Here is a 56,934-nt window from a genome sequence, read left to right as displayed (position 1 = left end):
GTTTTGAGTTAGATCTCGCGCCGGGCATCAAAGTTGCTAAGATCACCGGTTTAGCAAAAGACTTAGCGCGTTCATTATCTGCAGTCAGTGTGCGTGTAGTTGAGGTTATCCCAGGCAAGACGTATGTGGGTTTAGAGCTACCTAACAAACACCGTGAAATCGTACGTTTGTCTGAAGTGATAGGCGCCCCTAAGTTTGAACAAAATCCATCTCCTTTGACTATGGTGCTTGGTAAAGATATCGCAGGCCAACCGGTCGTTGCTGATTTAGGCAAAATGCCGCATCTGCTGGTGGCCGGTACCACTGGTTCTGGTAAGTCAGTGGGCGTTAATGTCATGATCTTAAGCTTGTTATATAAGTCGCCGCCAGAAGATGTGCGAATGATCATGATAGATCCGAAAATGCTTGAGCTCTCAGTTTACGAAGGTATCCCACATTTATTATGCGAAGTGGTTACCGATATGAAAGAGGCAGCAAACGCGCTACGCTGGTGTGTGGGGGAAATGGAACGCCGTTATAAGCTGATGTCGGCGCTCGGTGTTCGTAACCTCAAAGGTTACAATCAAAAGATTAAAGACGCTAAAGAAGCGGGTCATCCTATTTTAGATCCACTCTTTAAAGATACAGACGGTATGGTGGATGAACCACAAGAGCTAGATAAATTACCGAGTATCGTGGTTGTTATAGACGAATTTGCCGACATGATGATGATTGTTGGTAAAAAAGTAGAAGAGTTAATTGCACGTATCGCACAAAAGGCGCGTGCGGCAGGCATACATTTAGTGCTGGCAACACAGCGTCCATCAGTAGATGTTATTACCGGTTTGATCAAAGCGAATATACCAACGCGAATGGCGTTCCAAGTATCAAGTAAGATTGATTCACGTACAATCTTAGACCAGCAAGGTGCAGAGAATCTATTGGGTATGGGGGACATGCTCTATTTGCCGCCAGGAACGAGTGTTCCGGTTCGTGTACATGGCGCATTTGTTGACGATCATGAAGTACATGCGGTAGTGAGTGACTGGAAGGCAAGAGGCAAACCAAACTACGTAGAAGAAATTCTATGCGGTGAAGCAACTGAAGATATTTTACTACCAGGCGAAGCACCGGAAGGGGGGGATGAAGAGTCTGATCCACTTTACGATGAAGCGGTTGGGTTTGTTATTGAAACAGGTAAAGTGTCTGTTTCGAGTGTACAACGTAAGTTGAGGGTTGGTTATAACCGTGCCGCTCGATTAGTTGAGCAAATGGAAATGTCTGGAGTGGTAAGTGCTCCTGGTCATAATGGTGCACGAGATGTATTGGTAAAAGGTGGAGCCAATTAATGAAAAAATTTAAGCAAATTGCGTTGCTAACGGTATTATCAAACCTCTTTATTCAGCCTGTGTGGGCTGATGAGGCAGCGATGCAAAGTCTAAAAGGAAGACTGGCTGAATTAACCAGTTTTCAAGGTAAGTTTGAGCAAATCGTTAAAGATCAAGAAGGCAATGAGTTGCAAACCGGCGAAGGGGCGATAACCTTAGCGCAGCCACTAAAAATCCGCTGGCAACAAGAGATGCCGGATGACACTTTATTTGTATCAAGCGGAGCAACAACCTATTACTACGATACGTTTGCTGAGCAAGTGACCATCCTAGATACGACTAAACTTATTGATACTACGCCATTTGTGCTACTTACGACCCAAGAGGACAGTCAATGGTTGAAGTACAACGTAGCTCTTAACGGTCAAGAATATCTGATCACGCCAAAAAACAAAGTAGACTCGCAGGTAGAGCAATTAACACTGCGTTTTGATGATAAAAACGACGGCTTAGCATTATTGAAAGTGAACGATATTTCAGGTCAAGTCTCTACGTTTAGCTTTAAGGAAAGCAAAGTCAATGTACCAGTAAAAGAGAGTTTGTTTGAGTTTACAATTCCACAAGGAGTGGTCGTAGACGACCAAAGAGGCAGTGACTAGTTTAGGGTTTGATTTTACACCAGATGTACGACCGTTGGCCGCAAGAATGCGGCCAACCTCGTTAGAGCATTATGTCGGGCAGAGTCATATTTTGTCCAAAGGCTCTGTACTTTATCGTGCGATTGAATCTGGACGCTGTCATAGCCTGATCCTTTGGGGGCCACCCGGAGTGGGTAAAACCACCCTTGCTGAGATCATTGCCAACTATGCGGATGCAGAGCTTATCAAACTTTCTGCCGTTAGCGCGGGAATTAAAGAGGTTCGTGAAGCGGTCGTCGATGCTAAAAACCGATTAGCTCAATTTGGTAGACGTACGCTGTTATTTGTTGATGAAGTACATCGCTTTAACAAATCCCAGCAAGACGGATTTTTACCTCACATTGAAGATGGCACCTTTATTTTTATTGGCGCGACCACTGAAAACCCTTCTTTTGCACTGAATAACGCGATCTTGTCTCGCGCGCGTGTCTATACCTTACAATCGCTTGTAGAGGATGAATTAGGTCAAGTACTCAAAGATGCGTTGTCCCGCGATGAACAGCTGTCGAAATTAGCTATCACCATTGATGACAGCGCGCTTGAACTCATCGCCAAAGCAGCTTCGGGAGATGCAAGAAAGGCGCTTAATCTACTAGAGCAGGCGGTTGACTTAAGTTTTGAGCCAAACTCAAACACTCATTTGGTGAATGAACTTGTACTAAAACAAGTGTTGCCCAGCCAATTATCAAGTTATGACAATAAGGGCGACCTATATTATGACCTAATCTCAGCGTTTCATAAGTCAGTTCGTGGCAGCGCACCAGATGCGGCACTTTATTGGTATTGCAAAATATTAGCAGGCGGAGGCGATCCGCTCTATGTTGCAAGGCGATTGCTGGCGATCGCCACTGAAGATATCGGCAACGCAGACCCAAGAGCGATGCAAGTTGCGTTAAATGCTTGGGATATATTTCATAGGGTAGGGCCAAGCGAAGGAGAGCGTGCGATAGCACAGGCAACGCTTTATCTCGCGAGTGCGCCAAAAAGTAATGCGGTCTACATGGCGTTCAATCAAGCTAAACGTGATGCTGCAAGTGATCCGAATTACCCCGTACCTGAACATCTCAGAAATGCACCGACAAAACTAATGAAAGAGCTGGGTTTTGGCGAAGAATACCGTTATGCGCATAATGAACCAGGCGCCTTTGCTGCTGGAGAAAATTACTTCCCAGAAGCCATTCAAGAGCGACAATATTATCAACCCACAGACAGGGGACTTGAGAAACAAATCGCTGACAAGCTCAACTATCTACGGACGCAAAATGCACAAAGTAGCACCAAGAGGTACAAGTAGCGATGCTAATAAATTATCTTACAATTGCGCTAGGTGGAGCGTTTGGTGCAATGTTACGCTTTTTTATCAGCGATATGTCGATAAAACTCTTAGGTAAGGGATTCCCTTTTGGGACGTTGATCGTTAATATTCTTGGTTCATTATTGATGGGTGTGCTTTACGGTTTAATTGAAAAAGAAGTTATTTCGGTTTCACCATCTAAAACGTTGATAGGTATTGGCTTTTTAGGTGCGCTGACTACTTTTTCTACATTCTCAATGGATTCCTTGTTGTTACTTCAACAAGGGCAATATGTGAAAATGGCGTTTAACGTCACATTAAACGTGGTGGCGTGTATCTTTATGGCCTGGGTTGGTCTCTGCCTCATCATGCAAAAAGGTTAAAAAAACAATGTTAGATTCTAAATACTTTCGTCAAGACATCGAGGAAGCTGCTGCGCGTCTGAAAAAGCGTGGTTTTGAACTCGATGTTGCTAAGATCACCGAATTAGAAGAAAAGCGCAAAGCGCTACAAACCAAAACTCAGGAATTACAGAGTGAGCGTAACAGTTCCTCCAAAGCGATTGGTCAAGCTAAAGCGAAAGGGGAAGACGTTCAACCTTTACTAGATGCTGTTGCAAACTTGGGCGACCAATTAAGTGCAGCGAAAGAAGAGCAGGATAAAATTCTTGCTGAACTTAATGACTACGCAATGTCGTTGCCAAACCTCCCTGCTGAAGAGGTACCTGCAGGTGCCGATGAGTCAGAGAATGTTGAAGTAAGCACTTGGGGTGAGCCAAAGCAGTTTGATTTTGAAGTTAAAGATCATGTTGACCTTGGTGAAGCGCTTGATAAGGGTCTCGATTTCGAAACTGGTGTTAAGCTAAGTGGTTCTCGCTTTACAGTGATGCGCGGTGGCGTAGCACGTATGCATAGAGCACTTGTACAACTGATGCTGAATACGCACACTGAGCAAAATGGTTATACCGAAATGTATGTACCATATCTTGTGAATAAAGCGAGCTTGTTTGGCACGGGTCAGCTTCCTAAGTTTGCAGAAGATTTGTTCCATACAGAAGCGTTATCTGAAGACCAAGATGGCTTTAGCCTAATTCCGACGGCAGAAGTACCGTTAACTAACTGCGCTCGTGATGTTATTTACGACGAAAAAGAGCTGCCGATTAAGATGACGGCGCACACGCCTTGTTTTAGAAGCGAAGCAGGTAGTTATGGGCGTGATACGCGCGGACTTATTCGTCAACACCAGTTTGATAAGGTTGAACTTGTCCAGCTTGTAAAACCTGAAGATTCTATGGCAGCGCTTGAAGAGTTAACAGGCCATGCTGAGCAAATTTTACAAGCACTTGGCTTACCTTACAGAAAAGTGGTGCTTTGTACAGGAGACATGGGTTTCGGTGCGACGAAAACGTACGATTTGGAAGTTTGGTTACCAGCGCAAAATACCTACAGAGAAATCTCTTCTTGTTCAAACATGTGGGATTTCCAAGCGCGCCGTATGCAAGCGCGTTTCCGCCGTAGTGGTGAGAAGAAGCCAGAACTACTTCATACTCTTAATGGTTCGGGTTTAGCGGTGGGTCGTACTCTAGTTGCGATTTTAGAAAACTACCAGCAGGCAGATGGATCAATTATTGTGCCTGATGCACTAAAACCATATATGGGTGGTGTAGAGGTTATTAAAGCAAGCTAAGACAGTACTGCTTAATTGAGCTTTGCTCGATTTAAAAACTCAAGTTATTGAAAAGAGGTTGGATTCGTCCAGCCTCTTTTTATTACTATATTATGAATGTTTTTTTACAGAGAAATATAGAAAAACAAGATCATCAACCAATAATTTACGTCTTGAATATCTAGGTATCTATATAAAATTAAAATAATTATGCTTTTTGTGCTCAGCTGTACAAGAATTACATTTCTGATCATTGCATGACTCGCTGAGATGTGATTTATTGAAGGTATGGGTTTGGCCAAATCTCATCGGTAAGTAGCACATCTGTATGAAATACGATGTCGCTCGTGTTTAACTTTTCTCAATAAAATCTTTAATTTAAATTGTTAGTACGAATTGTCATTATATCGCAAGTCACTATCTTCGTTTTGAATGACGTTCGCTTAAGTTTGAACTACACAGTATTAGAAACGCTAATGCTGATCGAGAAAAAGGTGAGGATATTACCTATGAAGAGACAGAAAAGAGACCGTTTAGAAAGAGCACATTCACAAGGATTTAAGGCAGGATTAGCCGGTCGGTCGAAAGAAAATTGTCCCTATCAACAAGTAGAACACAGATCAGAATGGTTAGGCGGATGGCGAGAAGCGATGGATAATCGCAACATCTTTAAAACCTGATACCGAATTTTAGGAGAGCAAAGCCCCAGATGGGGCTTTGTGTGTTTTTAAAGCTATAAAACGATAACAGCGAAAAAGTTAAAATGCGCTGGTATCTTGGAAAAGACCTACTTTCAAATCTTTTGCTTCATAGATCACGCGACCATCAACTTCGACGATGCCATCTGCTAGACCCATAAATAGCTTACGTTTGATAACGCGCTTCATTTCAATGCGATAAGTCACTTTTTTAGCAGTCGGTAAGATTTGACCCGTAAACTTCACTTCGCCCACACCGAGTGCACGACCAAGACCAGGGCCACCAGACCAACCAAGGAAGAAGCCTACCAATTGCCACATCGCATCCAAACCTAAACAACCAGGCATTACTGGATCACCTTTAAAGTGGCAGTCGAAGAACCACAGATCAGGGTTGATGTCGAGTTCAGCAATAATTTGACCTTTACCATGCTCACCACCGTCATCATTAATTTGAACGATGCGATCCATCATTAGCATGTTGTCGCTAGGTAGGCGGCAGTTGCCTTCACCAAACATTTCTCCGCGACCACATAAAATAAGTTCTTCTTTTGTATAGCTGTTCTTCGGTTCCATAAATCTTCTTCTTAACTTGCAAATTGACGCTACTTTAGCGTACAGATGTACGCTAAACAACTCCGAACAGTTAAAAAGCGTACGGAGACTTGTAAATTTTGCGCTAAAGATATGTCTATTTGATTAAATTTCAAAAAATTGAAGAGATTAAATGCAAATCAGTTCTAATTAGGGGCGATTTATAATGTGAAAATCATTATAATCGGGGATGATTTTTTAGCAGGCTATTTTGGGTGATCTATGATCCTTTTTGTTGACTCTTTGACCGTAATTGATTTTTCGTACCTTTGCCCACGTCGTGGTGCGGTAGGTGAAAGTTGGATCACCGATATTGTGTTGCATGGTGAGCTAAACGAAGAGTCTATGGTGTTAGACTTTGCAAAAGTTAAAAAGCAAATCAAACGTATTATCGACGAAAAGCTCGACCACAAATTAGCGGTACCCAGCGCGCTTGCGTGTAATGCAAAACACAGTGAAGGCCGATTTGAATTTGATATGCAATTTGATGGAAATCACTTAGCCATGAATGCACCGGAAGAGGCGGTGTGTGTAGTGGAAGGGGATGAAATCAATGAAGTCAATGCCATTGCTTACCTTAAGTCTGTTATTATGCCGCATATGCCTGAAAACGTGAAAGATTTAGATATAACACTGCGTCCAGAGGCCGCAACAGGCTTCTATTATCACTACAGCCATGGCTTAAAGAAACACGATGGCAACTGTCAGCGTATTATTCATGGTCACCGTTCATTGATTGGTGTGAAGCTAAATGATATCAGCATGCCTAGATTACAAAAACAATGGGCGGATAAATGGCAAGATATTTATCTTGGCAGCGAAGAAGACTTGATTGATCCTAGTTTGCTTCAGTATGTAACCGCTCAAGATAAAGATTATGCGTTCGCGTATACTTCGTCGCAGGGATATTTTGAGTTGGCGATCAGCAAATCACGTTGCGATATATTACCTTGCGATACAACTGTTGAATGTATTGCGGACTATCTTGCAGGCCAAATAAAGCTAGAAAATCCACATGATAAGGTTGAAGTAAGAGCATACGAAGGGGTTGGAAAAGGAGCGATTGCGTATGCTTAAACGTGCAATTGTCATATTGCTTGCGAGCACCACATTATTTGCTGAGGCGCTTGAATTAAAAGGTAACCTGACACAAGGTGGCTTGGTCGTCGGTAAGCTTGAAAATGCAACTGAGATAAAGCTAAACGAAATAGAATTAAAGCGCTCTAAAGATGGCTATTTCGTGTTTGGTTTTGGCCGTGATGCTGAACTTAACCACATCTTGAGTTGGCAGTCTGATGATGGTCAAAAGCATCGCCAAGCGATAGTGATCACGAAAAGAGATTATGATATAGACAAGATCACGGGGGTGGCGAAAAAGTATGTTTCGCCACCAGAGTCGGTGCTAAAGCGCATACGTGAAGAAGCACAAGCCGTGTCAAAAGCAAGACAAGGCAATTCGGATTTATTATTCTTTAAAGACCCCGTTTTCAGACCTGCGAAGGGCCGTATTTCAGGTGTTTATGGTAGCCAAAGATATTTTAATGGTGAGCCAAAACGACCACATTTTGGATTAGATATCGCAAACAAAACGGGTGAACCGGTCTTAGCGCCGGTATCGGGTAAAGTGGTGTTTGCAAATCCAGATCTTTATTACAGTGGCGGCACTTTGATTATCGATCACGGTCACGGTATTACCTCTACGTATATCCACCTTAGTAAACTGGATGTTAAGGTTGGCGATACGGTAAAAACAGGCGATAAAATCGCTGAAATTGGCGCGACGGGCAGGGTAACTGGCCCGCATTTAGATTGGCGCTTTAATTGGTTCGGGGAACGACTCGATCCAGCTCTACTTATGAAAGATACACTAGCGGATAAAGCAGTACAAAAATGACAGACGAACAAAGACAAGCCATTGTTGAGCAACGTATTAAAAGCTCAATCACACACGTAACAAAAACCGTATTCCCGGGCCGTACAAACCACCATAACACTTTATTTGGTGGTGACGCACTGGCTTGGATGGACGAAGTTGCCTTTATTGCTGCAACGCGTTTTTGTCGCAAACCTTTGGTAACGATTTCGTCAGACCGAGTCGATTTCAAAGAAGCAATTCCTGCTGGTACTTTTGCTGAATTGGTATCGAAAGTAGTGCATGTTGGTAATACCAGCTTAAAGGTTGATGTTGAAATCTATCTTGAAAGAATGCACAAAGATGATAAACACTTAGCAATTACAGGTAGTTTTACCTTTGTTGCCGTCGATGACAATCATAGGCCAACTCCTGTGGTTTGTGACAAAATGCTAAACGGCTTTGATAGCTAGTTTGTCGCTAAGATTTTATTTTTAAAATCTCTAAGGCAAATATAGGGCTTAGCCCTATATTTAATAGATAAAAAAGAACACATCATACAGATATTTTAAAATTGCTACTCGTCAAGAACCGTTAAAACTCATTTACGATAATTAATCGAGCCATTATTTGTTATTTCTAAGTTGAATCTCTTTCGTTCAGAGGACAAATGAGTCATTTTTTACTCATAATTTTTTGACAGTCAAAAAGCCAAAGACCATACTTTTTACCAATATAGTGAAATAGGAGTGGTGCTCATGGCAATTCCAGTAACCGTTGCAGACGATTCTATGATGTCGAGAAAGGCTGTGCTTAGGGCAATACCTGAAGACTGGGATGTCGAGGTCAGTGAGGCAAAAAATGGCAAAGAAGCATTGGTGATGGTTGAGCAGGGCAAAGCTGAGGTGTTATTTTTGGATCTAACTATGCCAGAAATGGATGGTTTTGAAGTTCTTACGCATCTACACGAACACCACGCAAAAACCGTGGTAATCGTTATTTCCGCCGATATTCAGCCCGAGGCGAAGAAGTTGGTGGATAAACTCGGCGCATTTCGCTTTTTGCAAAAGCCACTACAAAAAGAAGAGTTACATAACACGCTACAAGAGCTAGGTTTATTATGAACATGCCACTCAGTGAAGAGCAAAGGGATGGCTTGCAAGAGCTAATGAATATATCCATGGGCCAGGCAGCGAACTCTTTAGCTCGATTAATTGAAACGAAAATTAGCTTATCTATCCCTGAAATTACTTCGGTAAGCCCAAATCAACTCAATGAGATCTGTAATACCGCACATGTTTACAGAACGAGGCAGTCATTTTTAGGGGAAATTAAAGGTGAAGTCATTAATCTATTGTCACCGCAAGGCTTACAAGAAATAGCCGAGCTTATGGACTACGATAGTCCACTCGATGACTCTGATCTCAATGAAGTCTTATTAGATTTGTCTAACATTTTGGCTGGTGCATGTTTAAACGGCTTCTCTAGTCAGCTAGAGCTTAAAACCTCATTGACTATGCCGACTATTTATAAACATCAACTATCCGACGACATTGCTGAGTGGAAAACCACATTAGTAATGAAAATTGCATTTATAATCGAGTCTATTGCTTTTGATTCGAGAGTGATTATTTGTTTAGATGAAAACTCCATTAAAACAGTGATCCAAAAACTTAATGCCATGCTTGGAATAGAGGACTGACTGTGTTTAGCGAATTGCAACGTTACATTCCGGTTGGAATTTGTGTCCTAGACCAAGCACATACGGTGGTTTTTGCGAATGATTTTTTGAAAAACCGGCTACCGGATAACACTCCCAAAAATATTGAGGGCATGTCCATCGATGAGGTATTTCCTGAAGCTGCAAAAATCATTAAGCGGAAATTGAAGAGTGTTTTTGCTTTAAAAGCAGCAAGTTTTAGCTACTGGGAGCATCGCCCTCACGTGTTTGAACTTAGCAGCAGCCGTCCAGTTACTGGCGATGAAACTTCAATGTATCAGAACATTCAATATGTGCCAATTTTTGAGCATTCTGAAGAAGTGAAAAAGGTATGCGTGATCATACAAGATGTGACGGAGCTTGCGAGCTATTATCAAGAGCAAAAACGTCTAACCGAAGCATTAGAGATAGAAAAGCAGGAGCTAAAAACACTCAACCTTAAGTTGGAAGCTGCACAAAACCAATTACTACAGTCTGAGAAAATGGCTGCAATTGGCCAACTTGCTGCTGGCGTGGCGCATGAAATCAACAATCCAATTGGTTTTGTGAATTCCAATATTCAAAGTTTAGAAGGCCAGGCTAGCGGACTGTTTGCGATGCTCGACTTTTATGAATCGAATTTTAGCAGACTTGCTGACAGTGATTTAGCACAGCAGGAGCAGCAGCTCCAAAATCAGCATAGTATCGACTTTTTAAAGGAGGACGTGCCTGAATTACTGCAAGAGTGCTTAGAAGGGCTGGACCGAGTCTCCAAGATAGTCGAGAGTTTAAAATCCTTTTCTCATGTTGATAACCAGGAGTGGCAAGAGGCAGATCTTATTAAGGGGATTGAAAGTACGCTGAAAATAGCCAACAACTCAATTAAGTACCATGCGGTTATCAACAAAACTTACTCCCTCGATGATGAAGTGTTGCTATATTGTCAGCCGATGCAGATTAATCAGGTATTTTTAAACTTAATCATCAATGCTGCACAGTCGATAGAGTCAAGCGGTGCGGTAACTATCTCTATCGAAGATAAACAAAACGAGGTGATTATTGCCATCCAAGACACTGGCAAAGGGATCCCAGCTGAGGACATCAATAAAATTTTTAATCCATTTTTTACCACCAAACCTGTTGGTCAAGGTACTGGCCTTGGGCTGTCTCTATCATATAGCATCGTCGCCAAGCACAAGGGTCGCATTCAAGTTGACTCACAAGTCGGTGTAGGCACAACGTTTACGGTATCCTTTCCTAAGCTCAGCGAAGCAGATTTCTCCGACGAATTTACGGATAAGTAATCAATCAAACCCAGTTCATAATAACATTAGCCTTCATTAGGTTAGCGTTTCTTTGCAATTCATGTACTTCCTTATTGTTTTCGTTCTTAATCAGTTGGCTTTAGCTTTCTGCCACAGATTTCGTTGTCAAAAGAACCACTATAAATCCGTCACTGCGGTAATACTCAATACTACGAAATTGTTTATAACCATCTGTTTTTAAACTTATTTTTACCACAAAGAAATAGTTAAAATAAATTATTGCTCAAATTTTGACAGATAAGAAATATGAGACTAAAGTAACATATAAGACAAATGAGACGGGGCGAAAAATGCAAGCGATCACAGAAACCACACAGTCATTGCAATATCTCACTTTTCAGTCAAGACAGGATTGCTATGCAATTGAGATCCTTTCAATAAAGGAGATCATTGAATTGGGCTCCGTGACAAAAGTCCCCTTGATGCCTGAGTTTATTAAAGGAGTGATTAATTTAAGAGGCTCAGTCGTACCCGTTATCGATCTGTCAGCTCGGCTTTGTGGAGAAGTAATAGAAGTTGGAAGACGAACCTGCATTATCATTTGTGAATTCAGTATTTCTGACAACCTCATTGAGATGGGTGTCATTGTTGACGGCGTTAATGAAGTCATTGAAGTTGACGCAAAAGATCTAACCAACTCACCTCAGTTTGGCGCGCAAATCAGAGCCGACTTCATCGCTTCCATGGTAAGACGCGGAGATGAGCTACTCATCGCGCTAGACCTTGAAAAAGTTCTCTCAGTTGAAGAGATGGCTGAGCTGATAGAGTTAAGCGAGCGTGGTAGTCATCTTGGGGAGTCAGCATAATGCAGATACTTCCAATTAATGAGCTAAAGGCAATCTACAAGTACTACATTAGCGCTGCGGTGTTGCTAAGCCTAGTATTGTCTCTAACGCTATTACTCAGTGTTCGCGTTGATATCTTATCGTTATCTTCTGTGCTCATCACCAGTGCACTCTTAGCGGTAACGTTAAGGCAGCGTCATTTAACCGCAAAAGTCATTCTTGATTGTGAGGCATTTGCTAGTTATTCGAATGATATGCAAGAGCATTGCGAGGTAGAGCAGCACAATACAGAATCTGTTGCCGCGATTTTAGAAACTGTTATTAACCAGGTCTACAGTATTAAAACCTTGGGTAATGACTCGGTTTCAGGGCTCACCTTGCAGTTTTCGGAGCTAAGACAGGCACTAAATAACACGATCGAATCGGCACGAGGTTCTGTAGAAAATTTTGGTGATGATGAACACTGTTTTGCCAAACACAGTCAAGAAGAACTCAATGAAGTCCTGCACAGTTTGCGTGTGGCTCTTGGTTCAAAACTCGAGGTCGTCAATTCCAATCAAGCTGTAAGCCATGCCGCCAAGGAATTAACTGAGCAAACCAAATCCATTCAAAAAATATCAAAAGAGATCACGTTATTGTCACTCAACGCATCAATTGAAGCTGCAAGAGCGGGGGAAGCCGGTCGGGGGTTTGCCGTGGTAGCGGAAAGGGTGCGTGAGCTTTCGGATATTACCTCAGAAGCTGCAGAGCTTATTATTGAAAAGATGAACGGCTTAACCAATGCCGTTGCTGACAATACTGAAAAGCTCACCGAATCACAGGCACAAGACGTTACGCTTATGGATGACGCTGAATTACATATCCGAAAAGTACTCAATGAGATGACGACGGTCGCTAATGAGCTGACGCAATCGGTACATGGTTTAGATGATACCGCAAGCAAGATAAAAGCGAACGTCGACGACGCGATAACTGATTTTCAATTTCAAGATAGAGTGAGCCAAAAGCTAGAACACATTTGCAAAGGGCTTACTTCATTAGTCTCGCTATACAGGACAGAAGGTGAGCTAGGCGAGGAAGGGTTGGCTGCATTACAGCAAGAAATGTTCAACTCTTACACCATGAAAGAAGAAAGGGAATGTCATGTTTCAACCACTGAAAATACGTCTCAACAAGACCATGTTGAAGATGAAGTAACATTTTTCTAGGAGGTCTTATGACTAAGAAAATTATGATAGTAGATGATTCGGCTTCAATTCGTCAGGTGGCAAAAATGACACTACTCGCTGAAGGTTATGAAGTCATTGATGCCTGTGATGGTCTTGACGCAATCAACAAGCTAGATGAAGGCAAAATCAACCTAATCATTAGTGACTTGAATATGCCAAACATGGATGGGCTGAGCTTGTTGAAGAAGGTGAAAGAAATGGGCCAATATCGCTTTACGCCTTTTTTGATGCTAACCACAGAATCGGGCTCGGATTTCGTGAGTCAAGGTAAGCAAGCGGGAGCAAAGGCTTGGATGATAAAGCCGTTTAAACCCGAAAAGCTGATTAATACCGTTTCACGTATTTTGGCTTAGGAGCATAAATATGAGCAACTTAACCATTGTGCTGCCAGAAGTATTGACCATTTATGAAGTGAGCAAAGTGGCAGCAAAATGGCAGCTCATGTTAAGCGATGACACAACTGCGGTAGCGATTGACCTTAGCGAGCTGTTGGAGGTGGACGCTGCAGGCTTTCAATTAGTTGTAGCACTCGCACAGTGTTGTACGGAAAAGCCGTTATCTGTGATAGGGGTTGATGAGCATCACTCACCTTGTGCCTTATGGCTACTCAATACCTTAGTTGCATCAAACTGCGCGCAAAGGAGGTAAGATGGTTGATTTATCCGAAATTCAAGCGGTCTTTATTGAAGAAGCCAAGGAGTTGGTACTTCAATTTGAAGAAAGTCTCTTGGCAATGGAGTCTATACTGCCAAATAGTGACGACGAGATCATAAACGAGGCGTTTCGTGCTGCACATACCATAAAAGGCTCAGCCGGTGTTGTTGGCTATGACCATATTGTCGATTTTACGCATTTTGTTGAAGCAACAATGGAGCTTCTTCGTGATCACGCGCTAAATCCTTGCGAAAAACTGATTTCGACTTTGCTCGAATGTAATGACCATATAAATGCGTTAATTAAGTGCTTAGAGTCAAACGAAGATTTTCCTCAGGCGTTGACCGATGCTGAAACTGGGCTGCTAGAAAGTTTAAAGTCATATAGTGGTTTGCAAGACCAAGTCTCAAGTGAGCAAACCGTTGTCGAAAATCAAGAAGCAACGCAGAGCTTTCGAGTCTCAGCGCAGTTTTATAAGGCCTGCATGGTGGATGGTTTTGATCCGCTTTCGATTATTCGCTACATCGAAAGTAAAGGTAGTACGGTAGAAGTAGATTGGCTAATTGATGAGGTACCTGCGCTTAACGCGGTCACACCAGATGAACTAGAGTTATGCCATTTTAGAATGCAGCTAGAGATACATCACTCTACGCGAGAAGATATTGATGAAGCATTTGAATTTATTGCTGCAGAATCAAATATTGAGATAGCCCCAATTGAAGATGATAAGCCAACGCCAACACTTGTCAAAACTGATAAACAGCCCACCAAAAATAACAAAGTCAAACCAAAGAATCCCGAGCGGATGATGAAAATACCGGCGCAGAAGCTAGATGAATTAGTCAATGAACTTGGCGAGCTGGTTATCGTGTCTGCGGCACTTGAAGATCACACTAAAACAATACGTGACTCGGCCCTTACTGAAATTGTTGAGCATATTCAACAACTCGTTAGTGATGTGCAAAGCAGTACACTGCAACTCAGAATGGTACAGATAGGCGAAACGTTTAATCGTTTTAGCCGTGTGGTGCGCGACACCTCAAAGGAGTTAGAAAAACAAGTTTCTTTAGAAATTATGGGGGCTGAAACCGAACTTGATAAATCAATGGTTGAAAAGATAGTCGACCCTCTTACGCACCTAGTTCGCAATGCCATTGATCATGGTATGGAGTCACCAGCACAAAGAGCCGACAGTGGAAAACCTGAATACGGTACTTTATCACTCAAAGCCTTTCATGATTCGGGCAGTATTGTAATAGAGATCAGTGACGATGGACGCGGGCTAGACAAAGAAAAAATTAAAGAAAAAGCAATTCAGCGTAATCTGATCTCACCTGATACTGAGCTTACCGACAAAGAAATTGCTAACTTAATCTTCGAACCAGGCTTTTCCACAGCCGAAAAAGTATCAAATATCTCGGGACGCGGCGTTGGCATGGATGTGGTGAGAAAAAACATTGAAGCGGTACGTGGAACGGTGAGTGTTGAATCTGTCGAGCACCAAGGTACGTGTTTCCAACTCAGGTTGCCGTTAACCATGGCCATTATCGATGGTTTTATGGTGAGTGTTGCTGATGCTAAGTTCGTCATTCCACTCGATATGGTTACAGAGTGTATTGAACTTCCGCTTGGCAATGGGGCAACTCGTCAAACCGATTACATTAATCTGCGCGGTACAGTGCTGCCATTTATTCATTTGAGTCGTATTTTTGACTTACCCACGAACCCTAAGATCAGACCAAGTATTGTCGTTGTGAAGTACGGTCAGTTGCGAGCAGGCATCGTCGTCGATCAGCTGTTAGGTGAGTTTCAAACGGTCATCAAACCACTCGGTGCGTTATTTGAAAAGATGTCGGGGATCAGTGGCTCAAGTATTTTAGGGTCAGGAGACATTGCGCTCATTCTTGATGTACCAAAGCTTATTCATGATTTTGCTCATGAACCTGAATCTAGAAAATTAGCTAACTCTTAATAAGGGGATACATAATGGGAATTTTACCAGCAATCTTTGACAAACAAGTTAATCAACTGTCGAAGGCAGTCGTAAACGCGATTGAACACTCAGATCTTACCCAAGTAAACCCCGCTTTATATGAAGGGGAAGCCAAAACACTCGCGACCAATGTATTAAGTTTGCTTAAAGGCAATGCAGAATTAGAGGCTATCGAGACTACAGGCACATTTGCTGCACTGTTAGATGGTGCAGGTCGGATTGTTCATCAAAGCAATCAATTTTCCCAGCTTATTGCAAATAACGCACAAAGTGATGGTGGATATATTACTGATATGCTGTCGTTGCACAATAACTTTTCCGAGCTGATAGATAAGACCACCAAAGTTAATATGCCAAGCGGATCTTATCAATTAGAAATCATGAAATTAGCACAGCCCATTGCCAACTGTAGTTTCGTGGCTAAATTAATCAGCCAATCGAGTTTGAGCGCTGGAAGTAATAGCGATTTTTATAAACAAGCCATGGATTACAGTACCGCTTGTATTATGCTAGCCAATGAAAATTACGATATTGTTTATATAAATCGCGCCATGCGAGACATGTTACTCAAGTTAGAAACTGCGATCCAAAGCACGTTACCTACCTTTTGCGTTGACAAACTAGTGGGAGGAAGTATCGACCAATTCCACCGTAATCCAAGCCACCAGCGCACTATGTTAGCGAGTTTAAATTCTACGCACGTTGCAAGACTCGGGTTTGGTGAGCACAGCTTGGAGCTCATGATCACCCCTGTATTTGATGAAAACAATAAGCGTATTTCTACTACGGTTGAGTGGAAAGACGTAACTGATGAAAAGCGTAAAGAGCGCTTGTTAGAAGAAGAGTTTGGTGTTGCCTTCCAAGCGGTAGCTTGTGGGGAGTTTGACAGACGCATTGAAGCCAGTGAGTTAGAGGGATCGATAGGCAGAATTGCAGAGGCATATAATAAGTCGATGGAAGTGCTGGAATCGGTACTTGAGGACAATTTTGCCGTGCTCAACGCAGTGAGTGAAGGTAACTTATCATTAAAGCCCAAAGTACAAGCACAAGGGCTTTTAGGTGAGCTGGCGCAACGTACAGCCAATCTCACCGATGTGTTAGATACCTTAGCGACCGATATCGTCGAGTTGGTTTCACAAGCGGTCAAAGGAAACATCCAAAATCGCGCAGACACCTCAAACTATACCGGCGCATTTAAAACCATGACTGATGGTCTTAACGAGGTATTGGAAGCGACTGAAAAACCGATTCAAGAAATTGCTAACGTCATGGAGGGGTTAAAAGAAGGTCGCCTTGATGTTGAGATTGCAGGAAGCTATTCAGGTGTCTATGACGAGTTGAAGCAAAGCGTCAATAGTACAATCTCCAGTTTAAGTCGCATTATTTGTGATGTTCGTTCTAACTCTGAATCGCTAGCGCAGGCATCTACCGAAGTCTCTTCTACAGCACAGTCATTGGCACAGAGTGCAAGCGAACAAGCCTCGTCAGTTGAAGAGACATCAGCCTCGGTTGAACAAATGACGGCATCCATTGCCCAAAATGCAGAAAACTCCAAAATCACTGACGGTATGGCATCAAAAGCTGCGGGTGAAGCACAAGAAGGCGGTAGCGCCGTGGAAGAGACCGTATCGGCCATGAAACAAATTGCCTCTAAGATAGGTATTGTTGATGACATTGCTTATCAAACGAATCTGTTGGCACTGAATGCTGCCATAGAAGCTGCTCGAGCTGGAGAGCATGGTAAAGGGTTTGCTGTGGTGGCTGCAGAAGTCAGAAAGCTTGCTGAGCGATCTCAATTTGCTGCGCAGGAAATATCTCAGTTAGCATCTGGCTCAGTGAGCAAAGCCGAGCGGGCAGGCAGTCTACTTGCTGAAATCGTACCTGCGATTGGTAAAACCTCTGATTTAGTACAAGAGATCTCCGCAGCGTCAGACGAACAAGCTGCGGGTGTCGGCCAAATCAACGACTCGATGAATCAAATCACCCAGCTAACGCAGCAAAATGCGTCATCGTCAGAAGAGCTAGCAGCCACCGCGGAAGAAATGTCCAGTCAAGCAGAGACGCTTACCCAGCTCGTCGCCTATTTTAAAATCGGAGATATTGAAAGCCAAAGCAAAATGCGAGTGTTAGAAGGCGGAAAACCGCAAACAGAAGCACAACCCGTCGCCGAGCGAAAAGAAGTTAGTGCTGGGCAAGCTCGCTCAAAAGAGCACTTTGAACAGTTCTAAGGAGGTGCCACATGATTGGGGACTTTATTAGCGATCAAGAATTTACCTGTATTGCTGACTTCTTCAAAGCCGAATCAGGAATACATCTTAGGGATCATAAAAAGAACTTAGTCTGTGGACGACTAAATCAAAGACTGAGGATTTTAGGATTAAGTAGCTATGGTGAGTACATTGAGTATCTAAAGATACCCAATAACAAAGGTGAGCGAAATATGTGCATCGACTTGCTGACTACCAATGAAACCTATTTCTTCAGAGAGCGTAAACACTTTGAAAAGTTAGCAGAGCTGTTTACCACGTACTACCAAAAGTCTGCACCAGATATTTGGTGTGCGGCTTGCTCTTCTGGCGAGGAAGCATACACCTTGGCCATGTGCACGCAGGAGCATTATGGTCACGGGAATTGGGTGGTGCGTGCCAGCGATATTTCTGAGCGGATGCTGGATTTAGCGAAAAAGGCAATTTACCCCTTACATCGTGCTAAAAACATTCCTGACGAATACCTAAGGAAATACTGTCTAAATGGCGTCGGAGAGAAGACCGGCTATATCATGGTGAATGATGAGCTCTATCATAAAGTTAATTTTTTCAAAAATAATCTACTTGTGCCTTATATCGGTGGTAAAGCTGACATAATATTCCTCCGTAATGCACTGATTTATTTTGAAAAAGATGAAAAGGTAAAAATCCTAGAAAATATTTATAGGGCGATGCCGAAGCAAGGTTTTTTGTTTTTAGGACACTCCGAGAGCTTAAATGGCGTGTATGACAAATTTGAATCAATCGCCCCTGCGGTGTATGCAAAATGTTGATGCCAAACAGAGACGTTGAATCAATATTTTTGCAACCGGGTAGTTTGGCGATTGAGTCATTTCGTCCAGCAACGCTCAATACCTTGCTCGGGTCCTGTGTTTCATTTGTTTTAGTGTCTAAGCAGCACCAACTAGTTGTTGTGAGTCATATGCTATTACCAACCACAGAAAAGCCGAATGACGATGAGCCCGCTAAATATGTCGATAAGACTTTTTCGTTGGTTCGCCAATATTTAAAGCGGTTTAGTATCCCTGAGAATTGTGTGGAGATTAAGCTTTTTGGTGGTGGAGAGATGTTCAAAACGTCTTGTTCAGAGACTGTCGGTATGCGAAACATCGAAATGAGTCATAAGCTGATTGACGATTATGGATTTAGGCTTGTCGCGCGCGATGTTGGTGGCCCTTATTATCGGAGAATTCGAGTGGATCTCAAGGATGGCGCTTGCCGGGTAGACCGTTTTCATGTTGCGTTATCGAGTAGGAGAGCAACCTGATGTCGAATAAAATTTCCGTCTATATTATCGATGACTCTGCTGTGGTAAGGCAAACGGTCACTGCGATGTTGGAGTATTCGCCTGAAATCTGCGTGACTAAGGTGTTTAGCAACCCTGTCTTGGCGCAGCCCAGCGTGTTGGCAGAGCCGCCGGATGTTATTATTCTTGATATAGAAATGCCACAGATGGATGGCATTACCTTTTTACGCTGGCTCATGGCCAATAAACCCATCCCCGTGATCATTTGTTCATCGCTAACAACCACAGGAGCTCAATTGTCGGTAGAGGCACTCTCTCTTGGTGCATTTGAAATCTTAACTAAACCAGAGTGTGGCTTAAAATCATTTCTTGAGTCTCAACGCGAGCAATTTATTAAAGTGGTTAAGCAAGCGAGATTCTACAGACCAAAGTCCTCTACGGAAGACATAAGCCGTGCGTCTTCTATCAATGTCGCAATGAGCACTACCAACCTCGCCATTAATACCACTGATAAAGTGGTAGCCATCGGCACTTCGACAGGGGGGACGCAAGCGCTTGAGTACATATTTAGTCAACTAGAACCCGAATTGCCTGGTATTGTGGTGGTACAACATATGCCAGCCAACTTCACTAAAGCCTTTGCTCAAAGGCTAAATGATCTTTCAAAATTAAAGATTAAAGAGGCTGAGCATAACGAACGCGTACTGGCTAACCATGTGTACATCGCGCCAGGAAGCCATCACCTTCAGCTTGTTCGTCGTGGTGCATTCTATTACACTCAGCTCAAAGATGGGCCGCCAGTGCAGCGCCATAAGCCTTCGGTCAATGTATTATTTCAATCTGTTGCGAAGCAAGTTAGAAGCAATGCTATCGGATTTATATTAACCGGAATGGGCGCAGATGGTGCATTTGGTTTGTTAGAAATGAAGAAATCGGGGGCGCAGACTTATGCACAAGATGAAAGCTCCAGTATTGTATTTGGAATGCCCAAAGAGGCCATTAAGCTAAATGCTCACAGTAAAGAAGTGACTCTAGCGGACGTACCGACGACAATAACTCAGTGTTTTTCATAGTGTTACTGTTGGGTAAGCGCAACTCTTGTCTACACGATTAAAAGGAAATTAGCTTGAAAGCGACCATATTAACCCGTAATTTTTTCATGGATTGGCTGCAGTTATAGCCATCACTCTATTTGGATGTGCGCCACAAACTAGGACAGTTTTAACACCCTCCAAGAAATTGAACGTTGAAGCGTTTCATTGTGGCGAGCAGTGGATGACAGAGGTCGATAATCTTTTAAAGAGTGGCGATGGTAGCGGGCATGGTCCTGATCTTGGCAGCCAAGAATGGCAATCGGTCATTGAGTTTAAACTTGGTGTAAGAAGTTACTCGGATAAGCCCGACCGTAGCACGCAGGATTGGTGTCGCTATATTGACGAGCACTTAAAACAACACATTCTACATACGCCTTCATTCGCTTGTAACGAGGTAAGAGCAGGAAGCATGGAAGCCGTTATTTGTGATAGTGCGGCGTTGTCTCAACTGGATCGCAGGCTCAATTCTGTGTATGAAAAAATTGTAAAAGAGCCGCATTCGAAGCAGCTTAAAGCCGAGCAAAGAGGGTGGATAAAAGGACGCAATGCGTGTTGGAAATCTAGCGATAGCACGCATTGCTTGAAGCAGTCGTATATTCACCGTATTGCCGAGCTTGAGGCTCGTTTTGCATTAGTGACGAGCTCCGGGCATACGACGTATCTCTGTAACGATAAGTTATTATCCGTTTTTTACTATGATACTCAGCCACTAAGCATGGTCGCAGAATTTAATGACAGTGAAAAGCTGATGTTCATCGATAACTCCGCCAGTGATACTCATTACCGCGGTGGCGATTATCACCTTAAAGTACAAAGTAATGTAGCAATATTAACTTGGGGTTATTACCAACAGCCCATCCAGTGCAGGGTTACAGCAGACTAAATTTAGAAGTAGATTAGCGCTTCGAGCTGAAGCGCTAATCACCGGTTGAATGATAGCAAATCTTGTCGAGCATCATGATAATAAACGAGTCGTCTTTTGCTTTTCCTAAGAACTCCATTGCGTTAAATTCAAACGTCCCATCAGATTTGACTTCGTATTGAAGAAGAAAATCAAACTTTTCGCCTTCTTCTTCTACATAACCATCAATATTTATGTAGTTTCTGCCCCAATCGCTTGTGAGATAATCCCAGGTGAGTTCGGTAAAAAAATTATTCATAACTTGGCGAAAAGTGTAGTCGCTACACTCTTTAAACGGTGTGTCCTGCATTCGGTCAATTTCTAACTCAGCAGTATAATCGGCATAAGCTACTGATGAGGTGACTAAAAACCCAAGTGCAACTAGGTTAAGTGAGAGCTGTTTCATCATTTTCCATTTTTATGTCTGACGCGAAATTAAAGTATATCAAGCAATATGAAATATTTTGTTATTCGAACCAAACTACTTTATTTTTGCCAGTATGTTTAGCCTCATACAAAGCTTTATCAGCATCATTTAAATGTCCTGTAATAGACATTTTTTCCATCTCGGGAAGTACCGCTTTTACACCAATGCTGACCGTGAGGTGTATTTTCTCTTTTTCTGACAGTGTAATTTCCAAGTTAGATATGGATTCTCTGATGGTCTCAATCAGTGCGCTAGATGATCCATGTGTGGCATCAAGTAACACAAATGCAAACTCCTCTCCTCCCATTCGCGCGGTAAAATCATCACTGCGTAGCGCATCCTTTATGGTGTAAGCAATCAGCTTAATGGCTTTGTCACCAGCATCATGACCGTAGGTATCATTAATAGACTTAAAGTTATCGATATCTACCATACCAATTAAATAGGGGAAGGATATCTCACCAACTTCTGCGGCTTTTTCCATAAAGGCACGTCGGTTGGGAAGGCCTGATAAGGTGTCGGTCATTGCAAGTTCAAGCAGTTTGTTTTCTGCTTCTTGGCGCTCTTTATCGAGTTTAACCGCATAGTATAAACCCGCTAGAGAATCGACCAGTGGTTGTAAGAATTTTGCATCTTCTTCGGTATAGTCAAAAAACTTATTCGCAAGTCCTATCATACCGATCAATTCGCCATTGAGCTTTATCGGCAGCCCCAAAAACTTAGAGATCCTTGGATGTCCTTTTGGCGTGCCTTTCGACGCAGGGTGCTTGCCTCGTTCATTACTAATGACGGTTTTTCCCGTCAGGATCACTGATCCGAACAGATTATTAAAATCAGTAAAATAGAGATCGTTATCATAATATCTCTGTACCAATTGAGAGCTTAAATCATTCCACTGCATTTCTGAAATGGCATGAATAAAGAGCCTTGGTACACCGGCGGTATGCTCAAGCTCGCCGATCAGCGCAAATTGGCTATCCGCAATGTCGATGAGCTCTTCTAGAATTTCACGGCATGATTTAGACAGATCACCAGTCTTTAAATAGGCCGACTGTGCTTTACTGATAAAAGACAGTAATTGTTTTTGCTTTCGCTCTTGCAACTGTGCTTCCATCCGGTAAGTAATATCCCGGTGAGTACCAGCAAGGCGCAGTGCTCTGCCGCTATTATCGCGTTCAACCACTTTGCCATAGGTTTCTATCCACACCCAGTGTCCGTTGGCATGCTTCATTCTATAAGACGTGGTGTAGGCATCGGTTAACCCTTGTAGGTGCTTGGCTAGGTCTCTTTCTACGTGACTACGATCGGCTGGATGAATAAGTTGGCGGAAGTAATTAACGCTGGTCTCAACGTATTCAAATTCAATTCCAAGCATATCACACCACTTTTTATTAACTTTATTTATATCTGCCGGAATATTCCAATCCCATGTACCTAGCTCCGAGGCTTCGAGCAACAGGCGCATCTGTCGGTTCGTCTCATTGAGTTTGTCTTCGGTGTACTTTTGCGCAGTATTTTCGGTAATAAAAGCCTGAATGCTTGTCATTCTGCCGTCGTGGTTAAAATGCGCCACGGTGATCATACGGATCCAGATCTGTTTTGAGTCTAATGCCATCTCTAGCAAAATTTCAGACGCTTCTAAACCATCCAAGTGGTTTTGTAAATTAAAATGAAATTTCTCAACACTTGGCTCGGTGAGTAAGTCTTCAAAATGCAATTCCCCGGAGCATAAGTGAAAAGCGTCAATACCAATCACGCGCTCAATATTCGGAGAAACCGTACGAATGCGCAGCCCATTATTATACTTCCACTTAATTAACACGATTGGTGAAAAACGGATTAACTCTTGATCTTCGAGGTATAGCGAATAGTTTTTTTGTAGCTCTAAAATATTGGTGATAAGACCGCTGATCGTCTCGAGTAAATGAACATCTCGCTCGGCATAGTTTTTCGGTTTGGTATCGATTAAACATACGCCACCGATTGGCTTGCCGTCGAGTCTAAAAGGTACACCCAAGTATGAGCGAATGTAGGGCTCGCCAGTCACGAGCGGGTTATTGGCATAGTTTTCATCCAAGGCGGTATCTGGAACAAGTAAAGACTTGTTATGTTTGATTAAGCTCTTGCAAAAAGCATCTTGCTCCGGTGTCCTGTCGGCTAGGATCCCATGTCTGGCGATCAGATGTTGCCATTGCCCTTCAATTACAGTGACTAAAGTTATTGGTACCTCAAAATAATCAGATAGGGAGGTGAGTAGCGTATTGAGGTCGGCAAGCGGAAAGCTTGATTCGACTAAATCTTGTGTTAATTCAACTTTTGCAAAAGTATCCACGCCTACTCTCCATTATTTAAAAATGCAGCAAGTTGAGTGGTATTACTTTGTATCTCGTGAGGTAGCGCGGTATCGAGTAATTTTTCCAACTGAATTTCTAGCTCTATCTGCTTTCTTGGCAGTAAGGATTGCTCAATGTTATCCAGTACGAACAGATAGTTATGGGTCGGTGACGGCAATATTTTATAGTTTCTGAAAACTTCTTGAGCCGCAGCTGCCAATTTCGGTGTGGTGAGTTCGCAAGTTGGCAACGCATAGTAAGTGAGAACGGGGTTTATCGAGTAACATAATAGCAGTTCGGTGATAACTTCATAGACGTTAATTTCGTCTGTTACTTCGACTTTTTCTATGGTGATCAGATAGAACTCTTCGTCTTTTGGATTGCTGCGGATCTCACATCTTAAAACACCAAGAGGAGTGTGGTAGATACCATTACCACTAAAGCATGCCGAGAACTCTGCAAGAATCTGAGATTCAATGTCTTTGCTGAGATTATGCTCGACAACTTGGCCTTCATTATTGATTAATACCCGTGGACAATCACGCTTTTTTAGTTGTTCCTGTAAAACCGTTTTAAAATAATTATTATTGTATACGTCTATTGCTGCATTAACTTCTTCGAGTAATTTGTCGTTCTCCCATGGTTTACACAAAAACTTATGCGCAACCTTGCTATTAATCATATCAATAAGCATATCTGAGTCGGTGTAACCGCTAAGAATTAGGCCAATTGCACCAGGGTTTATTTTTTTGGCTCGTTTTAGAAAATCTCCACCATTCATTAGCGGCATTCTAAAATCAGAGATAATAACCTGAACGGGGTGCGTGTCTATGTACTCAAGAGCTTCAAAAGGATTATCAAAACTGACAACCTCTACCGAAGGCAGCCGTATGACTCGTTTTAACGCCTTAAGTATTGACGTTTCATCGTCTAATATCAGTACTTTGTAACTAACTAAAGTATTTGCTTCTGAGTTCATAGAAAAGCTCCAACCAATCTTGGCTCTTTTGATCAAAAAAGGTATTTATCACCGTCTGATTGACTTCTTTATTGGTGATAGTGTCTATAAGCAACAATAGCTTAGTGGCATTGCAATCTGAGCTACCCGTTTCTAGGGCATTAATGAGCGCATACAATTGATCTGTGATGGCTGACTCGTAGCCAATTAATGTGGCTGTATAAAGGGCGATATGCAATTTCTCGATATAGCAACTCTGTGGGGAATGACATTGACTTTCGGTAATAAGCTGAGCTATTTCTGAGCCGAGCTCGCCAAGAAATAATAAGGATTGAACAAAAACAACGCGCTCAGAGTCAATTGAGCCGTCATGTAGCTTATGTACCAATTCCTTAAGTAATTTGACCTTTCTAAAATTAATATCGCTTAACTGCTCACAGTTCGCGATATCATATCTGGCTGCAACCATATTGTGATAACACGCAGAGACAATAATTGCAGACACTAAATCCACACCGAGCGTCTTAATTGCGGTAGAGAGGGAGTATTGCTTTGTCGATAATCCCACATAAGCACTGTTACACAGGTGGAATAATTTAGCTTGAATGAGCACCTCTTGTTCCAGCATTGCTTCAAGCTTGTGAAAATCTAAATCAATGTCTTCAATTTTACTTAGCAAGATAGGCAATTCGTTTTCAATGAAAGTTTCATTTAGGGCACGCTTTATTGCTTCACTTAATGGCAGCTCATTGAGTCGATAAAAAGCGGTGATAACCTCATCGAATTCTTCTCTTCTAAATGGCTTAGCGACGATAAAGGTAGCAGAAATTGAAGACTTACACAGTACCTTGCCTGTGGTATCGCCGGTTAATAACACGGTGAGGACTTGTGGATAACGGCGCCTCACGATATTGATTAATTCAACACCGTTAATCGATGGCATAAGGTAGTCACTCACTAAGATATCGATGCTTGCTAACGTATCTAGGGACTCTATGAATTGTTTAGGTGATGAAAAGGTCAATATTTCAGCGCCTTCCATGCTGATTTTGAAGTGGCGGTGGAGCGACTTCAACATTAACTCATCGTCATCAACGAGCACAATCCGTGGCACTTGGCTTTTAATAGACATAGTGAGTAAACTCCTCAAGCAAAACAGGTTTTCCGATGAGATATCCTTGTACTTCATCGCATTTTAACTGCTCTAGAATTTCAAGCTGTTCCACGGTTTCTATACCTTCAGCGACAACTTTTAATTCAAGGTCGTGAACTAATCGAATAACATTTTGGACAAGATCTCGAGCTGATTTTGAACTGTCGATGTTTTCAATCAGGCTTTTGTCAATTTTGATAACATCCACTGGCAACTTTGAAATATAGCCCAATGAGGAATATCCAGTACCGAAGTCATCGATGGCAATGGAGAATCCGATTTCTTTTAATTGTAGTAATTTAGTTTTAGCTTGCTCGAGATTTTCTAAAACAAAGTTCTCGGTGATTTCTAACTCGAATTGCTCGGGTTTGAGCGAATACCTTTCAATAATCGAATACATGGTTTGTACAAAGCAGGGGTCGGAAAGTTGATAAGGTGAAACATTCACTGCGACTTTTTGGATCTCTAGTTCTTCCTTTTGCCATTCGCACAGTGCGATACATGCCTGCTCAAGCACCCAAGTTCCTATTTTGACTATTTGCCCGTCTTTTTCTGCCAACGGAATAAAATAATCTGGTGAGTTAGCGCCAAACTGGGTGTTCTTCCAGCGAATTAACACTTCACAACTATTGATTGAATGTTCATTTAAATTAAGCTTGGGCTGGAATCTTAGATAAAACTCATCATTATCAACGGCGTTAAATAATGCTTCAGAGACTTTATGCTCGTTTAGCTTTTCTGAAAGCAGTGATTGCGAATAACGCATATAGAAATCAGTGCGTGACTCGCAAACAAATTGGGTATAGATAACTAAGCTGTCTATTGCTTCCGAGAGTGGTTGCTCAGGCTCAATCATGGTGTACGAGACAGAGAACTTGATTTGGATATTTTTGCGAATGAAAAATTGTTTAATTGAGTTGATTAACTCATCTAAAAATTTGTGTACCTCAATTTCACTTTGTACTGAATCTAGCCAGAAAATGGCTTGATCAAAGCTGATTTCAAGCATCGAGAAATGAGTTGCTTCGCTCAGTAGAGCATGATCTATGATTTTTTTAAACGTATCTGAATATATTGGGGTATTAGAAATAATATTCTTAACCAACAAATCTCGAATTTTCAGGCAGATCATTACAGAGTTATCGGTGCGATTGATATGTTCAAGAAAGCCCAGTTTGCTCTGATAGAAGTTTGGATATTTATCCTGCTCGTTGGAGAGGGGTTTAATGATAAGTAGGTAGCTGGATTCTGTTTTTAGCTTGAGCTCAACTTGACATAATACCCCAGAGCTTTTTAGTGTTGCAATTCTGCGTTCAGTAAAATCATCAAGGCATTTATCACTTTCAAAGTTAAACAGTTGAAAAAAGTTACCTTTATTGACCTCGTTCAACACTAATTCCGTGTAAGCGTAATTGCAATCGATGACATTACCTATGGTATTTACTTCGACTAAAGGTGCATTATTATTACGCAGGATTTGGGTTTTTAATTCGTTTTTGTGATGGTTTGTGAGTGCCGCTTCTATCGTTGTGTACAGCTCTTCGTTATTCCAAGGCTTGGATAAAAACTTAAAGGTATTATTCGCGTTGATCAGCGACTTCATATCGTCATAATCAGCTTGTCCACTGAGCACGATGCATTCAATACTAGGATCATGCTTTTTCACTTCTTGGATAAGCTCTTGGCCATTCATGTTGGGCATTCTGAAATCAGTAATAAGCACATGCGGTTTGTGCTCTTGTATCAAACCAAGCGCTTGTCTTGGGTCATCGGTATATACCACTTCATAATGCTGTAAACGCAGGGTGCGTTTAAGCGACTTTAGAATATCAATTTCATCATCAACCAACATGATAGGTGCATTCATAGCTACCCCTGTATTAGCGCATTAATTTTTTCTAACAGAATAGAGTTATCAAACGGTTTAGAAAGGGCATCATTGGCGCCCATCGCTTTGGCCTTTTCAAGTTCTACATCATTTAACGCAGAGACCACCAAAATCTTAATCGCTTTAAATTCTTCTTTTTCACGGATAAATGAGATCACTTGAAAGCCATCCATTCCCGGCATGGAAAGATCGAGCGTGATTAAACTTGGTTTAAACTCAGAAATGGCAATGCCTGCCATAAAGCCATCCCCAGCTTCTTGTATCAAATAATCGTTGCCTATCACTCGTCGTATCGCTTTTCTATACTGGGGCTCGTCATCAATGATAAGCACCTTAGCTAAATCCCGTTCTTTATCAGAGTGTAGACCACTTTCTGCGATTTGATAGTCGCTAATAAAGTCTTGCGAAAGGGGGATTTTGTGTTTGTTTAAAAAGGATAAAAAGTCTTCAAGTAAGACACGGTAGTTACCGCGTCCAGGAAGTTTATGACCTTTTAATTCGCCATTGGCAATCCAACGACTCACACTGCGTTGGTGTACGTTACAGTAACTGGCTATTTCGCTTGGTTTAAGTGTTTGCATAGTCTTTTTGCTTTAATTCTCTTACCTATTGGTATAGCACAAGAAAACTAATAAGACAAAAGCGACATTAGAGACAAAGAAAATACAGTATGTTTATGAGCTAAAGGTATCAAGGCGGGGAGCCTTGATACCATCATGATTGATAAACCTATAACACCATCGCGGCTATCCAGCCAAAGCATAGTAGTGGGATGTTGAAGTGAATGAATGTAGGCACCACGGAATCCCATATGTGATCGTGCTGGCCGTCGGCATTTAAGCCAGAAGTGGGTCCAAGTGTGGAGTCTGATGCAGGAGAGCCCGCGTCGCCTAGTGCACCTGCGGTTCCCACCAAGGCGGCGGTAGCCATAGCAGAAAAGCCAACCTCTAGAGACAAAGGTACAAATAGCGTAGCAATGATTGGCACGGTTGAAAATGAACTGCCAATTCCCATGGTAATAAGTAAGCCAACAAGCAAAATCATCGCAGCGGCAAGTGGTTTATTATCGCCAACAAAATCGGCACAGCTTGCTACTAAACTTGCCACATCACCCGTTGCTTTCATGACGGAGGCAAAGCCTTGAGCAGAGATCATGATAAAACCTATCATTGCCATCATCGCCACGCCTTTACTGAAAACATCGGAGTTCTGTTCCCATTTCACAATACCAAAAAGGCTAAAAATCATCACGCCAACGAGCCCACCTAATATCATTGAGCCACTGTTATTTTGTGCGATGAGAGAAGCCAGCACCGCAGCGCCGCCGACGATCATCACTTTGGTTGCTTCTTGGCCTTCAGGTACTGTATTTGACTGAGCACTTTGCTGTTGACTCACCTCATAAACTCGTTTTTTACGGTAAGTAATGAAAACGGCAATCAACAGGCCAATCAGCATACCAAGCGCAGGGATCACCATAGCGTATGGCACGTCGAACTTAACCAATTCTAAACCATTGTCTACAAGGTTTTTATGCAAAATAGAGTAAAGATAAATGCCACCGAATCCATATGGCAACACCATATAGCTGGTCGCTAAGCCAAACGTTAAAATACACGCAATCGCACGGCGGTCTATCGTCAGCTTGTTCAGTACGACTAATAGCGGTGGAATGAGGATAGGAATAAACGCAATATGAACTGGCACAAGGTTTTGCGACGCAATCGAGCAAGCCAAAATGATAACCATTATAAACATGCTTAAAAAGGTTGAGCCTTCGCTATCATTGGCATTAACCAATTTGAGCAGCTTTTGCGCGAGGATTTGAGTTAAGCCAGACTTTGAAATAGCAACTGCAAACCCACCTAACATGGCATAGCTTAAGGCTATTTCTGCGCCACCAGATAGCCCATCATTAAAAGCGTTTAAGGTTGTCTTCAAATCTAAACCGGCCACCAAGCCCGCCGCTATTGCACTGACGGTCATGGCGACAATTACATTTATTCTAAAGAGGGTTAACCCCAGCATGAGCAAGACGCCCAAAATAACAGCATTCATACTATTTTCTTGCCTTTCTTTTTATTGATTTATACAACCTCTTCAACTCACCAAGCTCAAGTTTATTAAGTGGTTTTTGTTGATACTGTGACTTTTCAATTAATTGATAAAACTGCCAAAGCGACGCATCTAACTCAGGAAACAACTTACATAACTCAACAATATGTTGTTTCGCCGTAGTGCCACTTAGCTGCCCTTTGAAATCGGACACTATAGCATTGTAATAGACAAGTTCGATAGGGCGTTTATGCCGAGTAAGCTGCTTGCTAAGGTAAAATAGCGCAATTGAGAGCAAAAGCAGCATAAACAGGGAAAATACTCCCGCCCAAAGCTGACCATTGCTCCCAAACCACTCTTTAAACAGTGCGCCTTGCTTTTCTTTGTCAAAATTAATGACGACGCGAGTCCACTGATAGTCAAGCTCCTCAAGCTTTAATCGCAACCAATTAATAGATTGCCAATTAGACAACCCAATTAAGCTGTAGCCCAAACCACTTTTGAACTCACTCGATAATTGTTCTAACTGAGAAAGGCTCCCTGTCATGCGCTCTGGGGCAATCCAGGCGGTTGGGTCTAAGCGTTGCCAGCCAATTCCTGGTGTAAAATACTCAACCCAAGCATGTGCGTCATATTGATAAACGCTGTAATAGCCCTGATTGTCATTTTTTTCACCGCCCAGATAGCCAGATACCAAGCGAGCAGGGATATCCGCGCTTCGCAGTAGAAATGCCGCAGCAGAGGCATAGTGACCGCAAAATCCATTAAACGAGCTAAATAGAAAGTCATCAATCCTATCGCTCGATTGCGCTGTAGTTGGCGTTAAGGTATAGACGAAACCATTTTGCAAAAAATAGCGCTTCATTAATTCAATGAATTGGCTCGTTGTTGTCGATTGACTGTCCCAATCGCGCGCCAGTTGCCTTGCCTGTTGATTAATGCCGTCAGGTAATGCGGTGTTACGCCTATAATACCAAGGCCTTAACGAATCTTGGGGTTCAAAGTCAGTGAAATCGATTTGATACTCGACAGGTTTTGCTGATAGGTTTTTCAAATAGACCGTGCCAAACACGTTACTATTCAACTTAGCGTTTTTCGAATAAGAGTATGACAGGCCGTACAACCAGGGAAGTTGGCTTGGCTGCGCAATAATGGTTGCTGCGCCAATCGGCTCTTTGGGCAACGCTCTGACATTGGTACCTTGATACTCAGAGACTTTCCATTGCCGCCCGTCAAATTCATCATGAATAATTGCTCGCCAATAGAAAGGTCCCGTTTGTTGAGTGTCCTCAAATGACGCCCGAAACACCAAGTCGCTGGACTGGGATAAATTTGCGATATTGAAAGGATCTACATTCTCAGATAATCCTGTTTTTGCTTGATTCTGTGGTGCAGGTAACTGCCAAAATGCCGGGAGTTTTGGTAAAAAAACGACTAATAAAGTAGCCACAGGCAGCACCAATACCAATCCCTTTGCACTTACCTTAAGCGCAGATTTGAACCTTAGGTTTTGCTCAAGATTAAGCATGATAGCTAAATTAACAGCCAACAAAATTAATACCAAAAACGCAGCAAATATACTTTGTGTAAAAAGAAATAAGCACGGGTAAGTAAAAAAATTCAAAATACATATTTGCGTAAATTGGCGGGCTTGCGTGGCATGCACTTGTTTAAGCAGCGATGCAACCAACATCAAAGCCACAAAAACATTCACGCTGTTTTTTAGACCTATTAATGAGGCCGTCGCAATGGCGCCGAGTAAAGTGACCAAGTTAATAAAACGAATGCTTAACACGCTTGGTTTAGTCACCAATCTCGATGCTTGCCACAGCGTCAAAACGGTACATAACCCGACAAAGCCGATACCAAAATCATCAACAAGAATAATGCTCAGCAGCCATAAAAACAGTGACGTGCTGTAGTACCATTTTGGGAAGCTAGAATTCACTTAATGCCTCCAAGCAACTTAGTTTATGGGTTTCACCTTGACCGAACGGGATCTTGTTTTGTTGCAATAACAGGGCATAACTTGTTTGTTGCTTGTCGGCGTCAAGCACCATAGTACAGAGTTTACTCAGACGTTCTTCTTTGCTGCCTGAAAGCTTAGAATAATCGAAAATAATGCGGTGTAAATCGGCCGACTCCGGTGCATTCTGTTTAATTAACATTTGCTCAGTCTTGGCGTAATGCTTCCAAGAAACGCGGCTTAAACTCATCCCTTTTTGATATTGCGAAAGATGGTCGAACTCAACTGAACGCTCTTTCTGTTGTATGCTTTGGCTAGTATTCGAGGCACTGCCGAAGCTAAACTCTGTGTCTATAACGGGCAAAGGAGTAGGGTACACGTAGAAAGCATCGTTTGGTTTTATATACGACCAGGTACGAATAAGACCAAATGGGAAGTAGCTGAGGATTTTAATTACCCCCGTATCATATACGCCACGAGGTAAATCAGGGGCGCCTAACTCAATAACTTTTTCAACACTCACTTTGGAAATATGGGTAGCCGTTTGGTTGTATTCACTTGAAAGTCTAAGTGATTGGATCTCTGCGCTAGATGAAATACTGAGTCTAATAGATGAACTATATGGGCTAAAATTAGCATTACTTCCCAAATATCGGACATTTGTGTTGTTCAAGTTAAAAAAACCTAAAAATAGGGCGGCTATCATCATCACAGCCATAATGTAGGACACTGCAAGGATTAGATTATTCTGATAGTTGATCCCCAATACAAAATTAAGCAAAGCCACAGCGATAAAAAAACCGCCATCTTTAGATGGCAGTATGTAGATATTATTATGAGATAACCGTATTTCTGAGCGTTGATGTCGTTTATAAATATGCTGCTTAACTTTCCGTTTCAAGCGGTTAATCATGCTTAATGTACCGGTACGTTTTGAAAGACCTGTGTCTTAACTTCTGCTTCATTCGTTGTAGTGACGCCAAGTCGATGGGCACAGACTGAAATGAAAACCGCTTGAACGTCATCGGGTATGACGAAATCTCGACCACTAATAAACGCATATGCACGACTTGCGGCTGCAAGTGCGATGCTAGCTCTTGGCGACAAAGGATCGCTAAATTGACCTGAGCTGCGTGTGTAGTTAACTAAGCGAAGGATGTAATCAATAATAGCGTCACTTAGCACAATGTTAGGCACAACTTGTTGATAGGCTAACAGTGTTTTGCCATCGATCACTTGTGGTGCTTGAGTCATTTTTCTCGCTTTTCCAGCTAATTTAATTAACTGCGCTTCTGCCAGTTCCGAGGGGTATCCCAAGCTTATACGCATAAAAAAGCGGTCTAGTTGTGACTCAGGCAGTGGATGCGTGCCAGATTGATGCTGAGGATTTTGCGTTGCAATCACAAAAAATGGGCTAGGGAGCTCATGGCTCACGCCATCGATGGTTACTTGATGTTCTTCCATGGACTCCAACAAGGCACTTTGAGTTTTTGGACTTGCGCGATTGATTTCATCGGCCAGTAAAACTTGGCTGAAAATTGGACCTGGATGGAATTCAAAAGTTTGATGTTCACGGTTAAAAATAGAAGTGCCGGTAATATCGGCTGGGAGCAGATCGCTCGTAAATTGCACGCGACGATATGTCAGACCTAACACATCAGCAAGAGAATGAGATAGCGTTGTCTTACCCATACCTGGTAAATCTTCGATTAGAAGATGGCCGCGACACAAAAGACTGCAGATCGCGAGTTTTATTTGTTCAGGCTTTTCTAAAATAACGGTAGAGAGCGCATCGGTAAGTTTCTTTATTTCTTCATTCATGTAACCAGCTCTAAACGCTTCATTACCGAATCCACTTTATGTGCATTGAAAGGTTTAGCGATAAAGCCCTTAGCACCAAGTTCCCAAGTATTTTGAACATTCTCCATACTATTATGGCCAGAGCACATGATGACATGGGCCAGAGGAAAGTTTTCGTTGATGTAGGAAAGAATTTCGGTGCCATCTGTATCGGGAAGCTCAATATCTAAAAAGACAACACTGGGTTGTTTATGCTTTAGTAGCGGCTTTGCGGAATCAAAGTCTTCACAACCATAAACTTCTTCAAACCCTAAGTTCTCCAAAATCTGTGTCAGAAAATCTCTGATCTCAACAGCGTCATCAATTATCAAGATTGGTTCTAGCGGTCTTACAAATTCCATATGTCGATACTTCAAATTACAAATTCAACCACATACTATAAAAAGCGAAACCATAGCTCAATAGAAAATACAGTAAACTTTCTGGCAATTCTTCATGCCTTTTTATAAGTTATCAATATTTCTTAACCCTTGTAGGAACATAGTCCTGCTCGTATTCAGCACTGAAGTGCACAGCTCTGTCTAAAATTAAGCTGCCTGTACCATTTCTTTAAATGCAACTGCTGGCTGTTTGAATTTTGGTCTACAACTTGTTTGTGGCTCCGTGAACTCAATATAGCTTCGCTTACTTCCCTTAAATCATAGGGATATTATGACCTTAAATTAAATGAGCTAAACACAACCTAATGTACGGATATGAATGAGCTTGTTAATAGTATCCGGGGCTGCACGACAAGTTAAATATGCTGAAAAATCAGCTTTGAATGATAGTTCAGTTTAGATTTTTTAATGATAGAAGTGGTATTACAGAAGCTGTGTTTGCGCTAGTACCTAACCGGCTATGATACTCGTAACTTTAGTCATGTGATTGTGATAATTAAAGCTTGCAAATTTTATTCATTTACAATGTTTGACAGTTATAGTTGCAAATATATCAACTGGCTGTTTCCGTAATAGGTTTTTTATGTTAGTTTGCTGATGAAAACTTTAAGTAAGGTTATGGTTAATTTCACTGAAGCCTGAGTTCAGATAATAAGTACACCGCTCTCAACTGAGTTTAGGTTAGAACAAAAATGGAGTCCTAAGGAGATAGCCGATGTGAGCAAAACTATCAGCCATCCTGTTTTAACATTTAAATTTAATGAGTATAGTCATTTTTAAAATGGATGAGAAAGAAGTAATAATTTGGTCCCACTGGAAAGCGACACAATGTGAAAATGCTAAAACTTTTTTGTATGAGAAGTATAAGCAGTGGGCAGATTTGGAGGCGTTGTTTTGGTTTCGTCGCCTTAGTCATGTTTCAGCAGATAAGCAAGACTTTTCTCAATATGCAAATTTAGGTCTTCTTGAAGCTATGGAAAGTTTTGATATCAAGAAAGGGGTTCAATTTAAAAGCTTTGCACAATACCGTATTAAAGGAGCAATACTTAATAACGTGTTTAACTTCTCGGATAACAGCTCATATAAGCATATACAATATCAAAAACGTGAACAGAATCACATTATCAATGCTATTGAGAGTAATGGGCTAGTCACAACGATTGAAGAGTTAGCAATAGAATATTTACTTGAGCAATCTAGTGACTTACAACCGACGAGTTTTCTGGATGGTTTTTATTATTCGTCTCCTGAAATGGAAAAGTTAAAGCAAAATTGCAAGTTAGCTGTTGAAAAGTTAGGTGATCCAAAAGGGGCAATCGTTTCAATGCATTACTTCCTTGAAAAGACATTAACAGAGATAGCCAATGTTTTGGATTTAACAGTTGGTAGAGTGAGTCAATTAAAAAAGATAGCACTTGAAGAAATCTACGAATTTATTTTGAAACACTGAAAAGTTAACGCTTGGCTTTTAGTAGTTGTGCCAGTTTATCTTGAATAGAACTAGAGTTAATGACGCTTGGTTCAATTTTGGTACAAATAGCATCAACCATTTTTATAAAATCCGCTTCTGAAGCAACATGCTCTCCAAATTTTTTTTTCAGTGTGTCGAAGACCAATTGCCTAATTTGGCCTTTTAGTGGTGTTGCTTCAATAGTATTGTCTGCTGTTGATGTATGAGGATTAGCCAGCCTCTTTTGTCTCGCGGAAAGGTTTCTACTTAATTGGCTAACGTGAACCTTCTGCTTATTAATTGGTGGCAGCATTGATAAACTCTTAAACTGTAAATTACCTAAGTGTAGCGTAGAAATATAAAGTATGCACGAACCTAATATTCAATGTAATGAATGGAGAAACCATGCTTTATGTAAAATTTTTTGAAAAGCAAAGTATTGTTTGTGAAAGGGAAATTAGAAAAATAATTGAGCGTATACCCGATGGTCATCTAAGGCATCTTGATTGTATCGTGTATGACCCTACATTTTTTTTTCAAAGAAGTTATGCCGTTCCTAAAGTCATTAACTATAGGGCATGGGGACATTACAGCCAACAACCCAAGCGATATATATCGATTCATAAGTTTGGAGATTGCCAAGAATTTGAGCATGTTCTTTTTCACGAAGTTGGTCATCACGTATTTAATAACATATTAGGAAGCGCTAATCGAGTTGAGTGGGTTACTTATATATTTCCTAAAAGTCGTCATTTTGTATCAAACTATGCCAGAAGGAATGCACAAGAAGATTTTAGTGAATGCTATGCATATTTCCTGAGAGGAAAAGCAAGCCTGATCCGTGATATGAGTAAATTACAATTTATAAGAAAAAATTTAATGTAAACAACAAGCTTGCATATACATTTACATTTATTCACTAAACTAGGGGGTTGTTTGAGAGCTTATTGTTGAAATAAAGTATTTTTATGTTACATTGCCCCTCCCTTAAAGGGGACATGAAACGGTATATTAATGGATGGTTTAAAAATAGAAAAATTAACTCAATTTTGGCTTGAGGATAGATACAACGAGGCTTTACTGACAGAGTTGTTGTTATCTATATCGTTGAATAATAAAGTTAAAGGGTTCAGTGAGCTTTATTCTAAAATACCCTTTAGTATTTCAACACCTGTCCAAATTCACGCGCAATCTGTCGAGTTGTTAATTCAAGATAATAACCAGATTCAAGCCTATGAGCATTTAGAGAATTACAAAAATGAAATGTCCGTCTGGTATTTTTACTTTCACGCATTGTTGCGATTTATTGAAGGTGATGTTTCTGGGTGCCAAAAAAAAATAGAACCTATATACCACAATCGTGAACTTCCTAAATCTTGCTATCTTTTGCTTGCCCGTGCGCTTTATTTACAAGGTGAGCTCCAAACTGTACGGCAAATATTAGATGAATATTTAGATGAGAATGTAAATTCAGAAGCTTATGGCTTATACGCAATGTGCATGCTTGATTTAGGTGATCTTGCAGCGGCAAAGGCGAGCTCAAAAATTGCGCTGCAATATGATGCATCGCAAATTGATGCTCTCATCGCATCAGCATCATGCGATATATCAGATTTACAAATGACGGCTGCTGCTAGCAAAGTAAAACGGTGTTTAGAAAAAAACAAATCACTGGGACGGGTTTGGTCATTAGCAGGTCAAATAGAACTGTATTGCGGTAACTATAATGACGCAAAAGATTGTTTTGATAAAGCTATCCAAAATATGCCGAACCATATTGGCACATATCATTTATCTGCATGGGTAAGCTTGATATTAAATGACATTGCTCAAGCTGAAGTTCTGTTTAATAAAGCATTAAAGTTGAATCCAAATTTTGCTGATTCTCATGCTGGATTAGCAATAGTTGCGCTAAGTACCGGACAAATTGACGCTGCTCAACAGTTAATTAGAAAATCGATACGCTTAGATCCCAATAGCTTCACAGCCCGCTATGCGCAATCACTGTTGCTTGAACGATTGGGAGATGAACAACAAGCCACTGAATTGCTGGAGAGTATTCTCGGTAGCAAAACTGGGATTGTATCAGGACCGACTTACTACCAATTAATTGAAAAGGCAGTAAAGGATATGAATACAAAGATGAACGAAAGTCATGACCACTGATACAGTTATTAGCTATCTCGGAGGTATGTTTCAAATAGCGTTACAAATTGCAATGCCAATACTTTTGGCAACCTTATTAGTTGGCTTGCTGATCAGTGTTGTTCAGGTTGTAACGCAAATACAGGAAATGACGTTAACATTTGTACCAAAGATTATTGTTTCGATAGCTGTTTTAGCCCTTGCAGGACCTTGGATGCTAAATGTTTTAATTGAATTTAGTATTCAAACAATATCGTCCATAAAAGATTTTTAGTTACGAATCTATTTAGGTCTCTGCATGCAATTAACCACGACAGTCACCGAGTTTTCACTTGTTATGGCAAGGCTTTTACCATTTTTTATTTCGAGTGGTTTTGGGCCATTACAAAGACTTCCTGGTTTTGTTCGGGTTGTACTATTATGCACATTTTCAATAGCTTGTAGCTTTATGATAGAGCAGCACAATAGTGTGGCTGGTAGTCAATGGGTATTCGCAATATTAGGTGAATTCTTCATCGGCGTAGCAATGTTCTTTGCCTTACAACTTGCATTTGTGGCTATTACCTTTTGGGGGCGAGTGCTTGATATGCAAATTGGTTTTGGTGCTGCTGGTGTTATAGACCCCACAAATAAAAACCAAGATCCCTTACTGGGCAGTATCTTTTTGATTGCCGGGATATGTCTGTTTTATGTATCGGGTATGCACTACGAGTTAGTAAGAGGTATGGTTTTTAGTTTTGAAGTGTTGCCTGTTGGTTCTAGTGTGTTCGCACTCAAATTACCTAATTTTGCTTCTATGATCACTATGATTTTTAGTATTGGGTTGTTCATGTTTGCGCCAATTATTATTTTGATGTGGTGTTTGGACGTGTTTATTGGCCTATTGTCTAGAACCATGCCGCAAATGAACATCTATTTTGTCATGCTCCCGCTGAAAATATTTGCGGGCATATTTCTGCTGAGCATATTTAGTACTCACAGTAAGTTTGTGTTTGAGCGATTGTTCGAACAGGTTTTCATCTTTTGGAATGGGATGCTTTCTTAACATGTCACAAGATCAAGACAAATCAGAAAAACCCACCCCGCAGAAATTAAAGGAAGCCAAGGGAAAAGGGCAAGTAAGTAAAAGCCAAGAGCTTAACTTAATGGTTACAGGCATTGTCTTTTTATCGGTATTTAGTGTGTTGTTTACGAGTATAGGTGACCAGTTTATCCACCTGCTCAAACGCATTTTCATTCTCTCATCAGATTTTTCATTTACATCGACATCGTTAGTAAGCTTGTTTCGATACATAGGTATTGAAATGATGTACATTTTTTTTCCTTTACTGGGCTTTGTAATGTTGTTTGGTGTAGCGTCGAATGTATTTCAAACGGGCTTTGTACTTAGCACGTTTCCCATTAAACCTGATTTCAAGAAGATCAATCCAGCTTCTGGGCTCAAAAAAATATTCTCTAAAAAAACGCTATTTGAATTGTTCAAAAGTGTTTTGAAATTGGTTGCTTTCACTGCGGTGATTTACTCTGTTTCTGAGCCGATGATTGAGAAAGCGCATGAACTCATGCTGGCTCCAGTGAACTTGGTATCTTCAATGTGGCAAGCAATGTTCATAAAAATTGGTATTTACTTCATTATGTTATCTATCCCTTTTGTTCTGCTAGACATTTTGTTCACGCGTTGGGAATTCATGAAAAATATGATGATGAGTCGCAAAGAAGTTAAAGACGATCACAAAAAACGTGAAGGTGACCCTGAAGTAAAACAAAAGCAAAAGCAAATTCAAAAAGAGTTGCTGCAAAAAAGTGCTGCACTTAGCCAAGTAAAAGATTCAGACATTGTCATTGTGAACCCAACGCACATTGCGATTGCCTTGAAGTATGACAAACACACCATGATAGCACCGGTTGTTATGGCAAGTGGTAAAGGAGAGCTTGCAATGAAGATACGCTTACAAGCTCGCAAGTACTCAGTGCCCATGATTCAAAACAAATCTCTCGCCAGAAAGCTATACAAAGAAACGCGGATCAATAAACCTGTACCCGCGCATTGTTTTGATGACTTAGCGCCTGTCTTTCGATGGTTATTAGGGATTAAATAGATGAAAAGAATCGCATCGATATTAGCTGCGAATAAGGACTTATTACTGGTCATTGCAGTCGTCGTCATATTGATGATGCTGTTTTTGCCTGTGCCTCCATTGTTGCTAGATATTTTATTGATCACCAATTTTAGTTTGGCACTGCTGATACTAATGTTGACGTTCTATACAGATAAACCTTTGAGTTTTTCCACTTTTCCATCGTTATTACTTATCGCTACTTTATTTCGTCTAGGACTAAATATTTCAGCTACTCGGTTAATTTTGAATGAAGGGGATGCTGGTGAGGTGATTTCAGCTATTGGTGGGTTTGTGGTCGGCGGGAATTATATCATCGGTCTGGTTGTGTTTTTTATTCTCATTGTTGTGCAATATGTAGTTGTGACCAATGGTGCACAACGTGTCGCTGAAGTTGCTGCACGATTCACTCTCGATTCAATGCCGGGTAAGCAGATGAGTATTGATGCGGACCTCAATATGGGTTTGATTGATGAGCATGCAGCAAAGCGTCGTCGTGAAAACATAGAAAAAGAAGCTAACTTTTATGGTGCGATGGATGGTGCGAGTAAGTTTGTTAAAGGTGATGCCATCGCAGGTATCATTATTATTCTGATCGACATTATAGGCGGTCTAACTATTGGTGTTGCGCAGCGTGGTTTGAGCTGGGAAGAAGCGTTGCAAACGTACACCTTGCTGACCGTTGGTGATGGTATTGTAACGCAGATCCCATCGCTGATCATTGCCACCGCGACGGGCATTATTATTACCCGAGCTGCTACTGATGCACACTTAAGTGATGAGTTAGGTCGACAAATTACTTCATCTCCAAAAACGCTCTTTATCGTCGCATTTTCTTTATCTGCTGCAACTATGTTACCCGGTCTGCCTGTCGTACCACTTTTGTCTATTGCGATTATTTTCTTTGCTCTGGGTTTTGTTGCTTTTAGACGCGCCAAACAAGTGAATGATGAAACAATTGATGATGAAAACAGCAAAGGTGAAGTTGCAGAAAAAGAGGTTGACAGTATCGAATCTATGTTGACGATACGCCCATTAGAACTTGGGGTTTCTTCAGAAATAGCTAATGCAATTCACGAACAAGGCGATGTGCTGTTTGACCGATTTGATACCTTTAGGAAGCAATTAACTCGAGATCTTGGGGTGATAGCACCAAAACTATTTTTGCTTGATGATCCAAGTTTGAAAGAAGGCGGTTACGAGTTACGAATTTTGGGATCGCGAGTGGGTCGTGGCACCTTGTTTTTTGATAAGTATTTGGCGATTGACCCGAAGGGTAAACTTAATGCGGTTGAGGGCATCAAAGCTAAAGAACCTACATATGGTTTACCTGCTTGCTGGATTGATGAATCACAGGGACAAATAGCCCGACAAGCTGGTTACACAGTGGTCGATCCAGAAACAACGCTGCTTACCCATTTAACAGAAGTTATTAAGTCTCATGCTTGGGAGCTACTCACTCGCTCAGAAGTAGAGAAGCTAATTAGTCGTTTAGAAGGCTCGCATGCAAGTTTACTCAACGAACTGGTACCTAACATACTGAGTTATTCCGAGATTCAAAACGTCTTACAGCAGCTTTTGAAAGAAAAGGTGTCCATCAGAAACTTAGAGATGATCCTCGAATGCTTGGTTGATAAAGGAAAAGTATCTAAAGAGACATTTTTCTTGTGTGAGCAAGTGCGTGAAAAACTGAAGGCACAAATTGTACAAAGTCTGCTAGATATTGACGATATGCTTCACGTAATCACATTTGAGCCACTGGTAGAACAGCAACTCATTTCTGGTGTTCAAACTGAGCATGGACAAAGCTCATTGGCAATTGATCCATCATTGACTGAAACAATCATCAAACAGTTGGCTGGTTATACAGAGTTAGCGATATCAAAGCGTTTATCACCTGTACTGGTTTGTCATTCACCAATCCGTTTAGCAACTCGTCGCTTACTAGAGCGTGTGATCCCACAGTTACATGTTATTGCTATTTCGGAAATCCCATCGTCAGTGTCAGTCTCCAATCTTGGTGTGGTCAAAAATAATAAAATTGTGGGGGCTGCATAGATGTCAGTGATTGATGCAATCGCACTTGGAATTGAGCGAGATCTTCAGCACCTTAAGGCAGTGAGCGAAAATGTTGCCAATGTGAACACGCCAGGATATCAAGCCGTTCAATCATTCGATGCAGTACTTAATGCAGATCAAGTGATAACTCAACAATTGGTTTCTAAAAAGTTTGGTGCAGTAAAAGACAGCGAGCGAAACCTTGATTGGGCGATCACCTCAACAGGATATTTTGTTATTGAAAAGGACCAACAGCTTTTTATTACGCGCTATGGGCGTTTTCATGTTTCAAAAGATGGCTTATTGACACATGTCTCTGGCGGCAAATTACTAGGTGAGTCGGGGCCGATAAATGTAGGCAATGCCTCCGTGTCTGTCTCTACTATGGGGGCGGTCTTGCTCAATGGTAAAGAGTCAGAACAGCTAAAGATCGTTGACGTTGCCCACATCGCAAAAGGTGTATCGGGTGGTCTTTACTCTTTCAGAGGTCAAGTGAGTGATGTTATGGATATTCAAGTTCGCAAAAACGCAATCAATACTTCAAATGTTGATTCGGGCGAACAGATGACCAACATGATTAACTTAAACAGACACATTCAAAGTTTACAAAAGGCAGCCTTGGCATATGACCAAATGATGAGTGCTGGCATTAATGAATTAGGAAAAAAGTAATATGATAGAAGCTTTATATATTGCAGAAACAGGGATGAACTCTCAGCAAGAGTTAATCGAAGTTATCTCAAATAACATCGCGAATGTTTCAACGCCCGGTTTTAAAAGTGCCGAAGTAAACTTCGTTGACTTGGTATATCAGACCAATATCGGTACTCAAGGCTTTGAGTTACCAGCTCATGCTTCTGCTCAAGGAATTGGCGTTTCAACATCTGAACAAGTTGTAAACTTTGAACGTGGCGATTTAAAGCAAACGGGTAACCCGTTTGATATAGCCATTAATGGTAATGGCTTTTTGGCAATTGAAACACAAAACGGTGAGCTTGCCTATACAAGAGCTGGGCGTTTGCGAGTTGATGACAATGGTTATTTGGTATCGACACAAGGCCAACGGCTTAGTGCTAATATTCAGCTTCCACCCGATGTAACCGGCGTGACATTTACCTCAAGCGGTTCAGTGTTAGTACGTGTTGATAGCGCGTCGCAGTTGGTAGAAATTGGTCAACTTGAACTGGTTAATTTCAATAATCCACAAGGCTTAAACCGTATTGGTAATAACCTTTATCAAGCAACTGAACAAGCTGGCCAACCGACATTTGGTAAACCAGGTGAAAGTGGCTTAGGTCAGATAGTGCAGGGCTTTACTGAACTTTCCAATGTTTCAATGAATGAAGAAATGGTTAACCTTATGCTTGCACAACGAGGCTATCAATTGAATGCCCGGATCATTCAGGTATCTGACCAAGTACTTGAAACAATAAATAACCTTAGGCGTTAAGTCATTGAAACGGTTTCCTTGTTTTGCATTTTGTATCATTTGCGCATTTAAGGTGCTTGCAATGGGTGCGGATGACCATTTAGTGATAGAAATAAATCAGGCTAAATATTTAGGACAAGGTCCGGTGACTGTGGCGGATATTGCGGACGTATCCGGTCAAAACAGTGAGATGGTCGAACAAGCAAAATCTTTGCCGTTGAAGTGGCCAGATAATACGAACTGGTTATTCAAAAAAGATATTAACACTCAGATAAAAAGCCAGTTCAAACTGAGTCATAGTTGGCATGCAACTGGGCTAAATCAGGTGTTTCTAAAGCGTTGTTGGCATATTTCAGCTGATAAGATCGAGCAGGTAGCGATTGATGGTTTGAATAATAAGTTAGATGAAAGCTATCAACGTGTTTTGTCTGCAAGTTTTGAAGATGACGTACAAAACTTATGCCGAACGAATCAAGTGAATTCGTTATCGCTCAAAAGGCTAAGTATCGGCACTTTGTTTAGTAAAAGTAGAGTGACGTTCGTTTCTGATGGCGCTGAAGAATTTACCGTGATCATGAAACTCGCATTGCAACAAAAAGTGCCAGTGCTTACCAACGAGCACGCACAAAATATTGAAATTCTGGCGTCGAATGTCGATTGGCAATGGCTTACAGTTGACCATTTAAAACCAAATGCTCCGCCATTTGAAATTGACAAATTAGTTGCCAAGAAGCATTTAAAGACAGGTCAGGTATTAGATAAACATAACACCAAAAGAATACCTCTGGTCGAACAAGGTGAACTGATCAGTTTCAGTATGAGAACTGGTGCTTTGTTTATTAAAGGTAAAGCAAAAGCTCTTGGGGAAGGGCAATTGGGAGATGAAATTAACATCATGCTTGATTCAAGTAACAAGGCAATCAAAGCCAAAATCGTACAAAAAGGAGTTGTCGTTGTTTCACAATAAAATCTTAGGAATAGCTTGGATAGCATGTGCTCTTTCCTGCATCAATGTTCACGCTACATCTTTGTTTAACGAGCAAACATTTAGCTCTTTAACCGCAGATAAAAGGGCGATGGCGATTGGCGACACGGTCACAGTCATTGTGATTGAAAATGCTCAAGCAAAAAGTCGCTCAGGGTCATCTAACGCAAATGATCTATCGATTTCTGCTTCTGGTAGCTCTCCACAAGGTAGTTGGCCCTACAGCATGGGGTTGGGCGCAGAGTTTAGTGGTGATGCTGTAACCAGCAGAAATGGGTTTATCAAGGCGCAGATCACGGCAATCGTTAATGATATTGATGAGTTTGGCAACTTGGTTATTCGAGGTACACAGAACATTACTATTGATGGCGAGTTACAAAGTATCGAACTTTTAGGGCGTGTCAGAGCAACCGACATTATGGCTAACAACACTTTGTTATCTTCTCGCATTATGGATGCAAGAATCAATTTCACTGGAGAAGAAAAAGAATCTGAAGGCGTGTTATCACAACTGTTCACATGGTTAGGGTTTTAATAATGAAGTTACTTGGTTTGCTATGCGCATTTACTTGTGCCTCGATGTTAACTTTTTCTACACAGGCGAGTACTCAAGGCGCTGTGAGAATTAAAGACCTTGCTCGTATTGATGGTGTTCGAGAAAACGCCTTGGTCGGTTATGGAATTGTTGTGGGGTTGGCAGGTTCTGGTGATTCGTCGAGAAGTCTAGCTACGCTTCAATCTGTGAAGAACACGTTAGAAAGCTTCGGCTTAATAATTTCAACAGACGACATAAAAAGTAAAAATGCAGCTGCCGTTATCGTGACCGCTGATTTACCAGCTTTTGCTCAGCCAGGTGATAAGTTAGATGTTCATGTTTCTTCCATTGGTGATGCGCGAAGCTTGACTGGTGGTACTTTATACATGACCCCACTGAAAGGTGCAGATACTCGAGTATATGCACTTGCACAGGGCAATTTAGCGGTTGGTGGCTTTAAGTTCAGTGCCAATCAAAGTGTGTTGCAACGTAATCACCCTACTGTTGGTTTCATTCCTCAAGGTGGTACCGTCGAGCGAGAAATCAAAAACCAGTTTGTTAAAGAAGATGGCTCTTTGAGCTTAATTCTAAAACACCCCGATTTTGTGACGGCTGATCGCATTGTTAAGTCACTTAAACAATCAACGGGATTTGACGTGAAAGCGGTACATGCGGGCAAAGTTATAGTGACACCCAATGAAGGTGATTCTGTTATTTCAGCTATTGCGGAGATACAACAAGCCTGGGTTGTGCCTGAAGTTGCTTCAAAAGTCGTGATCAATGAGCGTACAGGCACACTGGTGTCAGGATCAGATATTCATATCGGCAGTGTGGTCATTTCCCATGGTGCAATTCAACTAACTGTAGATACAGACTTTTATGCATCGCAACCAATTGGCGTATTCATTGATTCAAGCGATGGCATCAGAACGGTTGTTACCCCAACAAGTAAATTAAATACAACGCAGGAAACAGAGGCGCTCTATCAAAGTAAAGAAGGCACTAATATTGCCGAACTTGTGAGTGCGTTGAAAAAGCTTCAACTCTCTACAAGAGACATTATTTCAATTTTGCAAGCGCTCAAAAAAAGTGGCGCATTACACGCTGAACTTGTTGTGCAATAGGAGGTACAGATGTCTGATTTACTCTCAATCGAAGCATTACGCTTGTCGCTAAATATGGCTGCAACCCAACAAAGATTGTCGTTGGAAAATGTGGCTAATCACAGTACTTCGACTCAAGGTTCTCAACGAGCAGATTTTGCTTCTTTATTGCAAGGCCTTGAAGGCATTTCGAGCGATCAAAAGCAACAAGTAATGTCTCAATTATCGTCTAACTGGCATACGGTAGAGGGCCACTACATTCATCAAAGCGATAAAAAGGCTTCGTTGGATGAAGAAGTTGCTTTGTCGATGAAGGCATCAGGTCAGTATCAAAAGCTTGTAGAAGTGCTGAACAGAAAAATAGGACTTATGAATTTAGCTGTATCGGGAGGTAAGCGATAATGGCACATGATATTTACGCAATTAGCATGTCTGGTATGGCGGTAGAGCGCGCGAAGTTGCAAGCTGCGTCATTAAACATTGCAAATGCCAATTCAATTTCATCCTCGGCTGAAGGTGTTTATAAAGTTAAATCACTTTCAAATGAAGTGGCAAGTCTATCTTTTGAACAAAGAGTACAGATGCAAGCTGAGCAAATGCTTACGCAAAGTCCCCAAGTTCGCGCAATGTACAAGCCTGAACATGCACTTGCCAATGATCAAGGTTACGTATTCACCCCAGAAATTAATTTAGCGACAGAAATGTTAAACCTGAACACTGCGACGCGCGCATATGAAGCGAATGTCAAGGCGTTTAACGCTTACAAAAGCATGAGCTCAAAAGCATTAGAGATAGGCAAATAACATATGGAAATTACAGCAATAGAAGCTGCAGAATTTTTAAAAACAACTGATCTGCATAGCGTTTCTCAATCACAGCCTACCAGTGGTTTTATGGATGTGGTCATGAGCCAAGTAGGTGAGTTAAACGCAAGTTTAGTGGAAGCTGAACAAATGGCTCAAAGAGCGGCTGCGGGCGAAAGTATTCCGTCCCATGAAATCATGATTGCGATGGAAAAAGCGCGTTTAGAGCTGAACATGGCCGTACAAGTTAGAAATAAGCTTCTTGATGTTTATCAAGAAATTACAAAAATGCAGATTTAAGCGAGTAGTTAAAAAATGGGTAATTTATTTTCGGCCTTAACGCCGGTGCAGAAACGTTCCTTGGCTGCATTAACATTCGCGATTGTCATTTTAACAGTGGGTGCTGTTGTATGGGTGGTAAAGGCAGGTTACCAACCGATATCTTTAAACAGCGTTCAGCAGTCGGCGTCGCTGATAGAAAAGTTTGAGCAGAACAATCTCGATTATAAATATACGGCCGATGGACAAATATTAGTGAATCAAGACCAACTAGGGAAAAGCCAGTTATTACTCGAGCAGACGCGTGGTGCAAGCTTTTCTTCTCATGGATTAGAGTTATTCGACAAAACCGATTATGGCATGACTGAACATGCGCAAAAGGTGACATTTCAGCGCGCAATGCAAGGTGAGCTAGAGCGCACCCTATCGTCGCTATCTTACATTAAGTACGCGCGAGTACACTTGACGATGGCCGACAAAAAGTTGTTTTCATCAGACAGTACCCCTGCAAAAGCTTCTGTGACTCTGTTCACTGAGCAAGACCATGAAATATCGGACAAAAATATTTCCGGTGTACAATCCCTTATCGCTGCAGCAATAGAAGGATTAGAAGCTGAACATGTGACGGTTTTCTCTCAAAACGGTAAACAACTTTCCCGTACAACGGATTCAAGTGATGAACAGGAATTACTGGTGGGTAGTGCAACAAAAGAAGCTGAGTTAACTAAAAAAGTAGAGAAGCTATTGGGCTTGTATATGGAGCCTTCACAATATGCTGTGAGCGTTACAGTACGGCTTAATTTACAAAAAGTCAGTTCAGTTGAAAAATCAGTACTTGTAGGCCCAAATGGTGAAGGTGTTGTTGTTCGCAAGAAAACTTCAAGCCGAGATGTGCCTAATGTAGATGGTTCTGGTGAAGATACGAAAGAGCAATTTAGTGAAGAATTAGAGTACTCGGTAGGTAGTAAAACGCAGCAAAGCACTCAACTTGCTGGAGATGTAGAGCGCGTAAGCATTGCGATAGCTTTGGTTGCTGAACTGAATGAGCAACAAATTTCTAAACTAAAAACACTGGTTACTTCTGCCGTAGGCTTAGATGCGGTTCGTGGCGATAGTATTGCCATTGAGTATTTTGAGCCGCTATTTGCAGATACTGAAGTACAAAGCACAGTCAATGCAGTGGTGGCTGATAACCTACCTCAACAGACAACGATAAAACCATTAAAAACAAGCGGTAACATGTTAATTTCATCCATACCAGCATGGGCTTGGTGGTTAGCGCCTGCTTTACTCATTATTTTAACGGTAGTCTTGGTTCGCCGTCAGCGTTTACCACACAAAGAGCGCGAAGCCGTGTTGTTAGAGGTATCTGATTGGTTAAATAAAAAGGAGCCTAGTAATGCACGCTAAGCATTCACCCATTAAGATGGTTGCGCTTAAGCTTTGCACATTAAGTTGGCTTGACCGCATTTGGCTACTTAAGCAGCTGCAACCGAGTGTTCGATTGCAAGTTAAAGTTGCTTACAAAGAGATCAAAAGTTTACAGCTTGAAAACCCACAAGAACTATTGGAACAGTTCACTAAACCCGCCAACGAGGGGCTATCTCAGGACACAAAATTACCGGAAGAAGTTGCATCGTATCTAAAGCGCGTGGACCAAGAACCGAATTTAGTAACACCACAGGTGAAAGCTTTTTTGGTTAACGATCTTGTGTCGAAGAATCAAAATATTGCGCACTTTAAAGAGGCTCAGTGATGATTAATAGCGTTAAGACTTATCACGGACCAAAAGTGCGGTCTACGGTATCATCTAATACATCGATAGAGCATGTAACTAAAACTCAGGGGGTTGTGCAGCCACAACCAGATCTGAAAGCGTTGCTACAGAGCCTAGAGCCTAAGCAACGCGAACGGTTGATCGCCGAGGTGTTTGAGAGTGATCTGACTACTATCGTTAAAACTGAGTCTGAACGCGGATACCAAAAAGGCTTAAAGGATGCACAAGATCAGTTAGATAAAATAACCAAAGAGCAAAACGAACAATTTGGCGAACAAACTGAGCAGTTCAGTAAGCTTATTTCAAAAATTGAACAGCTTACACCCAATGTGTCATTACACAACGAAGACGATGTTTATGAAGTCATTGTGCTTGCTGTATTTAAATTATTAGGTGAGCGCTTAGAGCAAGGTGATTACTTAAAACACGCTGTTGAGCGTGCGATTGAGGAATGCATCGTGTCTAAGGAAGTATCGCTGTGTTTGAGTACTCAAGACTACCAGTTGGTTATGAGTTGCCTTAAAACTGAGTATTCAGAAGATGACCTAGCCAAAGTGAAAATCAAAGAAGATAAGCGAATGTCGATTGGTGACACGCGTTTAGAACTGGCTAACGGCAGCATTGAACAGAACTTTACTGAAAAGCTAAATGCATGGTGTGAGAACTTAGCCAAATTCAGACGGGAGTCGAACCTTGGTTAATTTGCAGCTATTCAAGCAGTCACTAGATAACATCGAGTCGCAAGTCAGTAAAGGCTATGTGATAACGACAATTGGTGTTGTGGTTGAAGCTAGCTGCCCGGGTGTTTGTATCGGTGAGCTTTGCAAGATACAACCACAATCTGGTTTGCCAGAAATTTTATGTCAAGTAGTGGGTTTTAAAGAGCAACGCGTTTTATTGTTGCCATTTGAAAGCTTGCGCGGTGTCACTTATGGCAGCAAGGTCGTCTCATTGGGCCACAATGTAACCGTGCCGGTGGGTAATGATTACTTGGGTCGAGTGGTGAATGCATTTGGTAAACCCATTGATGATAAGGGGCCTATTGCCAGTTTTGCCGATGTTGAAATTCATACTCAGCCAATAAACCCTTTACAGCGAGCGCCGATTGAAGAGGTGTTCGATACGGGGATCACGGCCATTGATACCTTTTTAACACTCGGTCATGGACAACGTGTTGGTTTGTTTGCCGGCAGTGGTGTTGGTAAAAGTAGTTTGTTGAGTGATATTTGCAAAAATCGGCTGGCAGACGACAAAGTAAACATCGTTGTGCTTGTTGGTGAGCGTGGCCGTGAAGTGGAAGAGTTTGTTACTCGAACACTGGGTCAAAACGGCATGAAGAACTCTATCGTGATCGCTGCTACTGCTGAAGAATCCCCGCTAATACGTGTACAAAGCGTGCACTATGCATTAGCGATGGCTGAGTTTTTCTCTCATCAGGGTAAAGATGTGCTATTGACGGTTGACTCAATGACACGATTTGCGATGGCATTGCGTGAAATTGGCTTAGCTATTGGTGAACCACCTACGCTCAAAGGTTATACCACATCAGTATTTTCGGCGGTGCCAAAAATTGTTGAGCGGTGTGGACGGTTTAAAGACCGAGGTGCAATTACCGCTATATTTACCGTTTTGGTAGAAAATGACGACTTTAACGACCCTGTTGTAGACACGTTACGAGCCATATTAGACGGGCACATTGTGCTGACAAGGCAGCTGGCTGAGCGCTATCACTTCCCGGCAATTGATATTTTGAAATCTGTGAGTCGATTGTTCCCCGATTTATCGACTGAGGCGCAAAGAAATTCACTGACTAAAGTGCGCAAGGCATGGCTTAGTTATGAAGATAACAAAGAGTTGTTGGAGCTTGGCATGCTTGAAGGTGAAAGCTCAAACACCAGGTTGATCAAAAACAATTACCAAACCATTTGTGACTTTTTGCAGCAAGCTAAAGGTGCGTCAATAAGTCGTGAAAAAATGCTTGAACAATTAAATGCGATGGAGCTGAAGGATGAGTGATAAACATATGAAATTATCACGTTTCTGTGCTCAGTACGCGAAAGTCTATGAACATCGTGTCAATGCAAAGATGCGCGAGCTTGAGCAGTTAACAGCGTATATTAATGACGTAAACAAACAGCTAACGGCAACCCAAAATAAGCTCACCAGCATCAATGATTACACCCTTGCATCTATCGCAAATATGATGCCTGAAGTGCACAGAGTCACCTTGAATCAAGTCTCTATACTGTCAAAAAAAGTATTGGATCTTGAGTCAGTTTTAAGTGAATTAAAACAACAGCGAAGTGTTCAAGAGAAAGCACTTTGCGAGTTGAAGTTAAAGCAAAAAGTGATTGGTAACAAATCAACCAAGCACAAAAGTGAAGAAATACACCGTGTTAATGCGTTGCTGGATACACAGTTAGAGCAACTACGCGTGATCAATAAAGGAGCACATCAGCATGCTTGATATGGCCAGTATGTTGTTATCTCTAAATGGACAGTCTAGCTCTAACCCTAAAGTGGGCAAAAATAATCAATTGAGTGGTTTAGATTCACCGTTCGCAGTGCTGTTATCAGGCTCGCTAAACTTAAACTTACAGGCCGATACACAGCAAGGTGCAGACAAAGCGCTTGATGGGCAGTTTGTACCACAAGATACCCTTGAAAACCATTTACAAAACAGCCAAACATTGTTGTTTACTAACAACATGAGCGAACAAGATCATAGTCTGCACTTTCAACTGAGTAACCCGTTAGAGCGTGCAGGTGCGATTGCTAGCACACAAACAGCTCAGTTTACTGGAGGAGTGGAATTTAACAGTGGGACAGCTACATCGATTACCCAATTAAAAGTCACTATTAAATGGGGCATGTTGGCGACGGGGCATTTAGCACAACAACTTGTAAGTACTGTTAACTATGGCACCAATGAGGGGCCTACTCATGAGAAAAGTGCGCTCAATAAAAGCGCTGTAGAGCTAACCAATGTGTACATAGGCCGCTCAGTAGTAACGGCTCAATTTAACTTGGCAAATAAGTTACCGAACAATTTAGCTGTGAACAGTGCGCCGTCAATGCGCTCACACTCAGTGAGTGCAGAAAAAGCTTTACTTGAAACGACTAAACCCTATTTTGACTCACGTTATCAACCTTATTCTACGCAAGCATTGTTTGTGTTCTCAAGTGCTGATAAATCGGTGAAAGTTTCTGCTCGAGATTACTTTGGGGGCCAAGAACAAGCAGATGAGCTTGGCTCGTGGCTTGATGAATTTGTTGACGAAAGCGTTGTGAAAAATATCAAAGAATATAGCTTTAACGGCAAAGTTGTTTGGAAAAGAGAGTTATAAATGGCAATTGAAAGCATTGGACAAATTACGGGCACCTCAGCCACAACAAATGAAAATAGTAATGTGTCGCAAGACGAATTTATTAAGCTTTTTTTGGCTCAATTGAATTCTCAAGATCCACTTGAACCATTGAATAACAGAGAGTTCTTAGCGCAGCTGGCACAATTTTCTGCCCTTGAGCAAACTCGTCAGTCGAACGACAAATTACAAAGCCTGCTCTCGATGAACTCATCGAATCAGGCACTAAATTTACTTGGAAAGACTGTGCAAGTTAACTTGCAGTCAGGCTCTGAGTTTAATGGCACCATTGAAGCAGTTCACTATGACGCAAATGGACCTACATTAACAATAAAAAGCACCGAAGGTAGCTTTATAGACAAGGTATCACTCAGTCAAGTGACCGTGGTGCAACAATAACAGGAGTTTAATATGTTTCAGGCCTTTTTTAATGGGCTTTCGGGAATGCTGTCATTCTCAAAAAACCTAGATACAGTAAGTAACAATATCTCAAATATGAACACGCCGGGTTTTCGAGCTGCTGATACATTTTACGACAGTCTAAGTGGTAGTAATGGTGATGGTGGCATTGGTACGCAAATCTCTGGGTTAGGTTATCGGTTTACCAGTGGTGACATCAAACAAACAGGTAACGCCACTGACGTTGCGCTCAATGGGCAAGGCTTTTTTACCGTGATACAAGATGGAAATCAGTATTTTACCCGTGCCGGCCAGTTTAGCTTCAACAGTGAAGGGGTTCTTATTGATAAGAACTCAGGTGGTTCGGTAGCCAGTATCGGTGATACTGGCGCTTTATCTGAGTTCAATATAAGTGACCGGAAGGTGCTTGCACCGACTGCAACAAAAACGGTGGATTTAAGTGGCAATTTATCGACTGGGGCGTCTAGCCATGAGATCTCTGGTGTAAAGGTATTTAACCGATTAGGTGAGGAAGTAGAACTCACATTAAAATTCACCAAAAGCACCACGGTAACAGGTGAGTGGACAGTTGATGTGAGTAAGTCGTCAGACACCAGCACTACCATCTCAACATCAAAAATTAAATTCGGTGCCGATGGTACGCCTGAAGCTGCGCAGGCTAGCTTTAGCGTAAGTATTGGTGACTCAATGAATGGCGACGCTGCAGTCTCGTTCTCTTTAGGTAGTCCAACTAACTTTTCACAGTCCACATCTATGGATACCGGTGAAACATCAACATTAAAAGCCACGATCAAGGATGGCTCTGCAGTTGCATCGTTAACGAGCGTCGAGTTTTTATCAGATGGCACATTGTCATTGAAATATAGCAATGGTGAGACGAAAGAAGGCCCAGCGTTAGCTATTGCCAATGTGAAAGACCTCGCTTCTTTGACGCAAGTTAAAGGTAATTTATTTGAGGCACAGTCAAACTCGGGCGTGACATTCGAAAAGGCAGGTAACTCAGGGATGGGCGCCATTGCAGGTAAGAGCATTGAACTGTCGAACGTCGACCTATCTAGAGAGTTTGCTGACATGCTGGTGATCCAACGCGGATATCAAGCAAGCTCAAGATTACTGAATGTATCAAACCAGTTGCTTGAGCAATTATATGAGAACACTAGAGGTCGTTAATGTCGATTAAGTACTCAGGTGTATTCGATAGTTCGTTGCAGGCGTTCATTAGTGAACGCCTTAGCAAGGCGACAAAACAGTGGCTACAAACTTGGTTTATCGCGGCGAATGATGTTGCCGTGAACATCCAGTTCAACGAACAACTGTTTTCATCGTTGAATATACAAGCACAAACTAATTTTAAAGCGAATAAAACCGGTATTACTTTATGCGTTCAACCTGAACCTATGGTTGAAGCGATGCTGTGCGACGCACTGAATATTGATAAAGCAACTTTGCCAATATTACTGAAGTCGCTAGAGAAAAAGCCCTTAGCTCATCTCAACGAAGATTTACACTTCAAGTTACAATGCGCATTAGATGTGCCTGACAACGTTGAGATTAAAAGCGCCCAAGTAGCTGCTGTAATCGCAGTGAAAGCATCGAGTTGGACGCTAGATATCGCGTTAGATTGGCAGGTGCTTACACATTTACTGCCAAAAGCTGAGCAACAAGAGAGTATGCCTGTGTTTTCATTAAAGCATGCTGCAAAGCATCACACCGTGCCAGTGCGAGTCGCTATGAAGAGCCAGCCACTGAGTTTTGTTGACGTTATGAGTCTTAAAAAGGGTGATGTCATCATGCTCAAGCAAGCTGTTGAGGCGCCAATCCCTGTTGAAATTAATCATGTTAGCGAAGTCGTTCAGGGCTTTTTAGTTGAACGTGATAGTAGTAAAGCAATTATTTTTTCGGAGTCATAAATGGAAAATGTTCAACCTGTTGAATTTACAGAAATAACGGAGCAAAGCAAGAGCGGAGAAAGACTTCTGCCAAGCATCGACAAAAAGCTATTAAAAGGCGTTCAAGTAGAACTTGAATGTATTGTTGGTGAAACGCACATTGCTTTGGATAAGCTGTATTCTTTGGAAGTTGGAGAAGTGCTTAAACTACAACAAACGACGCAGGACACGATCAAACTGTGTTTGAACGGCAATATTGTTGCGATGGGGCGCTTAGTTGCAGCTGACGGAAAATTTGGCGTTGAAATCACCGACGTGCCGGTTAGTGCTGATGAATGAGCTGCAATTCAAGCAAACTGAAGTGGTTGGCGATTATCAGCTAATCATTTTAGTAGCTGTATCGTTAATTCTTGTGGGTATTTATCTCTATCTTAAGATGTATAAAAAGCCAACGTTGAACTCATCAAAGGGAATTAAGGTCATTGGCCAAACTCGAGTTGGACAGCATAGTGTTGTGTATGAAATGCAATCTAAAGACAGAACATATGTTGTGTATGAATCAAAGTCAGGTGTTGTTGAGTTATTCGGTCAAGACACAAAAAGTGGAGAACTTGATAGTGAGTAGGATGATTAAGCTGTTTATCCTATTGTCTGTGTTTGTTTCATCATGTGTGGTCGCTCAAACGGAGCAAACAAGCTTGCTAGTAGCAGTTAAAAGCTCAGGCCTACTGGATAATTTATCACCTGAATTGAAAACAGTATTTACGCTAACCATGCTGTCTTTCATTCCCGTGATATTAATTGCAATGACTGCTTTTACGCGTATTGTGATTGTGTTGTCTATGCTGCGTCATGCGCTTGGTTTACAGCAAACGCCACCGAATATTGTGATCATCACGCTCAGTTTATTCCTTACTTTTTACACCATGCTGCCGGTATGGGAGAAGGTAGAAAGCGATGCGATTAGGCCGTATATCAGTGAAACGATCAGCTTGGAAAAAGCGTTAGAATCGGGTGGTCAGCATATGAAAGCATTTATGTTGAGTCAAACTAGAGAGAAAGACTTTGCGGTGATACTTGAAATGGCAAAACAACAACCGCCAGCGAGTGCTTCCGACGTATCTTTTAGCTACTTAGTGCCTGCATTTTTGCTCAGTGAACTGACAACAGCATTTAAAATAGCATTTATTATTTTTATTCCTTTTTTATTGATAGATCTTGTTGTTGCGAGCGTACTCATGTCGTTGGGTATGATCATGCTGCCACCGATCTCTATCGCATTGCCAATTAAAGTCATGCTATTTGTTTTAATAGATGGTTGGTCATTGATATCGCAATCATTGGTGAGTAGTTTTTCTTAGAATAGTCAACCAAGCACCGTGCGTTAATCTGTGTTTGGTTGATTCTATTTAATTAAATTTGTTGTTGTAAATATCTAATAGAATTGAATTTTTGGATGAACTTAAATCACTTTCAATATTTTCCACCTCGGGTTGGCTGGATGTGTCATGTAACTCTTCGCTAAGCATATATAAAAGTTGATTCATATTTTCATTTAATGCTAAATTCTCGTCGTTTAACAAAATCCCTTCCGTTAAAAGCTCCTTTGCTTGCTCAGTATTGTCTTGAAATATATTGACCAGTGCTTTAGCAAAAGTGGCAAGATAGTTGTCTTCACCTAGCATAAGTAATTGTTCAATATGACTGTTGAGTGTATCAAAGTCTTCGTTTAATAAGGCTAAGAAACAAAGCTGAAATCTCGCTATGTGAAATTGAGGGTTAATATTTAAGCTTCTCAAAAATGCATTTTTTGCGCGCATATAATCATTCTGTTCAGCATGATATGAAGCGTCTAGGAAGTGTACTTCGAAACTATTTTGATTACTGCTTAGTAGTGCAGAAATACTTTCATATTGTTTATGAGCAATTACGTCTGAAAAGTTGCTAATTAAAGCTTCAATGCTTAAAGGCGATATCGTATCTTTCATGATTAAGCTATATCCAATAAATGTGTACCTATGATAATTCAATTTCTGTGATAAAACCACAGAGGTTAAGATGGTTATCTATCAATTATCTTAGAAGCTCTTTAGCCATCGTTCTTTACTTACGGTTAGCTGTACTTTTTGAGTGAAAAACTGACTTTTTAGGGGGGGGGATAAAAAAATTTAGTTTTTTACTAAACATTTTTTTTAATAGCAGGAAGAGGATTACTAGAGAATACAATCAACATAGAAATCGGAATAAAAATGGGCGCT

63 protein-coding genes (1 of these 63 only partly in view) are annotated in these 56,934 nt (G+C 41.5%); 49 read left to right on the top strand and 14 right to left on the bottom strand.

The window, feature by feature from the left end:
* The 6 genes from BB427_RS10545 to rmf all read left to right on the top strand — a co-directional run.
* Positions 1-1,328, top strand: partial view of a DNA translocase FtsK gene (locus tag BB427_RS10545; protein WP_069020659.1) — the 3' portion only. It extends 1,282 nt beyond the left edge of the window; only the last 1,328 of its 2,610 coding nucleotides appear in the window; its start codon lies off the left edge, out of view; its stop codon occupies positions 1,326-1,328.
* A complete protein-coding gene (gene lolA, locus BB427_RS10540) occupies positions 1,328-1,966 on the top strand; it encodes an outer membrane lipoprotein chaperone LolA (protein WP_069020658.1) in 639 nt (212 codons plus the stop codon). Before BB427_RS10545 ends, lolA begins: the two co-directional genes overlap by 1 nt.
* Positions 1,959-3,299: a replication-associated recombination protein A gene (locus tag BB427_RS10535; RefSeq protein WP_069020657.1), complete on the top strand. Its 1,341-nt coding sequence runs from the start codon at positions 1,959-1,961 to the stop codon at positions 3,297-3,299. The genes lolA and BB427_RS10535 overlap by 8 nt, the downstream gene beginning before the upstream one ends.
* 2 nt (positions 3,300-3,301) lie before the next feature.
* Entirely contained in the window at positions 3,302-3,682 is a 381-nt protein-coding gene (crcB, locus tag BB427_RS10530) for a fluoride efflux transporter CrcB (RefSeq protein ID WP_010604733.1), read from the top strand.
* A gap of 7 nt (positions 3,683-3,689) precedes the next feature.
* Complete coding sequence (gene serS / locus BB427_RS10525; protein ID WP_010372768.1) at positions 3,690-4,985, top strand: serine--tRNA ligase; 1,296 nt, start codon at positions 3,690-3,692, stop codon at positions 4,983-4,985.
* Between the two features lie 488 nt (positions 4,986-5,473).
* Positions 5,474-5,644, top strand: coding sequence for a ribosome modulation factor (rmf, locus tag BB427_RS10520; RefSeq protein WP_010372771.1), 171 nt, complete (start codon positions 5,474-5,476; stop codon positions 5,642-5,644).
* Positions 5,645-5,722: 78 nt separating this feature from the next.
* Here the strand turns inward: rmf and fabA are convergent, their stop codons facing one another.
* Entirely contained in the window at positions 5,723-6,238 is a 516-nt protein-coding gene (fabA, locus tag BB427_RS10515; RefSeq protein WP_010372774.1) for a 3-hydroxyacyl-[acyl-carrier-protein] dehydratase FabA, read from the bottom strand.
* A 240-nt stretch (positions 6,239-6,478) separates the two neighbouring features.
* Between fabA and BB427_RS10510 the strand changes: the two genes are divergently transcribed.
* The 16 genes from BB427_RS10510 (at position 6,479) to BB427_RS10435 (ending at position 21,283) form a co-directional block, all read left to right on the top strand.
* Positions 6,479-7,333: a 6-carboxytetrahydropterin synthase gene (locus BB427_RS10510; RefSeq protein WP_039495901.1), complete on the top strand. Its 855-nt coding sequence runs from the start codon at positions 6,479-6,481 to the stop codon at positions 7,331-7,333.
* Positions 7,326-8,150, top strand: a complete 825-nt coding sequence (locus BB427_RS10505) for a M23 family metallopeptidase (RefSeq protein ID WP_069020656.1) — start codon at positions 7,326-7,328, stop codon at positions 8,148-8,150. The genes BB427_RS10510 and BB427_RS10505 overlap by 8 nt, the downstream gene beginning before the upstream one ends.
* Entirely contained in the window at positions 8,147-8,581 is a 435-nt protein-coding gene (locus tag BB427_RS10500; protein WP_010372783.1) for an acyl-CoA thioesterase, read from the top strand. Before BB427_RS10505 ends, BB427_RS10500 begins: the two co-directional genes overlap by 4 nt.
* Before the next feature lie 285 nt (positions 8,582-8,866).
* Positions 8,867-9,232 (top strand): response regulator, encoded by a 366-nt coding sequence (locus BB427_RS10495; protein ID WP_010372787.1) that lies wholly within the window; start codon positions 8,867-8,869, stop codon positions 9,230-9,232.
* Positions 9,229-9,810, top strand: coding sequence for a chemotaxis protein CheX (locus BB427_RS10490; RefSeq protein WP_010372790.1), 582 nt, complete (start codon positions 9,229-9,231; stop codon positions 9,808-9,810). The genes BB427_RS10495 and BB427_RS10490 overlap by 4 nt, the downstream gene beginning before the upstream one ends.
* Positions 9,811-9,812: 2 nt before the next feature.
* Positions 9,813-11,111 carry a sensor histidine kinase gene (locus tag BB427_RS10485; RefSeq protein WP_069020655.1) on the top strand — a complete coding sequence of 433 codons (1,299 nt, stop codon included), beginning with the start codon at positions 9,813-9,815 and terminating at the stop codon, positions 11,109-11,111.
* Positions 11,112-11,422: 311 nt separating this feature from the next.
* Complete coding sequence (locus BB427_RS10480; RefSeq protein WP_069020654.1) at positions 11,423-11,938, top strand: chemotaxis protein CheW; 516 nt, start codon at positions 11,423-11,425, stop codon at positions 11,936-11,938.
* Complete coding sequence (locus BB427_RS10475; protein WP_069020653.1) at positions 11,938-13,125, top strand: methyl-accepting chemotaxis protein; 1,188 nt, start codon at positions 11,938-11,940, stop codon at positions 13,123-13,125. The genes BB427_RS10480 and BB427_RS10475 overlap by 1 nt, the downstream gene beginning before the upstream one ends.
* A gap of 8 nt (positions 13,126-13,133) precedes the next feature.
* Entirely contained in the window at positions 13,134-13,499 is a 366-nt protein-coding gene (locus tag BB427_RS10470) for a response regulator (RefSeq protein WP_010604742.1), read from the top strand.
* 10 nt (positions 13,500-13,509) lie between these two features.
* The gene (locus BB427_RS10465) at positions 13,510-13,794 is read left to right on the top strand and encodes an STAS domain-containing protein (RefSeq protein WP_039495895.1); all 285 of its coding nucleotides are present in this window, start codon (positions 13,510-13,512) and stop codon (positions 13,792-13,794) included.
* A 1-nt stretch (position 13,795) separates the two neighbouring features.
* Complete coding sequence (locus BB427_RS10460) at positions 13,796-15,772, top strand: chemotaxis protein CheA (protein WP_069020652.1); 1,977 nt, start codon at positions 13,796-13,798, stop codon at positions 15,770-15,772.
* A 14-nt stretch (positions 15,773-15,786) separates the two neighbouring features.
* Positions 15,787-18,021 (top strand): methyl-accepting chemotaxis protein, encoded by a 2,235-nt coding sequence (locus BB427_RS10455; RefSeq protein ID WP_069020651.1) that lies wholly within the window; start codon positions 15,787-15,789, stop codon positions 18,019-18,021.
* An 11-nt stretch (positions 18,022-18,032) separates the two neighbouring features.
* Entirely contained in the window at positions 18,033-18,833 is an 801-nt protein-coding gene (locus tag BB427_RS10450; protein WP_010604746.1) for a CheR family methyltransferase, read from the top strand.
* Complete coding sequence (locus tag BB427_RS10445; protein ID WP_254663619.1) at positions 18,827-19,327, top strand: chemotaxis protein CheD; 501 nt, start codon at positions 18,827-18,829, stop codon at positions 19,325-19,327. Before BB427_RS10450 ends, BB427_RS10445 begins: the two co-directional genes overlap by 7 nt.
* Positions 19,327-20,379: a protein-glutamate methylesterase/protein-glutamine glutaminase gene (locus BB427_RS10440; RefSeq protein ID WP_069020649.1), complete on the top strand. Its 1,053-nt coding sequence runs from the start codon at positions 19,327-19,329 to the stop codon at positions 20,377-20,379. Before BB427_RS10445 ends, BB427_RS10440 begins: the two co-directional genes overlap by 1 nt.
* Before the next feature lie 202 nt (positions 20,380-20,581).
* Complete coding sequence (locus tag BB427_RS10435; protein ID WP_254663618.1) at positions 20,582-21,283, top strand: lysozyme inhibitor LprI family protein; 702 nt, start codon at positions 20,582-20,584, stop codon at positions 21,281-21,283.
* A 34-nt stretch (positions 21,284-21,317) separates the two neighbouring features.
* On the opposite strand, the gene BB427_RS10430 is transcribed toward BB427_RS10435, so the two are convergent.
* From BB427_RS10430 to BB427_RS10380, 11 genes are all read right to left on the bottom strand, one after another.
* On the bottom strand, positions 21,318-21,707 hold the full coding sequence (locus BB427_RS10430) for a hypothetical protein (protein WP_069020648.1): 390 nt from the start codon (positions 21,705-21,707) through the stop codon (positions 21,318-21,320).
* A 61-nt stretch (positions 21,708-21,768) separates the two neighbouring features.
* Complete coding sequence (locus tag BB427_RS10425; RefSeq protein ID WP_069020647.1) at positions 21,769-24,060, bottom strand: sensor domain-containing diguanylate cyclase; 2,292 nt, start codon at positions 24,058-24,060, stop codon at positions 21,769-21,771.
* Positions 24,061-24,062: 2 nt separating this feature from the next.
* The gene (locus tag BB427_RS10420; RefSeq protein WP_045989674.1) at positions 24,063-25,040 is read right to left on the bottom strand and encodes a response regulator; all 978 of its coding nucleotides are present in this window, start codon (positions 25,038-25,040) and stop codon (positions 24,063-24,065) included.
* Positions 25,012-26,151: a response regulator gene (locus BB427_RS10415; RefSeq protein WP_069020646.1), complete on the bottom strand. Its 1,140-nt coding sequence runs from the start codon at positions 26,149-26,151 to the stop codon at positions 25,012-25,014. The genes BB427_RS10420 and BB427_RS10415 overlap by 29 nt, the downstream gene beginning before the upstream one ends.
* The gene (locus BB427_RS10410) at positions 26,141-28,039 is read right to left on the bottom strand and encodes an EAL domain-containing response regulator (protein ID WP_045989672.1); all 1,899 of its coding nucleotides are present in this window, start codon (positions 28,037-28,039) and stop codon (positions 26,141-26,143) included. Before BB427_RS10410 ends, BB427_RS10415 begins: the two co-directional genes overlap by 11 nt.
* A gap of 2 nt (positions 28,040-28,041) precedes the next feature.
* Positions 28,042-28,641, bottom strand: a complete 600-nt coding sequence (locus BB427_RS10405; protein WP_017217411.1) for a response regulator — start codon at positions 28,639-28,641, stop codon at positions 28,042-28,044.
* A gap of 148 nt (positions 28,642-28,789) precedes the next feature.
* Positions 28,790-30,118 carry a Na+/H+ antiporter family protein gene (locus BB427_RS10400; RefSeq protein WP_069020645.1) on the bottom strand — a complete coding sequence of 443 codons (1,329 nt, stop codon included), beginning with the start codon at positions 30,116-30,118 and terminating at the stop codon, positions 28,790-28,792.
* Between the two features lies 1 nt (position 30,119).
* Positions 30,120-32,063 (bottom strand): transglutaminase family protein, encoded by a 1,944-nt coding sequence (locus BB427_RS10395; protein ID WP_069020644.1) that lies wholly within the window; start codon positions 32,061-32,063, stop codon positions 30,120-30,122.
* Positions 32,053-32,982 carry a DUF58 domain-containing protein gene (locus BB427_RS10390; RefSeq protein WP_254663617.1) on the bottom strand — a complete coding sequence of 310 codons (930 nt, stop codon included), beginning with the start codon at positions 32,980-32,982 and terminating at the stop codon, positions 32,053-32,055. The genes BB427_RS10395 and BB427_RS10390 overlap by 11 nt, the downstream gene beginning before the upstream one ends.
* Positions 32,983-32,996: 14 nt before the next feature.
* A complete protein-coding gene (locus tag BB427_RS10385) occupies positions 32,997-33,902 on the bottom strand; it encodes an AAA family ATPase (RefSeq protein WP_069020642.1) in 906 nt (301 codons plus the stop codon).
* On the bottom strand, positions 33,899-34,282 hold the full coding sequence (locus tag BB427_RS10380) for a response regulator (protein ID WP_069020641.1): 384 nt from the start codon (positions 34,280-34,282) through the stop codon (positions 33,899-33,901). The genes BB427_RS10385 and BB427_RS10380 overlap by 4 nt, the downstream gene beginning before the upstream one ends.
* A gap of 820 nt (positions 34,283-35,102) precedes the next feature.
* Between BB427_RS10380 and BB427_RS10375 the strand changes: the two genes are divergently transcribed.
* Complete coding sequence (locus BB427_RS10375; protein ID WP_069020640.1) at positions 35,103-35,771, top strand: sigma-70 family RNA polymerase sigma factor; 669 nt, start codon at positions 35,103-35,105, stop codon at positions 35,769-35,771.
* 4 nt (positions 35,772-35,775) lie between these two features.
* On the opposite strand, the gene BB427_RS10370 is transcribed toward BB427_RS10375, so the two are convergent.
* Positions 35,776-36,084 (bottom strand): hypothetical protein, encoded by a 309-nt coding sequence (locus BB427_RS10370; protein ID WP_069020639.1) that lies wholly within the window; start codon positions 36,082-36,084, stop codon positions 35,776-35,778.
* A gap of 92 nt (positions 36,085-36,176) precedes the next feature.
* On the opposite strand from BB427_RS10370, the gene BB427_RS10365 reads away from it, so the two are divergent.
* From BB427_RS10365 to fliP, 26 genes are all read left to right on the top strand, one after another.
* Positions 36,177-36,656 carry a hypothetical protein gene (locus BB427_RS10365; protein ID WP_069020638.1) on the top strand — a complete coding sequence of 160 codons (480 nt, stop codon included), beginning with the start codon at positions 36,177-36,179 and terminating at the stop codon, positions 36,654-36,656.
* A gap of 129 nt (positions 36,657-36,785) precedes the next feature.
* The gene (locus BB427_RS10360) at positions 36,786-37,937 is read left to right on the top strand and encodes a tetratricopeptide repeat protein (protein WP_069020637.1); all 1,152 of its coding nucleotides are present in this window, start codon (positions 36,786-36,788) and stop codon (positions 37,935-37,937) included.
* Positions 37,927-38,190 (top strand): flagellar biosynthetic protein FliQ, encoded by a 264-nt coding sequence (locus tag BB427_RS10355; RefSeq protein WP_069020636.1) that lies wholly within the window; start codon positions 37,927-37,929, stop codon positions 38,188-38,190. The genes BB427_RS10360 and BB427_RS10355 overlap by 11 nt, the downstream gene beginning before the upstream one ends.
* Before the next feature lie 24 nt (positions 38,191-38,214).
* A complete protein-coding gene (locus BB427_RS10350) occupies positions 38,215-38,961 on the top strand; it encodes a flagellar biosynthetic protein FliR (protein ID WP_069020635.1) in 747 nt (248 codons plus the stop codon).
* A 1-nt stretch (position 38,962) separates the two neighbouring features.
* Positions 38,963-40,015, top strand: a complete 1,053-nt coding sequence (locus BB427_RS10345) for an EscU/YscU/HrcU family type III secretion system export apparatus switch protein (RefSeq protein WP_069020634.1) — start codon at positions 38,963-38,965, stop codon at positions 40,013-40,015.
* A complete protein-coding gene (gene flhA / locus BB427_RS10340; protein WP_069020633.1) occupies positions 40,016-42,091 on the top strand; it encodes a flagellar biosynthesis protein FlhA in 2,076 nt (691 codons plus the stop codon).
* A complete protein-coding gene (locus BB427_RS10335; RefSeq protein WP_069020632.1) occupies positions 42,092-42,763 on the top strand; it encodes a flagellar basal body rod C-terminal domain-containing protein in 672 nt (223 codons plus the stop codon). It begins immediately after the preceding gene.
* Position 42,764: 1 nt separating this feature from the next.
* Positions 42,765-43,541 carry a flagellar basal-body rod protein FlgG gene (gene flgG / locus BB427_RS10330; RefSeq protein ID WP_069020631.1) on the top strand — a complete coding sequence of 259 codons (777 nt, stop codon included), beginning with the start codon at positions 42,765-42,767 and terminating at the stop codon, positions 43,539-43,541.
* A gap of 4 nt (positions 43,542-43,545) precedes the next feature.
* Entirely contained in the window at positions 43,546-44,487 is a 942-nt protein-coding gene (flgA, locus tag BB427_RS10325; protein ID WP_175401271.1) for a flagellar basal body P-ring formation chaperone FlgA, read from the top strand.
* The gene (locus tag BB427_RS10320; protein ID WP_175401270.1) at positions 44,474-45,040 is read left to right on the top strand and encodes a flagellar basal body L-ring protein FlgH; all 567 of its coding nucleotides are present in this window, start codon (positions 44,474-44,476) and stop codon (positions 45,038-45,040) included. The genes flgA and BB427_RS10320 overlap by 14 nt, the downstream gene beginning before the upstream one ends.
* Before the next feature lie 2 nt (positions 45,041-45,042).
* Entirely contained in the window at positions 45,043-46,164 is a 1,122-nt protein-coding gene (locus BB427_RS10315) for a flagellar basal body P-ring protein FlgI (protein ID WP_069020629.1), read from the top strand.
* A 9-nt stretch (positions 46,165-46,173) separates the two neighbouring features.
* Entirely contained in the window at positions 46,174-46,545 is a 372-nt protein-coding gene (locus BB427_RS10310) for a hypothetical protein (protein WP_069020628.1), read from the top strand.
* Entirely contained in the window at positions 46,545-46,946 is a 402-nt protein-coding gene (locus BB427_RS10305; protein ID WP_069020627.1) for a flagellar basal body rod protein FlgC, read from the top strand. The genes BB427_RS10310 and BB427_RS10305 overlap by 1 nt, the downstream gene beginning before the upstream one ends.
* Before the next feature lie 3 nt (positions 46,947-46,949).
* Positions 46,950-47,246, top strand: coding sequence for a flagellar hook-basal body complex protein FliE (gene fliE, locus BB427_RS10300; RefSeq protein WP_069020626.1), 297 nt, complete (start codon positions 46,950-46,952; stop codon positions 47,244-47,246).
* A gap of 15 nt (positions 47,247-47,261) precedes the next feature.
* Complete coding sequence (gene fliF / locus BB427_RS10295; RefSeq protein WP_069020625.1) at positions 47,262-48,635, top strand: flagellar basal-body MS-ring/collar protein FliF; 1,374 nt, start codon at positions 47,262-47,264, stop codon at positions 48,633-48,635.
* Entirely contained in the window at positions 48,625-48,981 is a 357-nt protein-coding gene (locus BB427_RS10290) for a hypothetical protein (protein ID WP_069020624.1), read from the top strand. The genes fliF and BB427_RS10290 overlap by 11 nt, the downstream gene beginning before the upstream one ends.
* Positions 48,981-49,703 carry a FliH/SctL family protein gene (locus tag BB427_RS10285; RefSeq protein WP_069020623.1) on the top strand — a complete coding sequence of 241 codons (723 nt, stop codon included), beginning with the start codon at positions 48,981-48,983 and terminating at the stop codon, positions 49,701-49,703. The genes BB427_RS10290 and BB427_RS10285 overlap by 1 nt, the downstream gene beginning before the upstream one ends.
* Entirely contained in the window at positions 49,696-51,018 is a 1,323-nt protein-coding gene (locus BB427_RS10280; protein WP_069020622.1) for a FliI/YscN family ATPase, read from the top strand. Before BB427_RS10285 ends, BB427_RS10280 begins: the two co-directional genes overlap by 8 nt.
* Positions 51,011-51,469 (top strand): hypothetical protein, encoded by a 459-nt coding sequence (locus BB427_RS10275; protein WP_069020621.1) that lies wholly within the window; start codon positions 51,011-51,013, stop codon positions 51,467-51,469. Before BB427_RS10280 ends, BB427_RS10275 begins: the two co-directional genes overlap by 8 nt.
* On the top strand, positions 51,462-52,349 hold the full coding sequence (locus tag BB427_RS10270; RefSeq protein WP_069020620.1) for a hypothetical protein: 888 nt from the start codon (positions 51,462-51,464) through the stop codon (positions 52,347-52,349). The genes BB427_RS10275 and BB427_RS10270 overlap by 8 nt, the downstream gene beginning before the upstream one ends.
* Positions 52,350-52,766 (top strand): flagellar hook assembly protein FlgD, encoded by a 417-nt coding sequence (locus tag BB427_RS10265; RefSeq protein ID WP_069020619.1) that lies wholly within the window; start codon positions 52,350-52,352, stop codon positions 52,764-52,766. It begins immediately after the preceding gene.
* A 12-nt stretch (positions 52,767-52,778) separates the two neighbouring features.
* The gene (gene flgF, locus BB427_RS10260) at positions 52,779-53,957 is read left to right on the top strand and encodes a flagellar basal-body rod protein FlgF (RefSeq protein ID WP_069020618.1); all 1,179 of its coding nucleotides are present in this window, start codon (positions 52,779-52,781) and stop codon (positions 53,955-53,957) included.
* Positions 53,957-54,697, top strand: coding sequence for a FliM/FliN family flagellar motor switch protein (locus BB427_RS10255; RefSeq protein ID WP_069020617.1), 741 nt, complete (start codon positions 53,957-53,959; stop codon positions 54,695-54,697). The genes flgF and BB427_RS10255 overlap by 1 nt, the downstream gene beginning before the upstream one ends.
* Complete coding sequence (locus BB427_RS10250; RefSeq protein WP_069020616.1) at positions 54,698-55,015, top strand: FliM/FliN family flagellar motor switch protein; 318 nt, start codon at positions 54,698-54,700, stop codon at positions 55,013-55,015. It abuts the gene before it with no gap.
* Positions 55,008-55,301, top strand: a complete 294-nt coding sequence (locus BB427_RS24465) for a hypothetical protein (RefSeq protein ID WP_069020615.1) — start codon at positions 55,008-55,010, stop codon at positions 55,299-55,301. Before BB427_RS10250 ends, BB427_RS24465 begins: the two co-directional genes overlap by 8 nt.
* Position 55,302: 1 nt before the next feature.
* Positions 55,303-56,037, top strand: coding sequence for a flagellar type III secretion system pore protein FliP (gene fliP / locus BB427_RS10240; RefSeq protein WP_175401269.1), 735 nt, complete (start codon positions 55,303-55,305; stop codon positions 56,035-56,037).
* Between the two features lie 48 nt (positions 56,038-56,085).
* On the opposite strand, the gene BB427_RS10235 is transcribed toward fliP, so the two are convergent.
* Positions 56,086-56,664: a tetratricopeptide repeat protein gene (locus tag BB427_RS10235; RefSeq protein ID WP_069020613.1), complete on the bottom strand. Its 579-nt coding sequence runs from the start codon at positions 56,662-56,664 to the stop codon at positions 56,086-56,088.
* Positions 56,665-56,934 lie beyond the last annotated feature (270 nt).

This window comes from Pseudoalteromonas sp. BMB (assembly GCF_001709235.1).
GTDB classification, from domain to species: Bacteria; Pseudomonadota; Gammaproteobacteria; order Enterobacterales; family Alteromonadaceae; genus Pseudoalteromonas; species Pseudoalteromonas maricaloris.
Note: the sequence above shows the minus strand (reverse complement) of the source record. Positions and strands in the feature narration are given on the sequence as shown.

What these genes read in the sequence shown, in the direction of transcription:
- lolA (WP_069020658.1), top strand. Translation starts at nt 1,328, where the DNA reads ATGAAAAAATTTAAGCAAATTGCGTTGCTAACGGTATTATCAAACCTC.
- crcB (WP_010604733.1), top strand. Translation starts at nt 3,302, where the DNA reads ATGCTAATAAATTATCTTACAATTGCGCTAGGTGGAGCGTTTGGTGCA.
- serS (WP_010372768.1), top strand. Translation starts at nt 3,690, where the DNA reads ATGTTAGATTCTAAATACTTTCGTCAAGACATCGAGGAAGCTGCTGCG.
- rmf (WP_010372771.1), top strand. Translation starts at nt 5,474, where the DNA reads ATGAAGAGACAGAAAAGAGACCGTTTAGAAAGAGCACATTCACAAGGA.
- fabA (WP_010372774.1), bottom strand. Translation starts at nt 6,238, where the DNA reads ATGGAACCGAAGAACAGCTATACAAAAGAAGAACTTATTTTATGTGGT.
- BB427_RS10510 (WP_039495901.1), top strand. Translation starts at nt 6,479, where the DNA reads ATGATCCTTTTTGTTGACTCTTTGACCGTAATTGATTTTTCGTACCTT.
- BB427_RS10505 (WP_069020656.1), top strand. Translation starts at nt 7,326, where the DNA reads ATGCTTAAACGTGCAATTGTCATATTGCTTGCGAGCACCACATTATTT.
- BB427_RS10500 (WP_010372783.1), top strand. Translation starts at nt 8,147, where the DNA reads ATGACAGACGAACAAAGACAAGCCATTGTTGAGCAACGTATTAAAAGC.
- BB427_RS10495 (WP_010372787.1), top strand. Translation starts at nt 8,867, where the DNA reads ATGGCAATTCCAGTAACCGTTGCAGACGATTCTATGATGTCGAGAAAG.
- BB427_RS10490 (WP_010372790.1), top strand. Translation starts at nt 9,229, where the DNA reads ATGAACATGCCACTCAGTGAAGAGCAAAGGGATGGCTTGCAAGAGCTA.
- BB427_RS10480 (WP_069020654.1), top strand. Translation starts at nt 11,423, where the DNA reads ATGCAAGCGATCACAGAAACCACACAGTCATTGCAATATCTCACTTTT.
- BB427_RS10475 (WP_069020653.1), top strand. Translation starts at nt 11,938, where the DNA reads ATGCAGATACTTCCAATTAATGAGCTAAAGGCAATCTACAAGTACTAC.
- BB427_RS10470 (WP_010604742.1), top strand. Translation starts at nt 13,134, where the DNA reads ATGACTAAGAAAATTATGATAGTAGATGATTCGGCTTCAATTCGTCAG.
- BB427_RS10465 (WP_039495895.1), top strand. Translation starts at nt 13,510, where the DNA reads ATGAGCAACTTAACCATTGTGCTGCCAGAAGTATTGACCATTTATGAA.
- BB427_RS10460 (WP_069020652.1), top strand. Translation starts at nt 13,796, where the DNA reads ATGGTTGATTTATCCGAAATTCAAGCGGTCTTTATTGAAGAAGCCAAG.
- BB427_RS10455 (WP_069020651.1), top strand. Translation starts at nt 15,787, where the DNA reads ATGGGAATTTTACCAGCAATCTTTGACAAACAAGTTAATCAACTGTCG.
- BB427_RS10450 (WP_010604746.1), top strand. Translation starts at nt 18,033, where the DNA reads ATGATTGGGGACTTTATTAGCGATCAAGAATTTACCTGTATTGCTGAC.
- BB427_RS10445 (WP_254663619.1), top strand. Translation starts at nt 18,827, where the DNA reads ATGTTGATGCCAAACAGAGACGTTGAATCAATATTTTTGCAACCGGGT.
- BB427_RS10440 (WP_069020649.1), top strand. Translation starts at nt 19,327, where the DNA reads ATGTCGAATAAAATTTCCGTCTATATTATCGATGACTCTGCTGTGGTA.
- BB427_RS10435 (WP_254663618.1), top strand. Translation starts at nt 20,582, where the DNA reads ATGACAGAGGTCGATAATCTTTTAAAGAGTGGCGATGGTAGCGGGCAT.
- BB427_RS10430 (WP_069020648.1), bottom strand. Translation starts at nt 21,707, where the DNA reads ATGAAACAGCTCTCACTTAACCTAGTTGCACTTGGGTTTTTAGTCACC.
- BB427_RS10420 (WP_045989674.1), bottom strand. Translation starts at nt 25,040, where the DNA reads ATGAACTCAGAAGCAAATACTTTAGTTAGTTACAAAGTACTGATATTA.
- BB427_RS10415 (WP_069020646.1), bottom strand. Translation starts at nt 26,151, where the DNA reads ATGTCTATTAAAAGCCAAGTGCCACGGATTGTGCTCGTTGATGACGAT.
- BB427_RS10410 (WP_045989672.1), bottom strand. Translation starts at nt 28,039, where the DNA reads ATGAATGCACCTATCATGTTGGTTGATGATGAAATTGATATTCTAAAG.
- BB427_RS10405 (WP_017217411.1), bottom strand. Translation starts at nt 28,641, where the DNA reads ATGCAAACACTTAAACCAAGCGAAATAGCCAGTTACTGTAACGTACAC.
- BB427_RS10400 (WP_069020645.1), bottom strand. Translation starts at nt 30,118, where the DNA reads ATGAATGCTGTTATTTTGGGCGTCTTGCTCATGCTGGGGTTAACCCTC.
- BB427_RS10385 (WP_069020642.1), bottom strand. Translation starts at nt 33,902, where the DNA reads ATGAATGAAGAAATAAAGAAACTTACCGATGCGCTCTCTACCGTTATT.
- BB427_RS10380 (WP_069020641.1), bottom strand. Translation starts at nt 34,282, where the DNA reads ATGGAATTTGTAAGACCGCTAGAACCAATCTTGATAATTGATGACGCT.
- BB427_RS10375 (WP_069020640.1), top strand. Translation starts at nt 35,103, where the DNA reads ATGGATGAGAAAGAAGTAATAATTTGGTCCCACTGGAAAGCGACACAA.
- BB427_RS10370 (WP_069020639.1), bottom strand. Translation starts at nt 36,084, where the DNA reads ATGCTGCCACCAATTAATAAGCAGAAGGTTCACGTTAGCCAATTAAGT.
- BB427_RS10365 (WP_069020638.1), top strand. Translation starts at nt 36,177, where the DNA reads ATGCTTTATGTAAAATTTTTTGAAAAGCAAAGTATTGTTTGTGAAAGG.
- BB427_RS10360 (WP_069020637.1), top strand. Translation starts at nt 36,786, where the DNA reads ATGGATGGTTTAAAAATAGAAAAATTAACTCAATTTTGGCTTGAGGAT.
- BB427_RS10355 (WP_069020636.1), top strand. Translation starts at nt 37,927, where the DNA reads ATGACCACTGATACAGTTATTAGCTATCTCGGAGGTATGTTTCAAATA.
- BB427_RS10350 (WP_069020635.1), top strand. Translation starts at nt 38,215, where the DNA reads ATGCAATTAACCACGACAGTCACCGAGTTTTCACTTGTTATGGCAAGG.
- BB427_RS10345 (WP_069020634.1), top strand. Translation starts at nt 38,963, where the DNA reads ATGTCACAAGATCAAGACAAATCAGAAAAACCCACCCCGCAGAAATTA.
- flhA (WP_069020633.1), top strand. Translation starts at nt 40,016, where the DNA reads ATGAAAAGAATCGCATCGATATTAGCTGCGAATAAGGACTTATTACTG.
- BB427_RS10335 (WP_069020632.1), top strand. Translation starts at nt 42,092, where the DNA reads ATGTCAGTGATTGATGCAATCGCACTTGGAATTGAGCGAGATCTTCAG.
- flgG (WP_069020631.1), top strand. Translation starts at nt 42,765, where the DNA reads ATGATAGAAGCTTTATATATTGCAGAAACAGGGATGAACTCTCAGCAA.
- BB427_RS10315 (WP_069020629.1), top strand. Translation starts at nt 45,043, where the DNA reads ATGAAGTTACTTGGTTTGCTATGCGCATTTACTTGTGCCTCGATGTTA.
- BB427_RS10310 (WP_069020628.1), top strand. Translation starts at nt 46,174, where the DNA reads ATGTCTGATTTACTCTCAATCGAAGCATTACGCTTGTCGCTAAATATG.
- BB427_RS10305 (WP_069020627.1), top strand. Translation starts at nt 46,545, where the DNA reads ATGGCACATGATATTTACGCAATTAGCATGTCTGGTATGGCGGTAGAG.
- fliE (WP_069020626.1), top strand. Translation starts at nt 46,950, where the DNA reads ATGGAAATTACAGCAATAGAAGCTGCAGAATTTTTAAAAACAACTGAT.
- fliF (WP_069020625.1), top strand. Translation starts at nt 47,262, where the DNA reads ATGGGTAATTTATTTTCGGCCTTAACGCCGGTGCAGAAACGTTCCTTG.
- BB427_RS10290 (WP_069020624.1), top strand. Translation starts at nt 48,625, where the DNA reads ATGCACGCTAAGCATTCACCCATTAAGATGGTTGCGCTTAAGCTTTGC.
- BB427_RS10285 (WP_069020623.1), top strand. Translation starts at nt 48,981, where the DNA reads ATGATTAATAGCGTTAAGACTTATCACGGACCAAAAGTGCGGTCTACG.
- BB427_RS10275 (WP_069020621.1), top strand. Translation starts at nt 51,011, where the DNA reads ATGAGTGATAAACATATGAAATTATCACGTTTCTGTGCTCAGTACGCG.
- BB427_RS10270 (WP_069020620.1), top strand. Translation starts at nt 51,462, where the DNA reads ATGCTTGATATGGCCAGTATGTTGTTATCTCTAAATGGACAGTCTAGC.
- BB427_RS10265 (WP_069020619.1), top strand. Translation starts at nt 52,350, where the DNA reads ATGGCAATTGAAAGCATTGGACAAATTACGGGCACCTCAGCCACAACA.
- flgF (WP_069020618.1), top strand. Translation starts at nt 52,779, where the DNA reads ATGTTTCAGGCCTTTTTTAATGGGCTTTCGGGAATGCTGTCATTCTCA.
- BB427_RS10255 (WP_069020617.1), top strand. Translation starts at nt 53,957, where the DNA reads ATGTCGATTAAGTACTCAGGTGTATTCGATAGTTCGTTGCAGGCGTTC.
- BB427_RS10250 (WP_069020616.1), top strand. Translation starts at nt 54,698, where the DNA reads ATGGAAAATGTTCAACCTGTTGAATTTACAGAAATAACGGAGCAAAGC.
- BB427_RS24465 (WP_069020615.1), top strand. Translation starts at nt 55,008, where the DNA reads ATGAATGAGCTGCAATTCAAGCAAACTGAAGTGGTTGGCGATTATCAG.
- fliP (WP_175401269.1), top strand. Translation starts at nt 55,303, where the DNA reads ATGATTAAGCTGTTTATCCTATTGTCTGTGTTTGTTTCATCATGTGTG.
- BB427_RS10235 (WP_069020613.1), bottom strand. Translation starts at nt 56,664, where the DNA reads ATGAAAGATACGATATCGCCTTTAAGCATTGAAGCTTTAATTAGCAAC.